General features: G+C 62.7%; 46 protein-coding genes, 3 pseudogenes and 1 riboswitch (1 of these 50 cut by a window edge). Of the genes and pseudogenes, 22 read left to right on the forward strand and 27 right to left on the reverse strand.

The features are described 5' to 3' along the window. Positions 1–501 precede the first annotated feature (501 nt). The gene (locus ACI2KG_RS22020; RefSeq protein WP_404663282.1) at positions 502–2,073 is read left to right on the forward strand and encodes a TerC family protein; all 1,572 of its coding nucleotides are present in this window, start codon (positions 502–504) and stop codon (positions 2,071–2,073) included. Here ACI2KG_RS22020 and rarD read toward each other — a convergent pair. Then, positions 2,036–2,923: an EamA family transporter RarD gene (gene rarD / locus ACI2KG_RS22025; protein ID WP_400618011.1), complete on the reverse strand. Its 888-nt coding sequence runs from the start codon at positions 2,921–2,923 to the stop codon at positions 2,036–2,038. The genes ACI2KG_RS22020 and rarD overlap by 38 nt on opposite strands. Before the next feature lie 33 nt (positions 2,924–2,956). Beyond that, a complete protein-coding gene (locus ACI2KG_RS22030; protein WP_404663283.1) occupies positions 2,957–4,543 on the reverse strand; it encodes an EAL domain-containing protein in 1,587 nt (528 codons plus the stop codon). 298 nt (positions 4,544–4,841) lie between these two features. Between ACI2KG_RS22030 and hppD the strand changes: the two genes are divergently transcribed. Beyond that, positions 4,842–5,918 carry a 4-hydroxyphenylpyruvate dioxygenase gene (hppD, locus tag ACI2KG_RS22035; protein WP_400618015.1) on the forward strand — a complete coding sequence of 359 codons (1,077 nt, stop codon included), beginning with the start codon at positions 4,842–4,844 and terminating at the stop codon, positions 5,916–5,918. Between the two features lie 22 nt (positions 5,919–5,940). On the opposite strand, the gene ACI2KG_RS22040 is transcribed toward hppD, so the two are convergent. Then, entirely contained in the window at positions 5,941–6,747 is an 807-nt protein-coding gene (locus ACI2KG_RS22040; protein WP_404663284.1) for a CSS-motif domain-containing protein, read from the reverse strand. Positions 6,748–6,879: 132 nt separating this feature from the next. Continuing rightward, the gene (locus ACI2KG_RS22045) at positions 6,880–7,566 is read right to left on the reverse strand and encodes a type 1 glutamine amidotransferase domain-containing protein (RefSeq protein WP_404663285.1); all 687 of its coding nucleotides are present in this window, start codon (positions 7,564–7,566) and stop codon (positions 6,880–6,882) included. 193 nt (positions 7,567–7,759) lie between these two features. Between ACI2KG_RS22045 and ACI2KG_RS22050 the strand changes: the two genes are divergently transcribed. Then, positions 7,760–9,826, forward strand: a complete 2,067-nt coding sequence (locus ACI2KG_RS22050) for an ATP-binding protein (protein WP_404663286.1) — start codon at positions 7,760–7,762, stop codon at positions 9,824–9,826. A gap of 6 nt (positions 9,827–9,832) precedes the next feature. Here ACI2KG_RS22050 and ACI2KG_RS22055 read toward each other — a convergent pair whose 3' ends face one another. From ACI2KG_RS22055 to ACI2KG_RS22085, 7 genes are all read right to left on the reverse strand, one after another. Next, entirely contained in the window at positions 9,833–11,449 is a 1,617-nt protein-coding gene (locus ACI2KG_RS22055) for a response regulator (protein WP_404663287.1), read from the reverse strand. Positions 11,450–11,527: 78 nt separating this feature from the next. Then, positions 11,528–12,583, reverse strand: coding sequence for a tetratricopeptide repeat protein (locus ACI2KG_RS22060; protein ID WP_404663288.1), 1,056 nt, complete (start codon positions 12,581–12,583; stop codon positions 11,528–11,530). 546 nt (positions 12,584–13,129) lie between these two features. After that, positions 13,130–14,545, reverse strand: coding sequence for an efflux transporter outer membrane subunit (locus tag ACI2KG_RS22065; RefSeq protein ID WP_404663289.1), 1,416 nt, complete (start codon positions 14,543–14,545; stop codon positions 13,130–13,132). Then, positions 14,542–17,721: an efflux RND transporter permease subunit gene (locus ACI2KG_RS22070; protein ID WP_400618028.1), complete on the reverse strand. Its 3,180-nt coding sequence runs from the start codon at positions 17,719–17,721 to the stop codon at positions 14,542–14,544. Before ACI2KG_RS22070 ends, ACI2KG_RS22065 begins: the two co-directional genes overlap by 4 nt. Positions 17,722–17,733: 12 nt before the next feature. Beyond that, complete coding sequence (gene mexE / locus ACI2KG_RS22075) at positions 17,734–18,975, reverse strand: multidrug efflux RND transporter periplasmic adaptor subunit MexE (RefSeq protein ID WP_404663290.1); 1,242 nt, start codon at positions 18,973–18,975, stop codon at positions 17,734–17,736. A gap of 284 nt (positions 18,976–19,259) precedes the next feature. Further along, positions 19,260–20,846, reverse strand: a complete 1,587-nt coding sequence (locus ACI2KG_RS22080) for a rhodanese-related sulfurtransferase (protein ID WP_404663291.1) — start codon at positions 20,844–20,846, stop codon at positions 19,260–19,262. Continuing rightward, positions 20,843–21,451 (reverse strand): cysteine dioxygenase, encoded by a 609-nt coding sequence (locus tag ACI2KG_RS22085; protein ID WP_404663292.1) that lies wholly within the window; start codon positions 21,449–21,451, stop codon positions 20,843–20,845. Before ACI2KG_RS22085 ends, ACI2KG_RS22080 begins: the two co-directional genes overlap by 4 nt. Positions 21,452–21,644: 193 nt before the next feature. Here ACI2KG_RS22085 and ACI2KG_RS22090 point away from each other — a divergent pair, with 193 nt between their 5' ends. Continuing rightward, complete coding sequence (locus tag ACI2KG_RS22090) at positions 21,645–22,580, forward strand: ABC transporter substrate-binding protein (RefSeq protein ID WP_404663293.1); 936 nt, start codon at positions 21,645–21,647, stop codon at positions 22,578–22,580. Between the two features lie 139 nt (positions 22,581–22,719). Next, positions 22,720–24,027 carry an LLM class flavin-dependent oxidoreductase gene (locus ACI2KG_RS22095; RefSeq protein WP_404663294.1) on the forward strand — a complete coding sequence of 436 codons (1,308 nt, stop codon included), beginning with the start codon at positions 22,720–22,722 and terminating at the stop codon, positions 24,025–24,027. Here ACI2KG_RS22095 and ACI2KG_RS22100 read toward each other — a convergent pair. Beyond that, complete coding sequence (locus tag ACI2KG_RS22100) at positions 24,021–25,211, reverse strand: type II secretion system F family protein (RefSeq protein ID WP_404663295.1); 1,191 nt, start codon at positions 25,209–25,211, stop codon at positions 24,021–24,023. The genes ACI2KG_RS22095 and ACI2KG_RS22100 overlap by 7 nt on opposite strands. An 11-nt stretch (positions 25,212–25,222) precedes the next feature. After that, entirely contained in the window at positions 25,223–25,648 is a 426-nt protein-coding gene (gene gspG, locus ACI2KG_RS22105) for a type II secretion system major pseudopilin GspG (RefSeq protein WP_400618132.1), read from the reverse strand. 185 nt (positions 25,649–25,833) lie between these two features. Here gspG and ACI2KG_RS22110 point away from each other — a divergent pair, with 185 nt between their 5' ends. From ACI2KG_RS22110 to ACI2KG_RS22125, 4 genes are all read left to right on the forward strand, one after another. Next, positions 25,834–26,427 (forward strand): lytic transglycosylase domain-containing protein, encoded by a 594-nt coding sequence (locus ACI2KG_RS22110; RefSeq protein ID WP_404663296.1) that lies wholly within the window; start codon positions 25,834–25,836, stop codon positions 26,425–26,427. Positions 26,428–26,683: 256 nt separating this feature from the next. Next, positions 26,684–28,150 carry a sensor histidine kinase gene (locus ACI2KG_RS22115; protein ID WP_404663297.1) on the forward strand — a complete coding sequence of 489 codons (1,467 nt, stop codon included), beginning with the start codon at positions 26,684–26,686 and terminating at the stop codon, positions 28,148–28,150. A 281-nt stretch (positions 28,151–28,431) separates the two neighbouring features. Then, entirely contained in the window at positions 28,432–29,925 is a 1,494-nt protein-coding gene (locus ACI2KG_RS22120) for a sensor histidine kinase (protein WP_404663298.1), read from the forward strand. Then, positions 29,894–31,321, forward strand: a complete 1,428-nt coding sequence (locus ACI2KG_RS22125; protein ID WP_201207318.1) for a sigma-54 dependent transcriptional regulator — start codon at positions 29,894–29,896, stop codon at positions 31,319–31,321. The genes ACI2KG_RS22120 and ACI2KG_RS22125 overlap by 32 nt, the downstream gene beginning before the upstream one ends. Positions 31,322–31,477: 156 nt before the next feature. Here ACI2KG_RS22125 and ACI2KG_RS22130 read toward each other — a convergent pair whose 3' ends face one another. From ACI2KG_RS22130 to ACI2KG_RS22140, 3 genes are all read right to left on the reverse strand, one after another. After that, a complete protein-coding gene (locus ACI2KG_RS22130; RefSeq protein WP_404663299.1) occupies positions 31,478–31,780 on the reverse strand; it encodes a hypothetical protein in 303 nt (100 codons plus the stop codon). An 84-nt stretch (positions 31,781–31,864) separates the two neighbouring features. After that, positions 31,865–33,217: a GntP family permease gene (locus ACI2KG_RS22135; RefSeq protein ID WP_404663300.1), complete on the reverse strand. Its 1,353-nt coding sequence runs from the start codon at positions 33,215–33,217 to the stop codon at positions 31,865–31,867. 109 nt (positions 33,218–33,326) lie between these two features. Beyond that, entirely contained in the window at positions 33,327–33,866 is a 540-nt protein-coding gene (locus tag ACI2KG_RS22140; RefSeq protein WP_400618050.1) for a gluconokinase, read from the reverse strand. Between the two features lie 207 nt (positions 33,867–34,073). Here ACI2KG_RS22140 and ACI2KG_RS22145 point away from each other — a divergent pair, with 207 nt between their 5' ends. The 3 genes and pseudogenes from ACI2KG_RS22145 to ACI2KG_RS22155 form a co-directional block, all read left to right on the forward strand. Continuing rightward, a complete protein-coding gene (locus tag ACI2KG_RS22145; protein WP_404663301.1) occupies positions 34,074–35,093 on the forward strand; it encodes a LacI family DNA-binding transcriptional regulator in 1,020 nt (339 codons plus the stop codon). Between the two features lie 433 nt (positions 35,094–35,526). Further along, a pseudogene (locus ACI2KG_RS22150) lies at positions 35,527–36,204 on the forward strand (PAS domain-containing protein); the annotation flags it as partial. Positions 36,205–36,315: 111 nt separating this feature from the next. Next, positions 36,316–36,669: pseudogene (locus ACI2KG_RS22155) on the forward strand (methyl-accepting chemotaxis protein); the annotation flags it as partial. 46 nt (positions 36,670–36,715) lie between these two features. On the opposite strand, the gene ACI2KG_RS22160 reads toward ACI2KG_RS22155, so the two are convergent. The 9 genes from ACI2KG_RS22160 to ACI2KG_RS22200 all read right to left on the reverse strand — a co-directional run bounded on the left by ACI2KG_RS22160 (position 36,716) and on the right by ACI2KG_RS22200 (position 45,824). Beyond that, positions 36,716–39,988 (reverse strand): transporter substrate-binding domain-containing protein, encoded by a 3,273-nt coding sequence (locus tag ACI2KG_RS22160; protein WP_404663302.1) that lies wholly within the window; start codon positions 39,986–39,988, stop codon positions 36,716–36,718. 10 nt (positions 39,989–39,998) lie between these two features. Continuing rightward, positions 39,999–40,613: a response regulator gene (locus tag ACI2KG_RS22165; protein ID WP_404663303.1), complete on the reverse strand. Its 615-nt coding sequence runs from the start codon at positions 40,611–40,613 to the stop codon at positions 39,999–40,001. Between the two features lie 219 nt (positions 40,614–40,832). Next, a complete protein-coding gene (locus ACI2KG_RS22170) occupies positions 40,833–41,075 on the reverse strand; it encodes a DUF1272 domain-containing protein (protein WP_400618057.1) in 243 nt (80 codons plus the stop codon). A gap of 66 nt (positions 41,076–41,141) precedes the next feature. After that, positions 41,142–41,894: a precorrin-4 C(11)-methyltransferase gene (gene cobM, locus ACI2KG_RS22175; protein WP_400618059.1), complete on the reverse strand. Its 753-nt coding sequence runs from the start codon at positions 41,892–41,894 to the stop codon at positions 41,142–41,144. Between the two features lie 33 nt (positions 41,895–41,927). Next, entirely contained in the window at positions 41,928–42,314 is a 387-nt protein-coding gene (locus ACI2KG_RS22180; protein WP_404663304.1) for a cobalamin biosynthesis protein, read from the reverse strand. Continuing rightward, complete coding sequence (locus tag ACI2KG_RS22185) at positions 42,314–43,000, reverse strand: CbtA family protein (protein ID WP_404663305.1); 687 nt, start codon at positions 42,998–43,000, stop codon at positions 42,314–42,316. The genes ACI2KG_RS22180 and ACI2KG_RS22185 overlap by 1 nt, the downstream gene beginning before the upstream one ends. 9 nt (positions 43,001–43,009) lie before the next feature. After that, on the reverse strand, positions 43,010–43,198 hold the full coding sequence (locus ACI2KG_RS22190) for a CbtB-domain containing protein (RefSeq protein WP_404663306.1): 189 nt from the start codon (positions 43,196–43,198) through the stop codon (positions 43,010–43,012). 92 nt (positions 43,199–43,290) lie between these two features. Further along, positions 43,291–43,515: riboswitch (cobalamin riboswitch) on the reverse strand. A 98-nt stretch (positions 43,516–43,613) separates the two neighbouring features. Continuing rightward, positions 43,614–44,537, reverse strand: a complete 924-nt coding sequence (locus ACI2KG_RS22195) for an RHS repeat-associated core domain-containing protein (RefSeq protein WP_404663307.1) — start codon at positions 44,535–44,537, stop codon at positions 43,614–43,616. Positions 44,538–44,777: 240 nt separating this feature from the next. Next, a complete protein-coding gene (locus ACI2KG_RS22200) occupies positions 44,778–45,824 on the reverse strand; it encodes a LacI family DNA-binding transcriptional regulator (protein ID WP_404663308.1) in 1,047 nt (348 codons plus the stop codon). Positions 45,825–46,084: 260 nt separating this feature from the next. On the opposite strand from ACI2KG_RS22200, the gene ACI2KG_RS22205 reads away from it, so the two are divergent. From ACI2KG_RS22205 to ACI2KG_RS22220, 4 genes are all read left to right on the forward strand, one after another. After that, positions 46,085–48,301, forward strand: a complete 2,217-nt coding sequence (locus tag ACI2KG_RS22205) for a TonB-dependent receptor (protein WP_404663309.1) — start codon at positions 46,085–46,087, stop codon at positions 48,299–48,301. A 140-nt stretch (positions 48,302–48,441) separates the two neighbouring features. Then, positions 48,442–49,776: an LLM class flavin-dependent oxidoreductase gene (locus tag ACI2KG_RS22210; protein ID WP_404663310.1), complete on the forward strand. Its 1,335-nt coding sequence runs from the start codon at positions 48,442–48,444 to the stop codon at positions 49,774–49,776. After that, a complete protein-coding gene (mgrA, locus tag ACI2KG_RS22215; protein ID WP_404663311.1) occupies positions 49,773–50,816 on the forward strand; it encodes an L-glyceraldehyde 3-phosphate reductase in 1,044 nt (347 codons plus the stop codon). Before ACI2KG_RS22210 ends, mgrA begins: the two co-directional genes overlap by 4 nt. A gap of 3 nt (positions 50,817–50,819) precedes the next feature. Beyond that, the gene (locus ACI2KG_RS22220) at positions 50,820–51,749 is read left to right on the forward strand and encodes an aliphatic sulfonate ABC transporter substrate-binding protein (protein WP_404663312.1); all 930 of its coding nucleotides are present in this window, start codon (positions 50,820–50,822) and stop codon (positions 51,747–51,749) included. A 162-nt stretch (positions 51,750–51,911) separates the two neighbouring features. Here ACI2KG_RS22220 and ACI2KG_RS22225 read toward each other — a convergent pair whose 3' ends face one another. After that, a complete protein-coding gene (locus tag ACI2KG_RS22225) occupies positions 51,912–52,391 on the reverse strand; it encodes a GNAT family N-acetyltransferase (protein WP_404663313.1) in 480 nt (159 codons plus the stop codon). An 84-nt stretch (positions 52,392–52,475) separates the two neighbouring features. Between ACI2KG_RS22225 and ACI2KG_RS22230 the strand changes: the two are divergent. The 6 genes and pseudogenes from ACI2KG_RS22230 (at position 52,476) to ACI2KG_RS22255 (ending at position 57,259) form a co-directional block, all read left to right on the forward strand. Further along, positions 52,476–52,834 (forward strand): annotated as a pseudogene (locus ACI2KG_RS22230) (hypothetical protein). Positions 52,835–52,855: 21 nt separating this feature from the next. Then, positions 52,856–53,740 (forward strand): alpha/beta fold hydrolase, encoded by an 885-nt coding sequence (locus tag ACI2KG_RS22235; protein WP_404663314.1) that lies wholly within the window; start codon positions 52,856–52,858, stop codon positions 53,738–53,740. Between the two features lie 63 nt (positions 53,741–53,803). Then, positions 53,804–54,778 (forward strand): DUF294 nucleotidyltransferase-like domain-containing protein, encoded by a 975-nt coding sequence (locus ACI2KG_RS22240; RefSeq protein WP_404663315.1) that lies wholly within the window; start codon positions 53,804–53,806, stop codon positions 54,776–54,778. 107 nt (positions 54,779–54,885) lie between these two features. Continuing rightward, on the forward strand, positions 54,886–55,752 hold the full coding sequence (locus ACI2KG_RS22245; protein ID WP_404663316.1) for a pirin family protein: 867 nt from the start codon (positions 54,886–54,888) through the stop codon (positions 55,750–55,752). A 133-nt stretch (positions 55,753–55,885) separates the two neighbouring features. Next, complete coding sequence (locus tag ACI2KG_RS22250; protein WP_404663317.1) at positions 55,886–56,812, forward strand: DNA-3-methyladenine glycosylase family protein; 927 nt, start codon at positions 55,886–55,888, stop codon at positions 56,810–56,812. Positions 56,813–56,998: 186 nt separating this feature from the next. Further along, on the forward strand, positions 56,999–57,259 hold the full coding sequence (locus ACI2KG_RS22255; protein ID WP_400618085.1) for a DUF1652 domain-containing protein: 261 nt from the start codon (positions 56,999–57,001) through the stop codon (positions 57,257–57,259). 20 nt (positions 57,260–57,279) lie between these two features. Here the strand turns inward: ACI2KG_RS22255 and ACI2KG_RS22260 are convergent, their stop codons facing one another. Then, on the reverse strand, positions 57,280–57,508 hold the 3' end of the coding sequence (locus ACI2KG_RS22260; RefSeq protein WP_400618087.1) for a Yip1 family protein. Its footprint extends 386 nt past the window's final position; the window shows 229 of its 615 coding nt (coding positions 387–615); the start codon falls outside the window, past its right edge — the gene reads right to left on this strand; its stop codon occupies positions 57,280–57,282.

The raw sequence follows: 57,508 nt of genomic DNA on the forward strand, positions 1-57,508 counted from the left end.
CGCCATATTGTGGGAGCCTGGCTTGCCGGCGATGGGCCGCAACGCGGCCCCAAATTGCTTAACTGACCGGCATTAGGGCAAGCCCGCTCCCACAGTCTGTTTCGGGCCAATTGTTCCTGTGTCTTTGGCGCGCGCACCCTTGGTGCATGGCTGGAGATTCATTAAGAGCGGTGGCGCAGCCGATAACGAATGGAACAAACAAGGCGGCCAGCGGTGAACTCACAGGAGTGATTGGCCCGAAACAGATGTGGGAGCGGCCTTGTGCCGCGAAGCGCCGCGCGGGCGGCGCTCGATCTCAAAGGCGATGCTTAGGGCACGGCAAACCCGTTACAGGTTTTGTAATAGTTTTGCGCTATCAGAGAAACCTGCTGTGCTTGTAGCATCATTCTCCCAATTTGTTATCAAGGTCTATATGAGCACCTTCGCGGAGCCCCCCAGTTCTCGGCCTTCCTGGCCAACCTTTTCCCGTCCTTGTGACGCCTCCCTTGTGAGTACCCGCTAATGGAATGGCTAGCCGATCCCACGGCCTGGCTAGGCCTGTTGACGCTTATTGTCCTCGAGCTGGTGCTGGGTATCGACAACCTGGTGTTCATCGCCATCCTGGCCGACAAGCTGCCGCCGCACCAGCGCGACCGCGCGCGGGTGATTGGCCTGAGCCTGGCGCTGATCATGCGATTGGGTCTTTTGGCCAGTATTTCGTGGATGGTCACCCTCACCGCACCGCTGTTCGAGGTGTTCGACAAGAGCTTCTCCGGCCGTGACCTGATCATGCTGTTCGGTGGTGTGTTCCTGCTGTTCAAGGCCACCATGGAGTTGCATGAGCGCCTTGAAGGCCATGTCACGCAGGCCAGTGGTACGTTGCGTCATGCCGCGTTCTGGCCGATCGTCGCGCAAATTGTCGTGCTGGATGCGGTGTTCTCGCTGGACGCCGTGATCACGGCGGTGGGCATGGTTGAACAACTGTCGGTGATGATGATCGCGGTGATTTTCTCGATCGGCATCATGATTGTCGCCAGCAAGCCGCTGACCCGCTTTGTCAATGCCCACCCCACAGTCATCATGCTGTGCCTGGGCTTCCTGATGATGATCGGTTTCAGCTTGACCGCAGAAGGCCTGGGCTTCCACATCCCGAAAGGCTACCTGTACGCGGCCATCGGCTTCTCGATCCTGATCGAGCTGTTCAACCAGCTGGCGCGTGCCCGCCGCAAGCGCAGCCTTCAGCAGCACAAGCCGCTGCGTGAGCGTACCGCCCACGCCGTGCTTCGCCTGTTGGGTGGCCGCCGGGTCGAGGCTGACGAGGTAGGTGAAGAAATCGCCGACCTGGTCGAAGGGGGCGAGGAGCAGGTGCTGTTTGACCGCCGGGAGCGAGTGATGATCAGTGGCGTGCTGAACCTGGCCGAGCGGCCGATCCGCACGGTGATGACCGCCCGTACCGAGGTCGATGTGATCGACCTGGCGCAGCCGGCCGAAGCCATTACCCAGGCCCTGGCCAACTCGCCATATTCACGTCTGCCGTTGATTCGTGGCGGCCGTATCGAGGAGCCTTTGGGCTTTGTGCACAAGAAGGAGCTGCTCAAGGAACTGCTGTCGGGTAGCCAGCCCGACCTGGAAGGCATGGCCCGGGTGCCGTTGAACCTGCTGGAGAGCTTCAGCATCCTTAACGCCCTGGAGCAGATGCGCAGCCAATCGACCCACATCGCTTTTGTGGTCAACGAGTTTGGTGATTTCACCGGCTTGCTGACCATGACCGATATCCTTGAGTCGATTGCCGGTGAGCTGCCGGATGCCAGTGAGGTAGAAGGCCCTGGCATCGTTCAGGAGGGGGAGGGCTTTGTGGTCAGTGGTGCCGTGAACCTGAGCCAGGTGCAGGCGCGTACCGGCTTCAGTGCCCGGGCCACCGAGGATTACCAGACCCTTGCGGGCCTGGTCATGAGCTTGCTCGACCGCCTGCCGATGGTTGGCGATCAGTTGGCCTGGAATGGCTGGACGCTGACCGTGGAGGCCGTTGAAGAACGGCGGGTCCGCCAGGTGCGCCTTACACCGAGCGGCGACGCTGACGCAGCAGGTGCTTGAAGCCCTCAAGCACCAGCACCAGCACCGCGGCCCAGATCGGCAGGTAAGTCAGCCACTGATCCGGGCCGATGGTTTCGCCCAGCAGCAACGCCACGCCTACCAGCAGCACGGGCTCGACGTAGCTGAGCAGGCCGAACAGGCTGAAGGGCAGCAAACGGCTGGCCAGCACATAGGCGATCAGGGCTGAGGCACTGATCGCCCCCAGGACCGGAATCAGTGCATACAGCCCTGGGTGTGCTTGCAGGTCGGCGCCGGACAGCGGCCCCTGGATAACGAAATACAGCGCCCATGGCAGCAGCAGGCACATGTCGCACCACAGGCCACCCAGGTGGTCGGTGCGGCAGCGTCGGCGCAGCACGAAGTAGATCGGGTAGCCGATCATCACCACCAAGGTTTCCCAGGCAAAGCTGCCATGCTGATACAGCTCGTGGCCGACGCCCAGCGCCGCGCACGTCACGGCAACCTTCTGCAGGCGCGACAGGCGCTCGCCGTAAACCAGTCGCCCGGTCAGGACCATAGCCAGCGGTAGCAGGAAGTAGCCCATCGACACTTCCAGGCTGCGCCCGTGGAGGGGCGCCCAGAGAAACAGCCACAGCTGCACGCCCATCAGCCATGAAGTGCCGACCATGCCGAGCAGCAGAACCGGCGTGCGTCTTACCCGACCCAGCAGTTCGCCTACCCGTTTCCAGTCTTTGGAGACCAGCATGAACAAGGTCAGGCAGGGCAGCGTCAGCAGGGTGCGCCACCCGAAGATTTCTTCGCCATCGAGTGGCTTGAGCAGCGACGTATAGAAGTACATCACGGCGAACAGACAGGACGCCATGACCGATGAAACAATGCCTTTTGACACGAATGCCTCGAATACGGAAGTTGAGCGGGTGGATCAGCCGCGCATGATCTCAGGGGGCGCGCCTTGCGGCAACCGCGACGCACCTGGCTGCGTGGCCAGCATTGCGAGGAACTGGGCCGCGGGCATGGGCCGGGCGAACAGGTAGCCTTGCTGGTAATCCACACTGTGGCGGGCAAGGTAGTCACGCTGGGCTTCGGTTTCCACGCCTTCGGCAACGATGCCCAGGCCAAGCTTGGCCGACAGTTCGATGATGGTCTCCAGAATATGCACCGATAACGCATCGGCACCGATCATGGCCACGAAGCTTTGGTCGATCTTCAGGTAGTCGACCTTGAACTGGCGCAGGTAATTGAGGCTCGATTGGCCCGTGCCGAAGTCGTCAAGCGCGATCTTCACACCCATGGCATCGAGTTTTTCGAACAGATCCAGGGTCACCGCTGTGGGCTCGATCAGCTTGCGCTCGGTCAGTTCCAGGGTCAGCAACACCCGGCCTGGCGGGAAGTGCTGCAGGAATGTGCGGCAGTCATCCAGCAGGCGCAAGTCGCTGCAATGGTCGGCGGTAATGTTGATGCCAATGTGAAAGCCATCTTCCAGCAGCCCGGCATAAGGGGCCAGGCTTTGCGCGGTGTGCATCATCAAGGCGCGGGTCATGGCGACGATCTGCCCGCTGTGTTCAGCATAGGGAATGAACAGGTCGGGGCGCACCAGGCCTTCCTGCGGGTGGTTCCAGCGCATCAGCACTTCGGCGCCGGCCCAGCGATAATCGCCCTTGCGGACCACCGGCTGGAAGTAAGGCAGGAACTCGTCGGCCTCCAGCGCCCGGCGCAGTTCGGCGCGCGGCGAGTTGGCCCGGCGAAGCTGCCAGCGGCATGCCAATGCGGCCACCGCGCCCAGGACCAGTAGCAACGCGAGCAAGGCCGGGTAATGGCTGCGCCACAGCGCGCCCTGATGGTCGGCGGCATAGCCGCCTTGCACGCTGAACGGGTAGCGCGTCGAGCCCAGCAGCACATTGGCACTGGCAGCCGCAGGGGGTACGCCCTTGTGGACGATGCCGTCCTTGCCCATCCAGGCGTTGCCCACACGAATGTGCAGGTCCACATCAGGGCCGATCAGGCGCAGCGCGGTCAGCAGGTGATCGCCATCCACCGTACTGATCGCGCCGTGATTGCCGGCGCTGGCGCGGTACACCAGCAGCGGGTGACCGGGAGTGACTGAGTTGCCGTCCATCAGCCATAGCTTGCCGTCGACGTAGTCAGCCGAGTTGACCGGTTCGTCAAAGTCACCGAACAACGATGTGCAATAAAGGCTGTTATCCCGGAACAGGTTGGTCGAGCGCACGAACGCGTTGCGGGTAACCTCGGCACGCAGCCTGAGTTGGACCTCGTCGCAAGGGCTGCCGGCAAGTGGCAGCAAGGCATTGGCTGCACTGGCCAGGCTGTCTAGCATGTGCTCGACATGTGCTACCACCTGGCGAGTGGTGGCTTGGCTGCTGGCTTGCATCTCGCGCTCGATCTGCCAGTTCATCACGCCCAGGCCGCATAGCACCGGCAGCACGCCAACCACCCAGGGTAGCAGGGTACGCCAGCTGAGCGCGGCGCGGCGTTTGGCGGAAAGGGGCATGCTGACCTTACTGAGTGGAGGGATAACGAGAGGATAGCCGTTTGTCGGCACGTATGAGCAACTAAAACGCGACAAACTATTTTACGCAATGTAGAATCGGTTTACGAATACAACAATAAGGTTCTTCACTTCCGAAGAATCAAACCCGCCGAGAATGGGTCCATATGACATATCATGGGTTCAAGCTGATCATGGGTGGCTTCCTCGCCCGCAGCGTGCGAGGCATCCCGTGCTCCCCGCCGTTTCTGTTCGACATCCCACGCAATGAATAATTTACGCTGCAGATGAGGACACGAACATGGCTGATATCTTCGACAATCCAATGGGCCTGATGGGCTTCGAGTTCATCGAACTGGCTTCGCCTATCCCAGGCGTCCTGGAACCGGTATTCCAGATACTGGGCTTCACCAAGGTGGCTACCCACCGTTCCAAGGATGTTCACCTGTATCGCCAGGGCGGCATCAACCTGATCCTGAACAACGAACCCAAGAGCATCGCCTCGTACTTTGCCGCCGAACACGGCCCGTCGGTATGCGGCATGGCGTTCCGCGTGCGCAATGCCCATGAGGCGTATGCCCGTGCGCTGGAGCTGGGTGCCCAGCCGGTAGAAATCGAAACTGGCCCTATGGAGCTGCGCCTGCCAGCGATCAAGGGTATCGGCGGTGCACCGCTGTACCTGATCGACCGGTTCGAGGAAGGCAGCTCGATCTACGACATCGACTTCAACTTCATCGAAGGTGTGGACCGCAACCCGGTGGGTGCCGGCCTGAAGATCATCGACCACCTGACCCACAACGTGTACCGCGGGCGTATGGCCTACTGGGCCGGTTTCTATGAGAAGCTGTTCAATTTCCGTGAAATTCGCTACTTCGACATCAAGGGTGAGTACACCGGCCTGACCTCCAAGGCGATGACCGCACCGGATGGCATGATCCGCATCCCGCTGAACGAAGAGTCGTCCAAAGGTGCCGGGCAGATCGAAGAGTTCCTGATGCAGTTCAACGGCGAAGGCATTCAGCACGTCGCGTTTCTGACCGACGACCTGCTCAAGACCTGGGATGCGCTGAAGGGCTTCGGCATGCGTTTCATGACCGCTCCGCCGCAAACCTACTACGAAATGCTGGAAGAACGCCTGCCTGGCCATGGCGAGCCGGTTGACCAGCTGCAAGCACGCGGCATTCTCCTTGATGGCGCCTCGCAGCCTGGAGACAAGCGCCTGTTGCTGCAGATTTTCTCGGAAACCCTGCTTGGCCCGGTGTTCTTCGAGTTCATCCAGCGCAAGGGTGACGATGGTTTTGGTGAAGGCAACTTCAAGGCACTGTTCGAATCCATCGAGCGTGACCAGGTCCGTCGTGGTGTGCTGAGCACCGACTGATACGCCTTGGGCGCCGCGGCCGTCAAGCACGGCTGGCGGCGCTTTCGCGTCTGCTGCCACGCTGCCTGAGCAGCCCCAGATAGACAATCGCGCCGGTCATGATGCCAACCAGCATCAGCGACGGCAGGACCGTCAGAATTGATTGCTGGATTTCCTGTGCAGTAAAGCCGTGCGGATAACCGCCCTTGACCCGATACCCATATTTGGACGACTGCGCACTTGCAGAAAATTCGACTTTCGAGGGGCGCTGCGCATCTCGGCTGTCACCTTTGCTCCAGATATAGCGGTCGTCAAACTCCAACAGGAGTATGAAGCCGTCTTGAAAGCCGTCCAGTTCGTTGCGAAGCTGCATGGCGTAGGCGGTTACGATCACGCCTTTGTCCTTGTCGAACAAGTGGAAGTTGACCAACAACTTTTGGCGTATGTCTGGTGCTCCATATGAAATCTCTACCTGTCGCCCGGACTGGGCAAATGAGGCCAAGTGCGTAAGCGGCTCTGACGTGGTGCTGCAGTAGGCCTGATTACCTTTCAGCAGGGTAAGCGACCTGACCATGGAGCGGTTGGCAACCTGATCCAGCAATGCACTGCGGGCATCATTGCAGGGTTTGCCCGCATAAGGCATGGCACGCGTGGCTGTCTCGTGCATCCTGTCCAGTGCCTGGTCAACGCTGAAAACCGCTTCTTGAACTGAAATGCTCGCATTCTCCGCGAGTTTCGCTTCCAGCTGATAAACCATTACCAGCAATCCGGAAACCACGGGCACCAGGCCCACCGCAATGAGCATCAGCGTATCCAGCATGCTGCGCCTGGCGTGCATGATGTTCGACATAGGCCATCGTTCTCCGCTCCAAGACTGTTCGTAGTGAACAGCTGAACCCTGAGCCTATGTATTAATTGGCCGGTCTGCTGTAGGCCAGGTGCAGTCAGCGCGATAGGAAATAGAGAAACCGGATGTAGGTTGTTAATGGCCTTTGAGCTTTTCCAGCACTTTATCGGCCAGCAATGCCGTGGAGGCGGGGTTCTGTCCGGTAATCAGCCTATCATCTGCAACCACGTACGGTTGCCAGGGGTCATCGTGCTTGCTGTAGTTACCGCCACGGGCACCGAGTTCGTTTTCAGTGAGAAAGGGCACTACGTTGTCCAGTTCGGCCAGTTTTTCCTCGGTGTTGGAAAAACCCGTCACTTGGCGATCCTTCAACAGCAGGCTGTTGTCGCTGAGCTTGATGTTCAGCAGGCCGACCACGCCATGGCACACGGCCGCAACAACGCCCTGGTTTTCATAGATTTTGCGGGCCAGCTCCTGAAGCGGCTGATTGCCGGCAAAGTCATACATTACCCCGTGCCCACCGGTGTAGTAGATGACCTCGTACTGCTCTGCTTTTACCTGGCCAGGGCTCAGGGTGTTGCCCAGGTGCGTCATGAAACCCTTGTTGTCATACCATTGCCAGTCCAGGTCGGGTGCCATCTGCAGGCTGTGCGGGTCGATCGGCACGTAACCACCCAAGGGGCTGACATAATCGACGGCGTAGCCAGCTTGTTCGACCTTCTCGACAAAATGCACGGCTTCTCCCAGCCACAGGCCTGTGGCCCGCTTGAGGGTCGGGTACTTGGCTGTGTTGGTCAGCACTACCAGCATTTTCTTGCTCATGACCATGCTCCCGTCGGTAACCTGATGGGCCGGTGCTCCCTGGCCCGATGGAAAACCTAATGAGCATAGCTCGCAGCTGCAAGTCCGCCATGGTGCGTGCCGCGTGCTGTGCTAACTTGAACAAAATCCACCGGTAGGCCTGCCGGGCCTGGCAGACCTGTCGTCAACCCTGAGCACTGCTGGAGTCAAGATATTGGTCGCACATGGAACGCCGAGCGAGCCCACACCGCAGGTCAAGCTGAAACCGCCTGTAGCGTTAGCGCCCGACCTGATGGGCGAGCGGATCGCCGGGTTCGACTGGGGGCGTACTTCGCTCGGACCATTACCGCGCTGGCCAGCTTCATTGCGCATTGCCGTCGACATGATGCACCTTTCACCGTTCCCGTGCGCAGTGGTGTGGGGCGCAGACCTCTGCCTGGTGCACAACGACGGTTACCGGGCACTGCGGGCAGTTACCCCGGATGCGCTGGGCAAATCGTTCGATGCGCTGTGGGCAGATGTGTGGTCGGCAGTCGGGAGCTGGGTATTCGAGGCGCTGGGTGGGCATTCGAACTTTGTCGAGGACCCACCGCTGAAGATTGTGCGCGGTGAAAGCGCCGAGCCCTTGTGGTGCGCGTTCGGTTATGCGCCGCTGCGCGATGAGGCGGGCAATGTGGCGGGGTTTCTGCATACCGTTATCGAGACCACGGCCAGCGTTGATGCGTACCGCCATTGGCGCGAGCAGGCGCACGATTTCGAGCATCAGATCAAGCGCCATGTGGCCGAGCGTGAACAGTTGTGGCAGCTTTCGCGCGAAGCGATGATGGCGGTAACCCCCGAGTTGAGGCTGCAATCTGCCAACCCTGCCTGGTACCGCATTCTGGGCTGGGAAGAAGCGCAGGTGCTGGGTATGCCTGTACTGGAACTGGTGCATCCTGCCGATCGCACCGAAGTGCAAATGGCAGTGTCCGGGCTGCTGCAGTACAGCAACGCCGAGCAGGTGGAGACGCGGCTGCGCCACCACGACGGCCATTACCGCTGGTTTCGCTGGGGTGGGCGATTCGACGGTAGCCTGTTGACTGCGGTCGGTCGGGATATCACCGACGACCGCGAAGAAGCCGCGCGCCAATCCGAAGCGCTGATGCGCAACAACGAGCGCATGGAGTTGGTTGGCCAGTTGGCGGGTGGTATGGGGCATGAAATGAACAACTTGCTGTCCGGCATCGGCGGCAGCCTCGAATTGCTGCAGCGGCGGCTGCAGGAAGGACGCCTGGAGCGGGTAGAGGCCTATGTGGATGTCGCGCGTGACTCGGTGCAGCGGGCCATGGAACTGACCCATCGTTTGCTGGCGTTCTCCCGTCATCAACCATTGGCCCCCAAGCCGCTGGTCTTCAATCGGCAGTTACGCCTGAGCGAACCCTTGCTGTTGCGGGCATTGGGCGCAGAAATGTGTTTGCACTGGCAGCTGGATGTTACGCCGTGGGCGGTCAGCCTTGACGTCGTGCAACTTGAGAATGCACTGATCAACCTGTGTACCAATGCCCGTGAGGCGTGCCTGGAACGTGGCAATATCACCATTCGCAGCGTCAATGAACGGCTGGCAACCTGTTTTCCGAATGAGGGCGGCTTGCCGCCAGGCGACTACGTGGCGTTGCATGTCGAGGACGATGGCCATGGCATGGCGGCGGTGGATATTGCCAAGGCCTTTGAACCGTTCTTCACCACCAAGCCCATCGGGCGTGGGTCCGGGCTTGGTTTGTCGATGGTGTACGGGTTTGTCGGCCAGTCAGGCGGGTATACCTGGATCGAGTCGGCCCCAGGGCAAGGTACCAAGGTTTGCATGCTTTTCCCGCGGTGCCACGAGCCGGTTGCGGAAGAACCCAAGCCAGCACCCCGCTCGCAGCGCATGGCCCAAGGGGAGCGTGTGCTGCTGGTTGATGACGAGCTTAACTTGCGGGCCGTCATGCGCGAGTACCTGACCGAGCGCGGTTTCGATGTTACCGAGATGGGCGATGCGAATTCCGCACTGGCAAGTTTTCGCCATGATGGCCCGTTCGACCTGGTGATTACCGACATCGGCTTGCCAGGCGGTTTCAGTGGCCGGCAAGTGGCCAAGGCCATGCGCATGCAGCTTGCGCAGCAGAAGATCCTGTTTATCACGGGCTATGCCGACCAGCCTGTCGAAGCGCAGTTGCTGGAGCAGCCGGGCACGGCATTGATGAACAAGCCGTTCCTGCTGGCTGACCTTGCTGACCAGGCGCTGCGCATGCTGGATGAATAGACGGCGTCAAGGCTTGCCGAGAATCTGCATCACTTGCGCCTGCAGTTGCTTGAGCTCGAACGGTTTGCACATCAGGTGCATGCCTGCACCCAGGAAGCCCTCGCGGGCCATGGCCGTTTCTGCATAGCCGGTGATGAACAGCACCGGCAGGCTCGGGTGCAGGCTTCGAGCTATTTCGGCCAATTGCCTGCCGTTCATGCCGGGCAAGCCGACGTCGCTCACCAATAGGTCCACCGGCTGGTTTGAGCGCAGCACGTTCAGGCCTTCGTTGGCGTTGGCGGCGCCTTGGCAGGGAAAGCCGTCGTCGCGCAAGGCCTGGCACAGCAACTGGCGGACATGAGGGTCGTCCTCAACCACCAGCACATGGCGGGTCCGGGGTTGCGGCGCAGGCGCTGTCGGCAGGCGTGCCTGCTTGCTTTCACCCACATGGCGCGGCAGATACAGGTCTACCTGGGTACCTTGGCCGAGCTGGCTGTGCAGGGTCACGTGGCCGTGAGACTGTCGGCTGAACCCGTACACCATCGACAAGCCCAGGCCGATACCCTGGCCGATGGCCTTGGTGCTGAAGAAGGGCTCGAAGGCATGGTCCAGTGTGCTTGCAGCCATGCCCTGGCCTTCGTCGATGATACGCAGGTGCACATAGTCGCCCTTGTCCAGGGCGCCTTCAGCGAAATGCCCGCTGCCAATGTGCTGGTTATACGCTTCGATGCGCAGCAGGCCACCGCTGGGCATGGCTTCGCTGGCATTGACAAGCACGTTGTCGAGGGCTTCCTGCAGTTGCTGGTCATCTGCTTGCACGGGCCACAGGCCCTTGGCGATGTGCACGTGCAAGGTAATGCCTGGGTTCAGGCGGGCCTTCAGGCGCTTGGACTGAAGCAAGCCATGCAGGTCTATTCGCTGGCTGTGCAGTGACTGGCGGGAAGAGAAGGCCAGCAGGCGATGGGTCAGGCGGGCGGCGCGCGTGATGGCTTCGCGGCCCATGCGCAACACACCGTCCAGGCCATCATTGCGGCCTTGGCGCAGGCGCCGTTCGATCAGCTCGAAGCTGCCGCCTATACTGGTGAGCAGGTTGTTGAAGTCATGGGCGACGCCGCCGGCGAGTTGACCGATGGCCTCCATCTTGCGTGCCTGAAAACGGCTTTGCTCATCAGGCTGCTGCGCTTCGCCTGGCGACGCAGGCCCCGGGTCGAGGCGTTGTTGCAGGTTCTCCAGCTGGTCGCGTGCCAAGTACTGCCTACGACGGTTGCGCAGAGCAGACCGGGTCAGGTGCAGCAACTGGGCGTTTTCAAATGGCGCCATCAGCAGGACCAGGTTGCCCACCGGGTGGTTACTGACGCCGGCGGCCGACCAGGCGCCTTGGGTCATCAGCACGATTGGCAAATCCGACCAGCAGGGTTGTTGGTCGATAAATGCTTGCAGCAACGCACTGGGGCCTTGGCTGAAGACCTGTTCGGCGATGATCGCCACCCCTGCACCTTCTGCCAGACGCGCCTGCAGGCTGGCCAGATCGACTGCGCACAGGCAATCGATGCCGGCGCAGGTGAGCAAGCGTGAAGTATCCGCCGCCAATAACGGCGGTGCCAGGATCAAGGCACGCTCATCCAGCGCCAACGAACTGGCCAAAAGAATTCTCCTGTGGGGTGGCCTGATACCCACTGGACCCCGGGCCCTGGCCAGGGTTCAACAAAAGTCAGCAACTGCTTATAAGCCCTGTTGCAGCACGGGGTCGTCCGGGTTTTGCCGTTCCAGTTCGGCCAGCAGCACCTGCACGTTCTGCAATTGGCCGGACTCCTTCCAGTATTGAATCAGCAGCACCCGCGCCCGGCGATTGGCCGGCTGCCTGCTGAGCACGGTTTCCAGCTGTCTTTGCGCGGCGTCGAGCTGGTCCAGCTCATGCAGGGTGACTGCCAGGGTGTAGCGGTAGTCGGCGTTGTCCGGGTCCAGCTCCACGGCGCGGGACAAGGCCAGCAAGGCATATTCGCGTTGTTCGTGGCGGTTCAGCCAAAGCCCCAGCTCGTACTGCAGGAAGGCCGAGTCGGGGCTCAGTGCTAGGGCCTTGCCGAGTACCTGGCGCGAGGCATCGTGCTGGCCCTGGCGCTCCAGCAGGCGTACCTGGGTGGCCAGGGCGTCGAGGCTGTCGGGGGCAACCGCAAGCGCCCGTTGCAGGGCTGTGGCGGCCTGGGCGTAATCGCTCTCATGCAGGTACAGCCGCGCCAGGTGCACCTGGGCGTCGGCATCCTCGGGCTGTTGCTCCAGCGCCTGCTGGTAGTGTTCCAGGGCCGCCTGCAGCGGGCCGAAGTACAGGCCGATATCATCCGGCTCGAGGCCTAGCAGGGCATCGACGGCGGCAAAGCGCACGCTTTGTTCGTCGTCGTCCAGCAGCGGGCCGAGCACCAGGCTGCGCTGCGCCGCCGGCAGCAGGCGGCGGATACCGGCAATCGCGGCCCGACGCACCAGTGGGTCGGCATGCTCCAGGTCATGGCGGGCAAGTTTCAATGCCTGGGGCGAGGGGTAGTTGGGCAATTCGACATACAGCGCCGCACGGCGGATGGCCGGCAAGTCGGTGCGTTGCAACTGCTGGTACAGCACCCGCGCAGCACCAGGCTGGCCGTCGTGGGCCTGGCGCAAGGCCTTGGCGTAGCTGTGCACAGGCAAGGCCGGCTGGGCTGGCGGGGTATCGCGCCACAGGTAGCCGAACAGGGCCGATACCAGGATCAACAGCAGCACGGCGATCAGGTAGCGGTGGCGTCTGGGCATCGGGCAGTCCGTGGCGGCGGGAAGGGCTGAGCTTGGGCCAGGTGGGGGGTAAATGCAACTGAGTGCCTGTCTCGACATTTGCAGCGCCTAGGAGATCGAGCGCCGCAGGTGTTCGCCACAACATTTTCAGCGCCTGTGAAATCGAGCGCCGCCCGCGCGGCGCTTCGCGGCACAAGGCCGCTCCCACATCTGTTTCGGGCCAGTTATTCCTGTGCCAGGTTGGCTGCAGCCATGGCGCATGTCTGGAGACTGATCAAGAACAACTGCCTCCCCTTCGATATCGAAGAGAACAGGCAAGGCGGACAGAGGTGTCTTCACAGGAGGGACTGGCCTGAAAAAGATGTGGGAGCGGCCTTGTGCCGCGAAGCGCCGCGCGGGCGGCGCTCGATCCCACAGGCGCCGAAGAATCTGTGACATGCATTTTGGGGCCCTGAAGAGCTCATGAGGCATGCACCTTGCCACCATAAAAAAGCCCCGCAAACCAAGGCCTGCGGGGCAAACGGTTGGGGGAGGAGCCAACCAAAGGAGTCGTTGAAACGGGGTGTATCAGCGCGCGCTGGCCACAGTCTCCGGTTGCCAGCCGCCGCCCAGGGCCTTGTAGATCGAGACAATGCCGCGGTACAGCTCGACCTCGCCCTGGGCCTGCGCATCTTCAGCGCTTAGCCGCTCACGTTCGGCATCAAGCAGCACCAGGTAGTCCACCGTACCCTCGCGATAACGAATCGAAGCCAGTTCCGCCGCCTTGCGGCTGGCATCACTCTGGCGCATCAGCGACAACAGCCGCTGCTGGGTCTTGTCGTAATCGCTGAAGGCGTTGGCCGATTCTTCCAGGGCCAGTAGCACCTGTTGCTCGTAATTGGCCAGCGCCCCTTCGGCATCGGCCTTGGCCCCGCGCAGGCGGGCCCGCACGCTGCCCAGGTCGAAGGCCGCCCAGGTAATGCTTGGGCCCAGTGCCCAGGCGTTGGCCGCCGACGAGCCTATCTGCGAGCCGCGCGCGGCGGTAAAGCCGAGGAAGCCGCTGAGGCTGACGCGTGGGAACAGGTCGGCAGTTGCCACACCAACGTTGGCGGTGGCAGCCGCCAGCTGGCGTTCGGCGCTGCGAATGTCCGGGCGGCGGCGCAGCAGTTCGCCCGGGTCGCCTACCGGCAACGCCTTGGCGATGGCCGGCAGCGCCTTGGGCGACAGGTCTACGCTGAGTGCGTCCGGGCGCTGGCCGAGCAGGGTGGCGATGCGGTGCCGCGCTCGCGCTTGTTCGGCCTGCAGTTGCGGCACGGTGGCCTCAACCCCGGCCAGGCGGGCATCAGCACGCACCACGTCGAGGTCGTTGCCCACGCCAGCATCACGCAGGGTTTCAGTAATGGTGCGCGATTCCTGCTGGGTCTTCAGGTTGGCAAGGGCAATCTTCTCGCGCAACTGCGCGCCACGCAGCTGCCCGTAGGCATCGACCAGCTCGGCGATGAGGCTGACCTGCAACTGCTGCAGGTCGGCGGCAGCCACCGCCTCCTGGGCTTCGCTGGCTTCGATCTGGCGCTGGATGCGGCCGAACAGGTCAAGCTCCCAGGCCATGTCCAGGCCCAGGTCATAACGCTCGCTGTTGACCCGCTGCGTAGTCTGGCCGGGGATCTGGCCCTTGCCGATGTCGCTGCTGGCGCGGCTGGTGACCACCGGGAACTGATCGTTTTCGGCGTCTTCGCGGATCGAACGGGCCGATTTCAGGCGGGCGAAGGCCACGCGCAAGTCGCGGTTGCCGTCCAGCGACGCCTGCACCAGCTGGTTCAGCACCGGGTCGTCGAACTGCTTCCACCACAGGCTTTCGAAGCGGCTACGGTCGTAGGCCTTGGCCTGCATGTCGCTGCTCAGCTGCGCAGGTTCAGTGGCCGGGGCCTGGTAGTCCGGGCCAACCGCACAGGCCGCCAGGGCCAGTGCCAGCAGGCTTGGGGGCAGGGGTTTGAGCACGTTCATGCATGGTTCTCCAGCACTGGCGCGTGTTCGGCCTTGCGGGCCTGGCGACGCTCGACAAAACGGCGAATCAGGAAGAAGAACACCGGGGTCAGGAACAGGCCGAACACGGTCACGCCGATCATCCCCGAGAACACCGCCACACCCATGGCGTGACGCATTTCCGAACCTGCACCGGAGCTGAACACCAGTGGCACCACACCCATGATGAAAGCGATCGAGGTCATCAGGATCGGCCGCAGACGCAGGCGGCAGGCTTCCAGTACCGCCGCCAGCGGGTCGAGGCCCTTGGCCTGTTCATCCTTGGCGAACTCGACGATCAGGATCGCGTTCTTGCACGCCAGGCCCACCAGTACGATCAGGCCGATCTGGGTGAAGATGTTGTTGTCGCCCCCCGACACGATCACACCGGTGATGGCCGACAGCAGGGTCATCGGCACGATCAGGATCACCGCCAGTGGCAGGCTCCAGCTTTCGTACTGGGCCGCCAGTACCAGGAAGGCCAGCAGCACGCACAGCGGGAACACGAACAGCGCGGTATTGCCCGAGAGGATCTGCTGGTAGGTCAGGTCGGTCCACTCGAAGGTCATGCCGTTGGGCAATTCCTCTTTCAGCAGCTTCTCGATCGCCGCCTCGGCCTGTCCGGAGCTGTAGCCTGGGGCAGCGGCGCCGTTGATTTCGGCGGTGATAAAGCCGTTATAGTGCATCACGCGGTCTGGCCCGGAGGTGTCGCTGACCTTGAGGAAGGTCGCCAGCGGGATCATCTCGCCGAGGTTGTTGCGCACCTTCAGCTGGCCAATCTGCTCGGCATCGAGGCGGAACTGCTGTTCAGCCTGCACGTTTACCTGGTAGGTACGGCCAAAGCGGTTGAAGTCGTTGGTATACAGCGAACCCAGGTAGACCTGCAGGGTGTCGAAGATGTCGTTGATCGCTACGCCGTGGGTCTTGGCCTTTTCCCGGTCGATGGCGGCATCGACCTGCGGCACGTTGACCTGGTAGCTGGTGAACAGGCCCGCCAGCTCCGGCACGTTGTGGCTCTTGGCGATGATGTTCTGGGTTTCCTTGTACAGCGCTTCGTAACCCAGGTTGCCACGGTCTTCGATCTGCAGGCGGAAGCCGCCGATAGTGCCCAGGCCTTGTACCGGCGGTGGCGGGAAAATCGCGATGTAGGCGTCCTGAATGTCGGCGAACTGGGCGTTCAGCGCGGCAGCAATGGCTGCAGCCGACTGGCTTGGGTCCTTGCGCTCGTCGAACGGTTTCAGCGGGGTGAACACGATGCCGCTGTTCGGGCTGTTGGTGAAGCCGTTGATCGACAGGCCAGGGAAGGCCACCGAGTCGGCCACGCCAGGTTGCTTGAGGGCTATTTCGCTCATGCGCTTGATGACCGCCTCGGTGCGGTCTAGGCTGGCGGCGTCAGGCAACTGGGCGAAGGCCACCAGGTACTGCTTGTCCTGGGCCGGGACGAAACCGGTCGGGGTGGACGAGAAGCCCAGATAGGTCAGGCCCATCAGGCCGGCATACACGAACAGGGCGATACCGCTGGAGCGGATGACCCGGCGCACGCCGCCGACGTAGCTGTTGCTGGCGCGGTCGAAGAAACGGTTGAACGGCGCGAACAGCCAGCTGCCCAGCAGTTTTTCCAGCACCCGCGAGAAACGGTCCTTGGGTGCGTGGTGGTCCTTGAGCAGCACCGCAGCCAGGGCGGGCGACAGGGTCAGCGAGTTGAACGCCGAGATCACCGTGGAAATGGCGATGGTCAGGGCGAACTGCTTGTAGAACTGCCCGGTCAGGCCGGAAATGAACGCAGCAGGCACGAACACGGCGCACAGCACCAGCGCAGTGGCGATGATGGGCCCGGTCACTTCACTCATGGCTTTCTGCGTCGCTTCCATCGGTTTGAGGCCAAGCCCGATGTTACGTTCGACGTTCTCCACCACGACGATGGCGTCGTCCACCACGATACCGATGGCCAATACCAGGCCGAACAAGGACAGCGCGTTGAGCGAGAAGCCGAACAGGTGCATCACCGCAAAGGTACCGATCAGCGATACCGGCACGGCCATCAGCGGGATGATCGAGGCGCGCCAGGTCTGCAGGAACAGGATGACGACCAGCACCACCAGCACCAGCGCTTCGAACAGGGTATGTACCACCGCCTCGATGGAACCGCGGACGAACACGGTCGGGTCATAGACGATGCTGTAGTCCATGCCTTCGGGGAAGTCCTTCTTCAGCTCGGCCATTTTTGCCCGCACTTCGTCGGAGATTTCGATGGCGTTGGAGCCTGGGCGCTGGAAGATAGGAATGGCCACCGCTGGCTGGTTGTTCAGCAGCGAGCGCAAGGCGTACTGGCTGGAGCCGAGTTCGACCCGGGCGATGTCTTTCAGGCGAGTGATTTCGCCATCGGCACCGGCGCGGATGATGATGTTTTCGAACTCTTCCTCGTTGACCAGGCGGCCCTGGGTGTTGATCGACAGCTGGAAGCTGGTCGAGCCGGGGGCGGGCGGGGCGCCCAGCTGGCCGGCGGCGACCTGGCGGTTCTGCTCGCGGATCGCGGCCACCACGTCGCTGGCGGTCAGGTTGCGCGAAGCGGTCTTGTTGGGGTCCAGCCACACGCGCAGCGAGTAGTCGCCCATGCCGAACAGCTGCACGTCGCCGACGCCGCCCAGGCGTGCCAGCTCGTCCTTGATGTTGAGGATGGCGTAGTTGGACAGGTAGAGCATGTCGTAGCGGTTGTCCGGCGAGGTCAGGTGCACGACCATGGTCAGGTCGGGCGAGGCCTTGTCGACGGTGATACCGATACGGGTCACTTCCTCGGGCAGCTTGGGCTGGGTACGGGTGACGCGGTTCTGCACCTGCACCTGGGCGTTGTCCAGGTCGGTGCCCAGCGCGAAGGTGATGGTCAGCGTCAGCTTGCCGTCAGCGGTAGACTGTGAGGACATGTACAGCATGTTCTCCACACCGGTAATGGCTTGCTCCAGCGGCGCGGCGACGGTTTCGCCGATGACCTTGGGGTTGGCGCCCGGGAAGTTGGCGCGCACTACCACGGTGGGCGGTACCACTTCGGGGTATTCGCTGATCGGCAGCTGGAACAGCGAGATCGACCCCGCAATCAGCAGCACCAGTGACAGCACCGCGGCGAAGATCGGCCGGGTAATGAAGAATTTCGAGAAGTTCATCGGTGTGGTCCCTTAACCGCGTGGCGCCTGGGCGCTGGCGACTTTCACATTGTTGCCCGCCACCTTCGGCGTCGGGTTGCTGGCCTCCAGGGCCTGGCGCTGCTGGGCGAGTGCGGCGAGGGTCTGTTCGCTGGCCATGGCAGTTTCTTCCGGGGTGACCGGTGAACCAGGGCGCACGCGCTGCAGGCCCTTGACCACGATGCGGTCGTCCTTGCCCAGGCCGCTGCGCACGATGCGCAGGCCTTCCAGCTTCGGCCCCAGCTCTACGGCGCGGTAGGCCGCCTTGTTGTCCTTGTCCATGACCAGCACGAACTTCTTGCCAAGGTCGGTGCCCACGGCTTCGTCGTTGATCAGCACGGCGTCGTACTGGGCGCTGCCGACCAGCTTCAGGCGCGCATACAGGCCCGGGGTGAACTGGCCGTCGCGGTTGTCGAACACCGCACGGCCACGGATGGTGCCGGTGCGCGGGTTGACCTGGTTATCGACGAAGTTCATCTGGCCCAGGTGCGGGTTGCCGGTTTCGTTGGTCAGGCCCAGGTACACCGGGGTGCTCTGGCCACGCTGGCCTTCGCGAGCCAGCTGGGTGTACTTGAGATACACGCGCTCGTCGGCATCGAAGTAGGCGTAGACCTTGTCGGTGGAGACCACACTGGTCAGCGGGGTGACATCGGCACTGACGATGTTGCCGGCAGTGAACTCGGCGCGGCTGACCCGGCCGCTGATGGGGGCGGTGACGCGGGTGAAGCTGAGGTTCAGGCGGGCCAGGTCGAGCTGTGCCTGGATCGCATCGACCCCGGCCCGGGCTTCGGCGGCAGCGCTGCTGCGCGATTCGGCCAGTTCGGCGGAAATGGCATTGCTGTCACGCAGGCGCTCGCCACGGCGGGCTTCGTTGGCGCTGCGGATGGCGGTGGCCTTGGCCTGTTGCAGCTGGGCTTCGAGGCGGCGCACGTCAGCCTGGAACGGGCGCGGGTCGATCTGGAACAGCAGGTCGCCTTTCTTGACCTGGGCGCCCTCAGTGAAGGCTACCTGATCGATCTGGCCCGAGACCCGTGGGCGCACTTCGACGGTTTCCGGGGCTTCGAGGCGGCCGGTGAATTCGTCCCATTCGTTGATCGGTTGCTCGATCACCTTCGCCACGGTGACCTTGGGCGCGGCGGGAGCCTGCACGGCGTCTGGGGTTCGACCGCAAGCGCTGATCACCACCACCGCCAGGGCAGCGAGGGGGAAGCGCAAGGGTTTGAGAGATTGTTCCATGGAGAACTCCGCCAATGTATTAGTAGTGGGCGGAGTGTGAGTGTGTTGCGCGTGAGGCACGAATCGAACGGGACGAAGGTTAATATCACGCTGAATGATATGTGTGGATCAATCATCGATTGGAGGCATGGTCAGGTGTGGCTTGGGGATTTTTTTGGGGGCTGCTTTGCAGCCCATCGCGACACAAGGCCGCTCCTACACAGGCAGCGTCAACCTGAAGCCATACGCGGTCATTGTAGGAGCGGCCTTGTGTCGCGATGGGGCGCAACGCGCCCCCGGCAATCTCAGCCCAGCACCCGAAACCCATGGGTCCCATCCCGCTCCAGCTGGGCAATCAGGCCGAACTCCCAGTCCAGATACCCCTGCATGGCCTCACGCGGGTTATCCGTCCCTTCATAGGGCCGGCGATAGCGGTCGGTGCGCGGCACGGCCAGGTGCGTCTCCCCCTTCTCCAAATCCTGGCCCGCAGCAATCCAGCGCGCCGTCCCGCCTTCCAGCACATACACCGGGGTTTGCGTAAGCGACTGCAAGTCCACCGCCGCAAAACGGGCCAGCAAGCTGCTGCCACAGGTCAGCACATATCGCTCGGCAACCGGCAGTTTTTCCAGCACTTGCGGCAATTGCGCACGAATAGCCCAGTGCGCCCCGGGTATATGCCGTTGCACATAGTTGGCACTGCTGGTGAAGTCCAGCACCACTGTGCCTGGTGCCTGCAGCCAGCTCGCCAGTTGCTCGACGCCGATCTCGGTCACTGCCGGCAACGCCGGCTGCGGTGCCTGCCACTCACCGGCTTCACTGAAGTCTGCCGCCACCAGGCCATCCAGCACCGCCACCTGCCAGCCCAGTTGTGCCAGCCATGACGCACTCATGTTGGCCCGTACGCCGTCGTCGTCCACCAGCACAATGCGCGCCCCGCGCACGCTGGCCACATGGTCGGTTTCCTGCACCAGTTGCCCGCCAGGCACGCTGCGGCTGCCGGGCAGGTGGCCTTGGGCAAATTCCTCAGGCGTGCGGACATCGAACAGGTAGGTGGTGCGGCTGGCATCGGCCTGCCAGGCAGCCAGGCCTTCACGCTCAAGCCGGGCCGCGCCAGCGCGGTCGGCAACCTGGCGCGCCCGCGTTGCGGCATCGGCTCGGGTGCTGTCGGTGACGGCACTGAAACGGCGCGCCTGGCCGTGGGCCAGGGTTTGCCCGGCCAGTGTCCAGCCAATGGTGCCGTTGCGCAGGGCTGCCACCGGGTTAGGGATGCCGGCATTGACCAGCGACTGGGTGCCGATGATGCTGCGGGTACGCCCGGCGCAGTTGACGATTACCTGGGTGGCCGGGTCGGGTGCCAGCTCGGCTACCCGCAACACCAGCTCGGCCCCCGGCACACTGATGCCACCTGGAATACTCATGGTCTGGTACTCGTCGAAGCGGCGCGCATCCAGCACCACCACGTCGGCCTTGGCATCCAGCAGCGCCTGCACCTGCTCGGCGGCCAGCGACGGGGTGTGGCGTACACTTTCGACCAGCTCGCCGAACGCCTTGCTTGGCACGTTGACGTCGCGGAACAGCTCGCCACCGGCTTTGCGCCAGCCGGCCAGACCACCTTCGAGCAAGGCAACATCGCTGTAACCAAGGGTTAGCAGGCGCTTGGCGGCCTGGGCCGCCAGGCCTTCGCCGTCGTCATACACGGTGATGGCGGTGTCACGCCGCGGCACGCGGGCGAACACCTCCAGCTCCAGTTTCGACAACGGGATATTGGCGGCAAACAAGGGGTGGTCCTGGGCGAACGGGTCTTCTTCGCGCACATCGATCAGCGCCAGTTCTTCATGGGCTAGCAGGGCCCGGCGAATATCGTAGTAGGAGCGGGTAGCAAAGGTGCTCATGGGGCAGGGTTCTCTTTGGACAGGTCCCAGATGTTGGGCAGAAGGCTGTTGGAATAGCCGGAAATGAATGGTTTTTCGGTGCCGTCGGGCAGGTACACCGCCCGGCTGACCGCGCCGATATTGGCGCCATACACGTGAATGCTGATCGACACCAGGTCATCAAAGGCATTGCTGACCTGGTGGATATCGCCAATGCGCGGCGAAACCGCCTCGACATGGCCGGGCTCGATACGCACCGGTCGGCCCTGTGGCAGCAAGGCGCCTTGCTCGCTACGGGCAAAGCCTTGCGAATACTCGGCGCCGCGCAGCATGCCGATCAGGCCCCACACCCGGTGGTCGTGGATTGGCGTCTGCTGGCCCGGGCCCCAGACGAAACTGACGATGGAAAAGCGCTGGCGCGAATCGCAGTGCAGCAGGTATTGCAGGTAACGGGCCGGGTCCGGCTGGGCCAGCGCTTCGGGCAACCAGTCGTCATGCGCGACCAGGCTGCGCAGCAGGCCCTGGCCTTGGTCGAGCAGCGTGGCTTCGTCGGTTTCCTGGTCCAGCAGGTGTGACAGCGCATCGATGAAATGGCGCAAGCGCTCGAAGCGTAGGGGGTGGCTCATGGTTCAGGCTCGGCTGACGGTTTTACTTAACCCTAGCAAACGCACTGAATATTCTCAAAAGTAAAAATATGCATAAGCTAATATGCATAAATTGCATTTACAGATGCGCCGATCTGTTTTCAAATAGGTGCATAACCTACGAGACCGCACGCGCGGATCGGCCTTATGTACCCGACGGTACCTGGAGACGAACGTGCGATACCTCAAGCAATTGGCCGCCGGTGTGCTGGCCAGCAGCCTCAGCCTGGCCGCGGCTGCACAAACCCTGGTGGTCGGCGACCAGAGCTTCAATGCCCGTGCCGTAATGGAGGCGGCCGGTGTACTCGACGACCTGCCGTATACCCTGGAGTGGAAGCAGTTCACGGCAGGCTCGCCGGTAGCCGAGGCACTGAACGTGGGCAGCCTGGATATCGGCCTGCTGGGCGATGCCCCACCGCTGTTCCTGGGTGCACTGGGCGCACCGATCAAGGTGATCGCGGTCAGCCGGCAGAACCTTGATGGGGTGGCCATCCTGGCGCGCAAGGACTCGAATATTCACAGCCTGGAAGACCTGCGCGGCAAACGTGCAGCGATCTGGAAGGGCTCGTGGAGCCAGCAGTTGTTGTTCAGCGCGCTGGACAAGGCCGCCGTGCCACGTGATGCCCTGGAGTTGCGTTACCTCAGCGCCCTGGACGCCTCGCATGCGCTGGATGGGGGTTCGGTTGACGTGATTGCCACTTGGGAACCCTACGTCACCCAGCAGGAGCGCCAAGGGGCGCGGGTGTTGGCAACGGCCGAAGGCCTGATCCCGGCGCAGAGCTTTGTGGTGGCCAATGCCAAGGCGGTGGAGGCCAAACGGGCACAGATCAGCGATTTCCTGCAACGCCTGAAAAAGGCCCGTGACTGGACCCTGAGCGACCCGGCGCATACCGAAGCCTATGCCGATGCCTGGGCCAAGCGCACCCGGGCCGACCGCGACATAGCCCGCGCCTGGTTTGCCCGTGCGCGTACCGATGTGGCGCCGCTGGACCCGCAGGTGATCGTAGAGGCGCAGAAGACCGTGGACTTTTTTGCCGGGCTGGGGCTGATCAAGGCCTACCCGGCGGCGAGCCTGTTCGATACCTCGTTCGCGGCGGCGTTCGAGCATTGAGTTTTCCTGGGCTGGCCCTATCGCCGGCAAGCCAGCTCCCACAGGTAACCCACCGGGCTCAGGCTTGTGGTGATCCTGTGGGAGCTGGCTTGCCGGCGATAGGGCCGGTACAGGCGACAACCCTTTTGAGGATCTGTACATGACCCCCCGCAAGATCAAGCTCGGCGCCCTGACCATGGGCTGCGGCGGCCCCGGCCGGCACAACCTGTGGCTCGACCCGGAGCTGCCGGCCGATGCCAGCGTCAATATCGACTGGTACATCGACATCGCCCGCCAGGCCGAGGCAGCGCTGTTCGACCTGATGTTCATCGTCGACAGCCAGTACATCACCCCCGGCTCGCCGTCCCACTACCTTAACCGCCTGGAGCCACTGACCTTGCTTTCGGCATTGGCAGTAACCACCCGCCATATCGGCCTGGTTGGCACCTTGACCACCTCCTACAACGAGCCCTTCAACGTGGCCCGGCGCCTGGCCTCGCTGGACCTGATAAGCAAGGGCCGCGCCGGCTGGAACGTGGTTACCAGTGGTGATGCCGGCACGGCCGGCAACTATGGCCGCGACGAACATTACGACTACGACACCCGTTATGCCCGTGCCCAGGAGCACGTAGCGGTGGTGCAAGGCCTGTGGCAGTCCTATGAAGACGGCGCGTTTCCGCGCAACCGTGCCACCGGGCAATTCCTCGACCCCAGCCGCATGCACGCGCTGAACCACAAGGGCGAACACTTTTCGGTGGTGGGGCCGCTGAACATCCAGCGCTCCCCTCAAGGCCAGCCGGTGATCTTCCAGGCCGGCGACTCGCAACAAGGGCGCGAATTGGGGGCAGCCACGGCGGATGTGATCTTTACCCATGCCACCAGCATCGAGCAGGGCCAGGCGTTCTACCGTGATGTAAAGGGCCGTGCCGCGCGGTTGGGGCGCGACCCCGAGCAACTGCTGGTGCTGCCGGGGGCTGAGATATACGTCGGCGACACCGATGAACACGCCCGCGAGATCGAACGCCATTATCACCAGCAGGACCACAGCTTCGAACTGGCGCTGAAGGAGTTCGGGCGCAACTTCGGCTGGCACGACTTCAGCCAGTACGACCTTGACGCACCGTTCCCCCAGGAAAGCCTGGAGCATGCGCGCAGCAGCTTCTTTACCAACGCCAAGCGCATTGCCGACCAGGCGCGAGAACAGGGTTTCAGCTTGCGCCAGGCGGTGGAGTTCGGGCGCCAGTTGCGCCCGGGTGCCTTTGTCGGCTCGCCAGCGTCGGTAGCGGCCAAAATGGCCGAGTGGTTTGAAGCACGGGCGCTGGATGGCTTCAATATCTACATTGGCCACCCAGGGCAGTTCCGCCGCTTTACCGAGCAAGTGGTGCCGTTGCTGCAGGAGCGCGGGGTGTACCGCACCGCCTACGAGGGCACTACCCTGCGTGAGAGCCTGGGCCTGGCGATTCAGTGAATGCTTGAGGCCAGTTCGAAGATCGGCATGTACATGAGGATCACGATCAGGCCGATCAGCAGGCCGATAAATGTCATCAGCAACGGTTCGAACAGTTTGACGAACCATTCCACCCAGCGGCCGATTTCCTGATCGTGGAAGTCGGCGCAGCGCTCCAGCATCTCGCCCAGGTTGCCGGATTGCTCGCCGGCCCGCAGCAGGCGTAGCGACACCGGTGTGACCAGTTGTCCGGCTTCCAGCGCATCGGACAGCGGCAGGCCTTCGCCGACCCGCTGGCTGGCTTGCGCCAGGCCCTGTGCCGCCGCGCTGCCGAGTAGGCCGCGGGCCATGCCCATGGCGGTAAGGATGGGAATACCGCCTTGCAGCAGAATACCCAGCGACCGGTAAAAGCGCGCCAACTCGTACATCATCAGGCGCTGGTGCAGTGCCGGCAGGCGCCGCAACTGGCAGGACGCCCAGTGCCGCACCCGTGGGTGGCGGCGCAGCAGCCACAGCACCGTGACCCCGCCTACAGTGCCCAGCGCCAGTGGCAGTTGCTCGGCATGCAGGAACAGGCCGATCTGCATCAGTACCCGTGACAGCCAGGGCAGTTCGGTACCCATGCCTTCGAATACCTGGCTGAAGCGCGGCACCACATAGCCAAGCAGGAACAGCACCACGCCACCGCCCACCAGCAACAGCAACAACGGGTACACCGACGCACCCACCAGCTTCTGCCGGACCAGGTCCAGGCGCTGGCGGTAGCTGATGTAGCGGGCGAGGGCATCACCTAGCGCCCCGGTGCGTTCGCTGGACTGCACCAACGCTATGTACAGCGGCGGGAACACCCGCGGTTGCTGGCCCAGGGCCTGGGACAGCGAGCGGCCTTCGTACAGCTGGCGGACCAGTTCGGCCAGCACCTTGCGCGTTGCTGGCGCAGGGGCTTTCTCTGCCAGGCTTTCCAGCGCGTCGATCAGTGGCAGGCCGGCATTGAGCAAGGTCGACAGCTCCTGGCTGAACAGCACCAGGTCGAAGGCCGCCTCGCGGCGCCAGGCCATACCGCGCAAGGTGCCACCGCTGCCGCGCAGGCTGAGCACGCGCAGGCCCTGGTCTTCAGCCTGGCGGCGCGCCTGCTCGGCGTCCTCGGCGTCGATCTGTAATTGCACCACACCCTGCCTACCCAGGGCCTTGAGGCTGTAGCGCATGGCCGCTCTCCTTACTGCCAACTGGTGATTTCAGCGTTTTCGCCATCGCCACCGGGCTGGCCGTCCTTGCCCATCGACAGCAGGTCGTATTCGCCGCCGTTCTCGCCAGGCTGCCGGTAGATGTACGGGCGGCCCCACGGGTCCTGCGGCACAGCCTTCTGCAGATAGGGCCCGGTCCAGCGGGCTTCACCGCTGGGGGCGATCACCAGGGCCTGCAGGCCTTGTTCACTGTTGGGATAGTGGCCGACCTCCAGGCGGTACAGGTCCAGGGCCTTGCTCAGCCCCTCGATCTGCGCCCGCGCCACCTTGGCCTCGGAGCGGCCCAGTTGGCTGAAGTACTTGGGCGCTACGATGCCGGCCAGCAGGCCGAGCACCACCAGCACCACCAGAAGTTCGAGCAGGGTGAAGCCACGTTGCGGGTTGGATCTGCGCTGCATGGTGAAGCCCTCCACTGCATGGGGACACGGGTTGCCATACTCCATGCAACAGCCGTGCACGTCTGCCTCGGGGCCTTGCGCCATGCGGCACAGGAAGCGGCACAGTGCTTGCGTCGTGGTCATGGTCCTTGGGTTTTCCGGGGCATTTCCCCCACATCGGGGGCCACGACGAAGAGGCGACCGACATGCGTGGACTCATCCTTGGTTTGCTGTGGCTGGCGGCAGGTATTGCCCAGGCCGATGTGTACATCTCGATCGATGCCAAGGGTGGCTACGTACTGACCAACGTTCATCGACCCGGGCGGCATTATCAAAAAGTGATCAACGAACCGCTGGCCCAGGGCGGGCCGGTCAATGCGCAAATGATCACTGGCCGGCCGTACGCCGAAGTGGTCGCCACTGCGGCACGTATCCACAATGTGCCACCGGCGCTGTTGCATGCGTTGATCAAGGCCGAGTCTGGCTACAACCCCAAGGCCCGCTCGCGGGCGGGGGCGGTGGGGTTGATGCAATTGATGCCGGATACCGCCCGCGAAATGGGTGTGGAAGACCGCCTCGACCCGGAAGACAACGTGAAGGGCGGGGCACGCTACATCAAGCAGATGCTCACCCTGTTCGACAATGACATCACGCTGGCCGTGGCCGCCTACAACGCCGGCCCGGATGCCGTGCTGCGGCGGGGCGCGGTACCGCCGTTTGCCGAGACCCGGCGCTATGTGCCCACGGTGTTGCGCGAGTACCGTAAATTACAGGGGCTGGCGGATGATTCACCGCTGTAAGTGTCCGTCAGCATGTACGCGATCCCGTGTAGGAGCGGCCTTGTGTCGCGAAAGGGCCGCAAAGCGGCCCCGACATTCGCTAGTGATACATAACTCTTGGGGGCGCTTCGCACCCCGATCGCGACACAAGGCCGCTCTTACATGGGATCACCTTCAGTTCAAGCATGACCCTTCGGCGGATGCCATCAATTTAGCACTATGGTTTCCCCATCTCTGGGCTATAACCTTCTGAAGGTGCCCAGCTGTGGAGTCCGCCATGGACCTCGCCCCTCGTTCCGACGCTATTGACGTGCCTGCCGGTAGCGAGCTGGCCGCCCCGCGCAAGCCCTTCAACCTGCTGCGCTGGTATGCCTGGGTCAGCCTGGCCATCATTCTTTCGGTGGCCGCAGGGCTGGGGCTGATTTCCAGTCGCTTCATCATCGACGAAAGCGTCGAGCGCGATGCCTTGCTCACGGCCCAATTCATCACCTCCATTGCCGACGCCGAAGTGCGCCATGTGTCGATCCCCAACCTGCGTACCATGGGTGAACTGCTCGACCCGCGTACCGACCGCGCGAACCTGCCCGATGTCGACCCGGATGCCCGGCGCAAGGCCCGGGGCGAATTCCTCGACCATATCGCCCACTTGCCCGACATGCTGCTGGCCAACATCTATGCCCCGGACCGCACCGTGATCTGGTCCAGTAACCCGGCGTTGGTCGGCAAGCTGATCGAGGGCGACGACGACCTGGACCAGGCGTTCGAGTACAAGATGCGGGTCTCGGCCAGCTACCACAACTTTGAACAGGCCCGCGCCGAGCAGAAGTTCATTACCCCGCCCGAGCAGCTGTTCATCGAAAACTACATACCGCTGTTCGACGCCGAGGGTGAGCACGTTACGGCCATGGTCGAGATCTACAAAGAGCCACATGATCTGATCGTGCGCATCGAACACGGGCTGATCCTGATCTGGCTGGCGATCACCGTCGGCGCTGCACTGGTGTATATCGGCCTGTACGGCATCATGCACCGCGCCGCACGCTTGCTGAAGGTGCAGCAGAAGCGCCTGATCAGCAGCGAAACCTACGTGGCACTGGGTGAAGTGTCATCGGCAGTGGCCCACAGCTTGCGCAACCCGCTGGCCAGCATCCGCTCCAGTGCAGAGCTGGCTCAGGCGTTCGATGAAGGCCCGGCACAACGCCAGGTCAATGACATTATCAGCCAGGTTGATCGCATGTCCCTGTGGATTCGCCAGATGCTGCAGTCGCTGCGCCCGCTGAACGATGAGGCCGTGGCGGTGGACCTGCCCCAGGCATTGCAGGAATGCCTGCAGAGCTACGCAGTGCCACTGGCACGCGGCGGGGTAACCCTTGACCTGCAACCGTTACCGGCCGTGCAGGTACTGGGGCATCCGGCGTTACTGCGCCAGGTGTTCAGCAGCTTGATCGCCAACGCCCTGGAATCGATGGAGGAAAGTGGGCGGTTGCGTGTCGAGGTAGTGCGCCACAATCGGCGCTGCCTCACCCTGCGTCTGTCGGATAATGGCAAGGGCATGAACGAAGAGCAGCTGCGAATGGCCTTCCGGCCGTTCTTTACGACCAAGCAAGGCGGGCTGGGCGTGGGGCTGGTGCTGGTGAAACGTATCATGGAGCGTTTCGGTGGCACGGTCCGGCTCAGCAGCAGTGAGGGCCACGGCACGCGGGTCTCGTTGACTTTCCGCCTGGCTGGCTCTTCATTATTGTGATTAAGAACCAATAATAAACTATTGATATACATAGAGTTACAGCATGTTGGGTGACAATTACCCACATGTGGGGCAAGTTCCTGAGGCAATGTTTAAAAGAATACGATAACGCATTGAAAAATAACGCATTGATTTGAATGGCTGAGTTTTTGCAATGTGATCTGTAGAGCGGAACACGCGACAAATGGCAGCTGCGGCTGCACAGGTGGATTGCTGTCAAAAGCCGCTTGCGGCTGACCTTGATGCAGTTCTGAACGCACGCCCTGCGCGGGAACCACGCGATGCAGATGCTGGAAAACGAAGTGCCCGACAAGGCCAGCGCGACCACCAGCGGTCTGGCGGTTCCATTGCGTGAATTCAACCTGCTGCGCTGGTTTTCGGTCATCAGCCTGTTGATTATTGCCTCGGTAGCCGGCGGCCTGGGTTACGTGTCGACCCGCTTCGTGGTGCGCGACAGCGTGCAGCGCGATGCCATGCTCACTGCACAGTTCATCCAGGCCATGGCCCAGGCCGAAGTGCGCCATTCGCAACTGCCGCCGGGCACCACCATGGGTGAGCTGCTCGACCCGCGCCTGGACCTGCAGCACCTGCAGTTCTCCCCGCAGCTGGCCGAATCGACCCGGGTGGAATTCCTCGACCATGTCGAGCACCTGCCGGATACCTTGCTCGCCAATGTCTATGCTCGTGATCGCAGCATTATCTGGTCGACCAACCCGCAGCTGATCGGCCAGCGCATCGAAGCCGATGGCGACCTGGACCGCGCCTTCCGTTCTCGCAAGGCTGTGTCGGCCAGCTACCACAAGGCCGAGGATGACCGCGAAGAGCAGAAATTCTTGCGCGAACCGCGCTACCTGTTCATCGAGAACTATATTCCGCTGTTCGACAGCCAGGGCGAGCAGGTGCTCGCCATGGTGGAAATCTACAAAGAACCGCAGGACCTGATCCGTCGCATTCAGCGTGGCTATGTGCTGATCTGGGCTTCGACCCTGGTTGGTGGTGCGCTGATCTACTTTGGCTTGTTCTGGATCGTACGCCGGGCGGCGCACATGCTGCGCCTGCAGCAAGACCGGCTGGTAGCCAGCGAAACCTACGTGGCGCTGGGCGAAATGTCCTCGGCAGTCGCCCACAGCCTGCGCAACCCGCTGGCCAACATCCGCTCCAGCGCCGAACTGGCCCAGGAAATCGCCAACCCCGCGGCGCAGAAGAACATTACCGACATCATCAGCCAGGTCGACCGCATGTCACGCTGGGTGCGCGACCTGCTGGTGTCGTTGCGCCCGGTCAGCGACGAACCCGAGGCCGTGGACCTGGTGGCAGCCATCGAGGACACCCACCTGGCCTTTACCCAGCAGATCGAGCGCAACGGCGTGCGCTTTCATTTCGAAGGGCCTGACATGCAGTGGGTGGCCAGCCAGCCGTTGCAGCTGACGCAAATTCTCAACAGCCTGTTTTCCAATGCCCTGGAGGCCATGCCTGCGGGCGGCACGCTCAATGCCCAGGTCATTGTGCAGGAGGGCCTGCGTGCCGAACTCGTCCTTACCGACACCGGCAAGGGCATGAGCCAACAGCAGGAACGGATGGTGTTCAAGCCGTTCTTCACGACCAAGCAGGGTGGCCTCGGTGTCGGCCTGGCCCTGGTCAAACGCATCATGGAGCGTTTTGGCGGCTCGGTCAGCCTGAGCAGCCGCGAAGAGGAAGGAACCCGCGTCAGCCTTACATTCAATATCGCAGCGGGAGGGGACCATGGAGCACAGCATCCTGGTAGTCGAGGATGATGAAATCCTTGCCGACAACATTCGTACCTACCTCAGCCTCAAGGGCTACGAGGTCACCGTGTGCCACAGCGCGGAACTGGCGCTGGAGCAGATCAAGCGGGCCCAGCCCGATGCGGTGCTGACCGACAACTCGCTGCCGGGCATGAGCGGCCACGACCTGCTGCGTACCTTGGTGGCGCAGGCGCCGGAGCTGAAAGTGATCATGATGACCGGCTACGGCAACGTCGAAGATGCCGTGCAGGCGATGAAGGAGGGCGCCTTCCATTACCTGACCAAACCGGTCGTGCTGGCCGAGCTCAAGCTGACCCTGGACAAGGCCCTGGCGGCAGAGCGCATGGAGCGCACGCTGTCGTTCTATCAGGAGCGCGAGGCGCAGAAGTCCGGGTTGCAGGCGCTGATCGGCGAGTCGCCGGCGATGCTCACCCTCAAGCACACCCTGCGCCAGGTGCTCGATGCCGAGCGGCGCATGGCCAGTGACGACCTGCCACCGGTGCTGGTAGAAGGCGAAACCGGTACCGGCAAGGAGCTGGTGGCGCGTGCCCTGCATTTTGACGGCTCGCGCAGTAAAGGGCCGTTCATCGAGTTCAACTGCGCCTCGATCCCGGCCAACCTGCTGGAAGCCGAGCTGTTTGGTCACGAAAAGGGCGCCTTTACTGATGCCAAGGAGCGTCGGGTGGGCCTGGTGGAGGCTGCCGACGGGGGCACGCTGTTCCTCGACGAGATCGGCGAGATGGACCTGGTGCTGCAGGCCAAGCTGCTCAAGCTGCTGGAAGACCGCAGCATCCGCCGCATTGGTGCGGTGAAGGAGCGCAAGGTCGACCTGCGGGTGATCAGTGCCACCAACTGCAACCTGGAACAGATGGTGCAGCAGGGCAAGTTCCGCCGCGACCTGTTCTTCCGCCTGCGCATCATTGCGTTGAAGGTGCCGCGCCTGTATGCCCGCGGGCAGGACGTGTTGCTGCTGGCGCGGCACTTCCTGGCCCACCATGGCCGACGTTATGGCAAGCCTAACCTGCGTTTTTCTGCCGAGGCGGAAAGCCTGATGCTGGGTTACAGCTGGCCCGGCAATGTGCGCGAACTGCGTAACATGCTGGAGCAGACGGTATTGCTGGCACCGAACGAGGTGGTGCAGGCGCACCAGCTGAACCTGTGCCTGACTTTGGTGGACGAGCCGCTGGTGGCTCAGCCCACAGCGACTGTATATGAAATGCCGCGGCATGAACCGGAACCGGGTACCAGCTTGCCGGACATGGAACGCGACCTGGTGTGCAAGACCCTGGACCGTACGGACTGGAATGTGACCAAGTCGGCGCGCATGCTCGGGTTGTCGCGGGACATGCTGCGTTATCGCATCGAGAAGCTGGGGCTGACGCGGCCTGACAAGCGACAGTGGTAAGACCGGGGGGCTGCTTTGCAGCCCGATCGGCAAGCCAGCTCCCACAGGGATAGCGCCAGCCGGGCATTCGGCGCGGGCGATAGACTAACTTGCAACCGGTGCGGTCCCTGTGGGAGCTGGCTTGCCGGCGATTGGGGCGCAACGCGCCCCCAGGTCTTAGCGCTGACTACCGCCAGTTCCGCTTTCCCCTCGGCCCCCATCCCCCTCCGAACCCCTGCCATCCATGCCCGGCAAGTCACGGTCGTCATTCTGCTCCGCCGGCGGGCTGTCCGGGTCGTTGCCCTTGATGCGCGGGTCGGTGTCCCGGGGCATGGGTTTCTCGATCGGGTTCAGGGTGCTGTCCGCGCCGGGCTGCGGCGCGCTACTGTGCGGGTCGTCGGGGTAGGTCGGGCCGGTGCCGGCGGCGAGCGCCAGCGGTGAGGCGAGCAGGGCAATCAACAGGATGCTTGATCGGGTCATGGCAGTCTCCATTGCGTCGGGTAGGGCTTATATTTCCCTTCGGCCCCTCCCGAAACGTCAAGGTGCCACCACCCCGATCAACGGTCACACCACCATTGACAGCAACATGATGAAGATGATGCCGACCACCGAAAGAATGGTCTCCATCATGCTCCAGGTCTTGAAGGTTTCTGCCACGGTCATGTTGAAGTACTGCTTCACCAGCCAGAAGCCGGCGTCGTTCACGTGCGACAGGATCAGCGAGCCGGCACCGGTGGCCAGCACCAGCAGCTCACGGTTCACCCCCGGCACCAGGTCGATCACCGGTGCAACGATGCCCGCGCCGGTAATGGTCGCGACCGTGGCCGAACCGGTGGCGATGCGGATCACTGCGGCCACCAGCCAGGCCAGCATGATCGGCGAAATCTCGGCCTGCACGGCCATCTGCCCGATCACGTTGCCCACCCCAGTGTCCACCAGCATCTGCTTGAAACCACCGCCAGCACCGACGATCAGTACGATGGCAGCAGTCGGCGCCAGGCTCTGGTCGAGCATTTTCATGATCTGCTGGCGGTTGAAACCACGGGCCGAGCCAAAGGTATAGAAGGCCAGCAGCAGGGCGGCGAGCAGGGCGGTGATCGGGTGGCCGATCAGGTCCATCCACTGGCGCACGATGTGCTCGGCAGGCAGTACCACGTCGGCGAAGGTTTTCAGCAGCATCAATGCCACCGGCAGCAGCACGGTGATCAGGGTGATGCTGAAGCTCGGCAGGTTGCCCTGGTCGGACTCCTTGGCGATCTGGTCCATCAGCTCCTTCGAGGGGGTGCCCGGGATGTAGCGGGAAATGAAGTTACCGAACAGCGGCCCGGCGATGATCGCGGTGGGCAGTGCCACGATCAGGCCATAGAAGATGGTCTTGCCGATGTCGGCGTGGAAAATGCCGATCGCCAGCAACGGGCCCGGGTGTGGTGGCACCAGGCCGTGGACGACAGAAAGGCCGGCCAGCAGCGGAATGCCGATTTTCACCAGTGATACCCCAGAGCGCCGGGCGACGATGAACACCAACGGAATCAGTAGCACGAAGCCGATTTCGAAGAACAGCGGGATGCCCACCAGGAAGGCGGCGAACATCATCGCCCAATGCACGTTCTTCTTGCCGAAGGCACGGATCAGGGTTTGTGCGATCTGGTCGGCACCGCCGGAGTCGGCCATCAGCTTGCCGAGCATGGTGCCCAGGGCGAGCACGATACCGACAAAGCCGAGTACGCCGCCAAAACCGTCCTGGAACGATTTCATGACCTTGGCCACCGGCATGCCGGAGGTCAGGCCCAGGAAACCCGCCGCAAGGGTAAGGGCGACGAAAGGGTGAACCTTGAAATGGGTGATCAGCAGGATCAGCCCGACGATGGTAACCAGCGCGTCGAGCAGCAGGAAGGTATCAGTAGCCAGTCCGAACATGGTGTGAAGGCCTCGGTCTTATCGTTGTTTTGGGCGGAGCTTTTTGGAACTTTGCCCGCGTTGGCGGGTCGGGGTAGCGCTGTCTTTGGTGAGCCGGAAAACCGCCGGGTCAGGCGGTTTGCGCCAGGCCCTGCTCACCGTAGCGCTTTAGCCAGCGGTCCACTGCTTCGGCAAGGGCGTCCATGGGCTGGGTCGCGTCCAGCGCCAGGGTCAGTGGTTCGCCGCGTGGCGATTCCAGGGCTGCGAACTGGCTGTCGATCAGGCTGGCCGGCATGAAGTGCCCCGGGCGGGCCAGTACGCGCTTTTCGGCTTCGGCAGGGGTCAATTCGAGGAACACGAATACCAGCCCGGGCATGGCCTCGCGCAGGGTATCTCGGTAGCGGCGCTTGAGTGCCGAGCAGGTCAGAATCGGGCGCTCGCCAGCTTGGCTGATGGTTTGCAGTTCTTCGCCCAGGCGCACCAGCCAACCGGCACGGTCGCTGTCGTCCAGGGGGATGCCAGCGCTCATCTTGCGGATGTTTTCGGCAGGGTGGAAAGCGTCGCCTTCGATCAGGCGACCGCCGCTTTTGGCAGCAATGGCAGCGCCGATGCAGCTTTTGCCGCAACCGGCCACGCCCATCACCACAATGGCGGACAGGGGAGAATTCATCAGTACCTCCTGCGGGGTGAGGTAGCGCTGTCTCGTCGCCGACGAACAGCCACCTCCCCGGTGTTATTGGTCTTGTCCTTACGCAGTATGGACGCCTGGTGGCGAGCGCGTGGTGGCTGCTACCAAAGATTACATTGCCTGCGTCCTGAGACAGCGCTACCTTAGTGGCCGTTCCCTCTCCTTGCAAGTAGTAAAATTACAACATCCATGTCCCGCACCGGCTCCCGTACTACAGGTCGTCCCACCCTGGCTGAAGTTGCCAGGCTTTCCGGGGTTTCCCCGATTACCGCTTCGCGCGCCTTGCGCGGGGTCAGCACGGTTGCGCCGGAGCTGGTGGAAAAGGTCGTCGCCGCTGCGGCGAGCCTGGGTTATGTGGCAAACCCGGCGGCCCGCGCGCTGGCCTCGGCACGCAGCCAGTCGGTGGTGGTGTTGATCCCGTCGCTGTCCAACCAACTGTTCATCGACACCCTGGAAGCCATTCACGAGGTCATGCGCCCGCGTGGGCTCGAAGTGCTGATCGGCAACTATCACTATGACCTTGCCGAAGAAGAGAACCTGATCCGCAACTACCTGGCCTACCAGCCCTGCGGCATGTTGCTGACGGGTTTCGAACGCAGCGACGCGGCGCGGCAAATGCTGGCCGCCAGCGGCGTGCCGTGCGTGCACATGATGGAGCTCAATGGCCAGCCAGGGGCGTTGTCGGTCGGCTTTTCACAGCAGCAGGCCGGTCGCGCCGCCGCCCGACACCTGATCGAGCGTGGGCGCAAGCGCCTGGCGTTCATTGCCGCGCAGCTCGACCCACGGGTAATGCAGCGTGCCGAAGGCTTCCGCCAGGCGTTGGACGAGGCCGGCATGCAGGCCACCGAGCTGGAGGTATTGGCGCCGGAGCCTTCGTCGATTGCCTTGGGCAGCATGCTGTTCAGTCAGCTGATGGCGCAGGCGCCGGATGTGGATGGCATCTTTTTCTGTAACGACGACCTGGCCCAGGGCGCGGTGCTGCAGGCGTTGCGCCAAGGAGTTGAAGTGCCGCGCCAGGTTGCCATGGTCGGCTTCAACGACCTGCCGGCTTCGGCGCATATGGTGCCGCGGCTTACCTCGATCCGCACGCCGCGGGCCGCCGTTGGTCGGGGCGCCGCGCAGGCGCTGCTGGCGTTGCTGGATGGCAAGCGGGTGGCCAACGCGCAGCAGGACCTGGGGTTTGAATTGATGGTGCGGGAGAGCTCTTGAGTTCGCCTTGAAGAGGTGTGGCGGTTTTGAAATCGAGCGCCGCCCGTGCGGCGCTTCGCGGGACAAGCCCGCTCCCACATTTGTTTCGGGCCAATTATTCCTGTGAAATTTGCGCAAACGCCTTGGCGCATGTCTCGATATCGCGTCGTACAAACAAGGCGGTCGCGCGCGCCTGGCACAGGCAATGCTGGCCCGAAACAAATGTGGGAGCGGGCTTGTCCCGCGAAGCGCCGCGCGGGCGGCGCTCGATCTTGTAGGCGCTACAAAAATCACGACATACGCAAGTCAATCTATGCTCAGAAAACCGCGCATAAAGGAGCCCGGCGTCATGTTCGATTTCCATCGCAAGTCCGACTTGGTCGAGATCCAACGCAGTCACCAGGCGCTGGCTAACGCACAAGCCAAACTGGCCGCCATCGGCCGCGCCATGGCCATGATCGAGTTCGCCCCCGACGGCACCATCCTCGATGCCAACGAGCGCTTCTGCCAGGCCATGGGTTACAGCGCCGACGAGCTACGCGGCAAGCACCACCGGCTGTTCTGCGAACCGGACTACGCAAAAAGCGCGGAGTACCAGCAACTGTGGCACGAGCTGGGGCAGGGCAAGGCCATCAGCGGTACGTTCGAGCGCGTCGACAAGGCTGGCCGTGAGGTCTGGCTTGAAGCCAGCTATATGCCGGTACTGGATGAGCAGCGCCAGGTGACCAGCGTGATCAAGGTGGCGTCCGACATCAGCCAGCGCGTTGTGCTGGAACACGAGAGCGAAAGCCTGCTCAAGGCCATCAGCCGCTCGATGGCGGTGATCGAGTTCACCCCGCAAGGGCGGGTAATCAAAGCCAACCAGAACTTCCTCGATACCATGGGCTACCGCCTCGACGAAGTGGTGGGTCGCCACCATGGTCTGTTCTGCCAGGCGCATGAGCGCGAATCAGCCGAGTACCGCCAGTTCTGGGCTTCGCTCAACCGTGGCGAATACCACTCGCACCGCTTCGAGCGCGTCAACAAACAAGGCCAGACCGTCTACCTGGAGGCCTCCTACAACCCGATCTTCGACAGCAAGGGCCGCCTTTACAAGGTGGTCAAGTTCGCCAGCGACATCACTCACCAGGTCTGTACCCAGCAAAGCGCCGCCGATGCTGCCCATGCCAGTTCGGTGCAGACTGACGCGTGCGCCCGCAAGGGCACTGAGGTGGTGCAGCAGGCGGTGCAGGTCATCGAGCAGATTTCCCAGGAGCTTAACGACGCCGCACGCAGCATCGATGCGGTCAGCAAGCAGTCGGATGTAATCGGGCAGATTGTGCTGACTATCCGGGGTATCGCCGACCAGACCAACTTGCTGGCGCTGAATGCGGCCATCGAAGCCGCCCGTGCCGGCGAACACGGGCGCGGCTTTGCCGTGGTCGCCGATGAGGTGCGTAACCTGGCCGCGCGAACCAGCAAGGCAACCCTGGAGATTGTCGATGTAGTGCGGCAGAACCACGACCTGTCGCTGCTGGCGGTGGCCAGTATGCAGTCAAGCCTGAACCGCACCGGTCACGGGGTGGCGCTGGCCAACGAGGCCGGGACGGTGATCATGGAAATCCAGCAAGGCTCACGGCACGTGGTGGACGCCATCAGCCAGATCAGTTCGACGCTGCAATTGCACCGAGTGCATCGCGCATTTCGTCAAGCAGGGCTTGCAGGCTGGCTTGTAGCAATGCGCGTTGCTCGACCGTCGGCAAGCCCTGCGCGTGGGCGTGTTCGATGGCTTCGCAGTCCTTGACCACGGTGCGCACCCTGATCATCTTGGCCCCCCCCTTGATGCGGTGGGCCAAGGTACGCACGGCCTCATCAGGCGCGTCTGCCGCCAGCGCACGCAAGGCTGCCAGGTCTTCGTCAACGCTGATCGACAGTTGCTCGAGCAGGTGCCGTGTCAGTTGTCCGTCGCCCTGGGTCAGGTGGCGCAGTTCGGCCAGGTCAAACCCGCTGTGGCGTGCTGCTGACGCTGGCTGCTGGGGGTGAGCCGCGGGCAGGTGGGCCTTGAGGGTGCGCAAGCCAATGGGCTTGAACAGGCACACGTCCATGCCGCTGGCCAGGCAGCGGGTACGTTCCTCGGCCTGGGCGTTGGCGGTGACGCCGAGAATTCGGCAGGCCGGCAGGCCGCGTTCGCCCTCCAGCTGGCGAATGCGCCGGGTGAGTTCGTGGCCGTCCATGACCGGCATGCTGCAATCGGTGATCACCAGGTCGAAGCGCGTGGCGTGCCAGTGAGCCAGGGCGACTTCGCCGTTTTCAGCCAGGGTCACGTGGTGCCCCAGGGAATGCAGCTGCCGTTCCAGCAATAGCAGGTTGGCCGGGTAATCATCGACTATCAGGATGTTCAGCGGGCCGCAGCTGCTTTCATGTGCCGGTTGCCCCTGTTCGGCTTGTGCCGGGGCTGCGCAAGTGGGCAGTTGCAGGCTGACCTGCACCCGGGTGCCGACGCCCTCGACACTCTGCAAGTCCAAGGTGCCGCCCATCAGTTCCGCCAGGGTACGGCTGATGACCAGGCCCAGGCCTGCACCCTGGCGTGCCCTTGGGCCGTCGGCCTGGACGAAGGCACTGAACAAGCGCGCCTGGTCGGCAGGGCTGATGCCGATACCGGTGTCGCGCACGTCCAGTTCGATTGCCAGGGCGTCATGGCCGGCAACCTTTGGCAGCAGCAGGCTGGCCTGTACCTCGCCACGGTCGGTGAATTTGATGGCGTTGCTGATCAGGTTGGACAACACCTGCTTGAGCCGCAGCGGGTCAGCCAGCACCCAGACCGGCTCTGCAGGCAGCTCGCCGTGCAGGCGCAAGCCTTTGGCCTGTGCGTTGCCTTCGAATACCCGCAGCGTGGCACGCACCAGCTCGCGCAGGTCGGTAGGCGTTGGTTGCAGGGTAATGTGCCCGGACTCGATCCGCGAAATATCGAGAATGTCGCCAATCAGCTCGAGCAGGCCAAGCGCCGAGTCGTGGGCTGTCTGCAGGGTCTGGATATCGCTGCGCCCGCTACGGCTGTCTTCCAGGGCCAATTCCAGCAGGCCGATCACGGCATTCATCGGGGTGCGGATTTCATGGCTCATGGTGGCCAGGAAGGTGCTTTTGGTCTGGCTGGCCTGTTCGGCATCGTCCTTGGCCTGGCGCAGTTGTTCGAGCAGGCCGCGGCTCAGCGCCAGCTGGGCTTGCAGCGCGTGCTGGGCCTCGGTGCGCTGGTTGATCAGCTTGCGCAGGTAGCTGTTCCAGAACACCACGCCGGCCAGCAGCAGCGCCGACAGCACCAGCACCTGCAAAGCCAGGGTGCGGTAGTCGCGCCACGGGCTGTCGCTGACCAGGGTGCTGGTACGCCAGCGGTTGATCAGTTGGTCGAGCTCTTCGGGCGGAATGCTCAGCAATGCCTTGTCGAGGATGGCCTGTAGCTGGGGTTGATCGGCCGCCACGGCAAAGGCGGCAATGGCCGGCTCGTCGTCAAGTACGCTGGCGATGCGCAAGCGGTCCTTGAACACATGGCTGATGTAGTAGGCGGCATTGATGTGGCTGCTCAGGGCAACGTCGGCGCGGTCATTGGCCACGGCCTCCATCAGCCCCAGCGGGTTATCCACCTCTATCAGCCGGGCCTGCGGGTAGCGTTGCTGCAGGACGGCGCGTTGCGGCGAGCCCCTTACCACAGCGATGCGCTGGCCATCCAAAGCCTTGGCCTGTGCGGGCGCCGTATTGTCGTTGCGTGTGACCAGTACCCTTGGGCTGACCAGGTACGGGCGGGTGTAGCGCAGTTGTTTCGAACGGTCGGCGCCGTAGCCCAAGGCACCAATCATCAGTGCGTCCCCTTGGTTCAGGCGTTCGACCATGGCATGGGCGGACGTGCTTTCGACGGCGTTGAATTGCAGCCCTGTGCGTAAGCCGATCTGCTTCAGCAGGTCGAGAGTAATGCCGCTGGGGTTGTGTTGGGCATCGTTGAACGTCAGCGGCGCCAACGCGGTGTTGATCAGCACGTCGACGGTCGGGTGCTCGGCGATCCAGGTTTCTTCCTCGTCACTCAGGGCGGCAAGGTGGCGCTGCAACAGCAGGCTGGTGTTGCCGCTGCTCCAGCGGCGCAGGATGTTCAGGCGTTCGCTTTCGCTGATGCGTGCCAGCGCCTTGTCGACCAACTGGCGCAGGCGCAGGCTGTCGCTTGCCAGCGCAAAGGCAAAGGCCTCGGGGGCAGCCGGGGAAAAGTGGTCGATTTTCAATGTGCCTTGAAAACTTTTTCCGATCATGAAGTCGGTACTGATGGCGTCACCCAGGTAGGCGTCTGCCTCGCCCAGTTCAACGGCCGCAAGCCCGGCCAGGGTCGAGCGGTAGAGGCTCAGTTGTGCCTTGGGGTACAGGCTGCGCACGCTGCTGGCCGGCAAGTAGTGATCGACCATGGCCAGGCGCAGGCCAGCGAGGTCAGGCGTGTTTTTCAAGCTGCGCCCTTCACGGGTGACGATCACAGGCAGGTCGTCGGCATAAGGTGTGCTGAGGCTGAGCTGGGCGTCTGCTGCCTCGAAGGCGTTGGAGCTGCCCAGCAGATCAATGCGGCCTTCGCGCAGGGCGGTGATGGCTTCGTGACGGCTGTCAAAGCGACGCACCTCGATGTCGATGCCCAGCTGCTCGCCGATGATGCCGGCGTAATCGGCGCTCAAACCTTCGTAGTCACGCGGGCTGATGTTGATTTCGAAGGGCGGGTAGTCCGGGCGTGAACTGCCCAGTACCAGGTGCTGGTGTCGTTGCAGCCACAGGCGGTCGTCGCTGGACAGTGCCAGCGGGGCAGCGGCGCTGGCCGAACGGGCTAGCAGTTGGCGAGGTTCGCTGCTGGCCAGCAACCCGGCGGAATTGACCAGGCCGATGGCCAAAAGAATGCTCGCCAGCAGGTGTTTCATGGCAGGGAGCTCAGTAGACGCTGTTACGTTTGGCCAGATCGACCATTTCGACCAGCGATTCGGTCTTGAGCTTTTCCATGATGCGGCCCCGGTAAGTGCTGATGGTCTTGGCGCTGAGGTTCATGCAAGTGCCGATGTTTTTGTTGTTCTCGCCGCGTGCCAGGCGCCGCAATACTTCCATTTCCCGGTTGGAAAGGCTGCTCAGGCGCACCGGTTCGCTCTCCAGCGAGTTGCTGTTGACCGACATCTGCGGGAAGGTGGAGTAGCCCTTGACCAGGGCCTTGAGGGCGAACAGCAGCGCTTCGTGGTCTTCTTCCTTGGTGACGAAGGCGCCGATACCGGCATCCAGGCAGCGGCGCACGTACAGGTCGGTGGCCTGGCCAGTGAGCACCATGATCTTCGGTACGGGCTCCAGGCATTGCAGGCGCTTGATCACTTCCATGCCGTCCAGGCCCGGCAGGCCGATGTCCAGGACGACCACGTCCGGGCGCAGTTCGCGGGCTACCTGCGCTACTTCGCTACCGTTGCCGACTTCGCCGATAACATGAAAACGCTCACGCTCCAGCAGAAGTCGCAGGGAAAGCCGGACGATAGGGTGGTCGTCGACGATCAGCACGGTTGTCATGTAGGAAACTCCTGTCGGGATGTGGTCCGCTTCCTGGATCACTCAGGAATACGTCTGCAAGTGGGTTAATCGGAAGCGCAGCACGATACGGCCAATCCCGAAGTTTGGTAATGCCGAGTATAGAAGTGTTGATAGTTCCCGGGCTTGTTGTTGAAAATTCCTACAAATAACGGGAAAACATCACCCTGTCAAAGCGGTGATGTCCGGGTTTTGAGGCGGTCAAGCGCAGGCGGTGTGGGCTTTGTCTACACGTAGGGTCGAGGCGGGGTTGTTAGCGAGCGCCAGGCCGACCCGCGTTGGGCGAGTTACCAGCTGGCCACTGCAGTTCGGGCAGCGGCCTTGAAAGCGGGATTCGGCACAGCTACGGCAGAACGTACATTCGAAGGAGCAGATCAGCGCGTCGGGGCTGTCACCCGGCAGGTCGGTATCGCAGCATTCGCAGTTGGGGCGTAATTGCAGCATGGGCGTGGCTCCTGTTCGCAGGCGGGAACCCGGAGTCTGCTACGCCCATGACAAGGCTGGCAACGTTTAGTCGCCAGGGCGATACAGGTGGGCGTGGCCAGCGCGGTACAAGGCCGATTCGGCGAACGGCGTATCCCCCAGCACGTGGCCGACCAGGATCAGCGCCGTGCGGCGAAAACCCTTGGCGGCCACGCGCTCGACGATGTCGCCGAGCGTGCCGCGTACCCAGTCCTGGTCCGGCCAGGTAGCGCGGTGTACCACGGCCACCGGGCAGTGCCCGCCGTAGTGCGGCAGCAACTCGTCGACAATCCGCGACAGGTGCTTGACCCCCAGGTGAATCGCCAGCGTGCTGCCATGGCGCGCCAAATCGCCCAGTTGCTCGCCGGGCGGCATGGGCGAGCTGTCGCCATAGCGGGTGAGGATCACCGTCTGCGCGACCTGAGGCAGGGTCAGTTCGCAGCCGAGCAAGGCAGCGCTGGCCGCCGTGGCGGTGACCCCGGGAATGATCTGGTAGTCGATGCCCAAGGCCTGCAGGTGGCGGATCTGCTCGCCGATCGCGCCGTACAGGCTGGGGTCGCCGCTGTGCACCCGGGCCACATCCTGGCCTTGTTGGTGGGCATGGTGCATGGCCGTAATGATCTGCTCCAGGTGCAACTCGGCACTGTTGATTACCGTTTCGGCCTGGTGGCCTTCGAGCACGGCGGCAGGCACCAGCGAGCCGGCAAAGATGATCACCGGGCACTGGCGAATCAGCCGTTGGCCTTTGACCGTGATCAGTTCCGGGTCGCCGGGGCCAGCGCCGATGAAGTAGACGGTCATGGAGTGTCCTTGCAAAAAAGAGGGATGAAACGTTCAGCAGGCCAGGGCGAGGGTCGCCGGGCCCAGAACCTGGCGAGTCAGCAGCAGTCGGGGCGTGCCTGGCTGTTGGCTGGCCAGGGCTAGCGCTGCGCTCTCAGCCACGCCCCAGCAGCCCGTGTGGGCATGGGCGGTGGCGGAGCGGTGGCTGAGTAGTGGCTCGTAAGCTTGCAACTGCTCGCTATGGTACAGCACAAGGGGCAAACCGAGGCGTTCGGCCAATTGCTGCAAGCCGGGTTCGTCGGCCTTCAGGCTGATGCTGGCGATGCCGCGCAGGTCAGCCAGTGCCAGGCCCAGGTTGTCCAGGGCTTGGCACAGTACGCGCTGCAGGGTATCCGCCGGGCAACCCCGGCGGCAGCCGAAACCGGCGTAGAAGGCCGGCATCAGGCCTGACTGGAGCGGCGGAACAGCCACGCGCTGAGCAGCCCCAAGGCCAGCCAGAAGGCAGCATTGGTCAGCCACGAGGCCACCTTGAACTGGGTTTCCAGTGCTTCGGGGGCCAGGCTCTCGTGCACGTCCGGTTGCGGAGCACCGATCACATGGGGGATCACCAGCAGCACGGCGCCCAGCGCCTTCAGCAGCCAGTGGCGGGCGAACACCAGCAACGCCAGGCCCAGGGCGGTGGCACCGGCGGTGCCGATCCACCAGGCCTGGCGTTGCCCCAGGTCGGCAGCCGCGGTACCCGGCAATTCCGGCGGCAGGCCGAGGGTTGGCGCCAGGCAGAACACGGCGAAGCCGGCCAGGCCCCACAAGGCGCCCGTGCCGGCGCGCGTTGGCTCGCGCAGGTTGTACAGGGCGGCGAGGATGAGGGCGAACCCGACCGCCACCACCAGGTTGCCACCGGTGGTAGACAGCACACGTTGCCAGCCGTCTTCCGGCGACCAGGCTTCGGCGCTGTGTTCATGGGCAGGCGCTTCGCTGCCATGTTCGTGGTGGGCGGCCGGGGCCGAGGACTCGTAGGTTTCCGCTTGAAGAATTAGCGGGGCGACCCAGAAACTTTGCAGCAAGGTCAGCAACAAGGCCGCAAGCAGCCCACTGAAGCCCGCGGTACGGGCAATGCGCGTAATCATCGGGGCTACTCAGTGGCAGGGGAAGGCGGCGCTGTGGCGGGTGTCGTGGGCGGCGTTGTGCACGGCCTCGATGTGCGAGAAACCGGCGAAGTACACCAGGCAAATGCCCAGCAGGCTGGCGCCGACAGCGATGACTACGCGCTGGCTGAGGGTAACGGGGGTGGCTAGGCTGTGAGGCTTGGTGCTGGTGACGGGCATGACGCGTTCCTCTGCTTTTTATGGGCAATGGGCAAGCGCGGCAGCCCCAGGCATGGAAACCCAGGGGAATGCAACAGCGCCCGCCCACCGCGGGGTGTTCATGAACGCCAGGCCGGTCTCCGGGCTTGCGAGGAGAAGCAGGGCTCCTGGAAAAACGTCACCTTCCCATGCCGCACTACAAGGCACAGTGGTACAGACGTTTCGCTCGCTTACCGTTGCGGGGGCAGCACCGGAATTGCCCGGCCCTGATGAGGGCCTGCGACGCACCGGTTTCCCGTTTCACCCCCTGTGGGGGCACCTGAACGTGAGGCATAAGGAGAGCATGGGGCGGGCGTGGCGTCAATTGCCAGCGCTACAGCTTGTACTTTAGGCCTGTGCAGTGGTGCATTATAGCGTTTCGCCACGTTGTTCGGTATTACGACCCTCGGATTGCCGCCTTCTGGGGCGTAAAGCGCTCAAACTCGTAGGCCCAGGGTCGATCTGGAGAGCCTTTAGGCATGCCTTCATAGGGTTCGGATAGTAACCCAAACATAGACCTGCCTTTAATGACATCGTCAATCATCGCACCATCAATTTTACCGGGGGCCGCTTTAACTTTGATCGTGTTGATATTTGCAAATTCCTGGGCGAATCCCAAGCCGCTCAGGCAACTGGCCAGAACAACCTTTCTATAGCGGTTGGAATTTATTCGGTTTTGATGGAGCCAATCTGTGAATTCGCGTGCGTCCAAGGATTCGCCGCCGATATTGAGGGCGTTTTCGTTGCCGTGCGCGTATACAAGTAGTTTCGGTTTCTTGAAGAGGCTGCCTTGAGATCTATACACGCCGAATTTGTCGTCGATAGTGATCAGTTTTTCAAAGCTGCGATGGAAACGTCGCATCTTTATTCCGTGAATCATTGGGCCAACGGTAATATGACCGTCCGGATCAAAGTGATTGACAGGGTCGTTGAGCGCATAAGCATAAGCATTGATACCCCCTGCGCCGAAGGGACTCACGCTGTCAGTGCTGGCAAACCTCATCAATGCTGTTGAATACCAACGATAACCTTGGCCCAATGCATACATGCAGCTCTGCATGTCAATACGCTCTCCATTGAACCCAACAGTCTGCCCTTCAGGCAGACTCATGAAGCCGAACGGATTGTTTACCAGAGGATGAAAGATTTTAGAGTCTTGGGCAGCCATGGGTGAATGCATATGCGTTGTTGCGAGTAAACTTATGCTGCGTAAGGCGGTTGCTTTTATAGCCTGTATTTGGCGGTCGTGGCCGAATAACTGGGTCGTGCCATTAGACATCAATAGGGTGTTTAGTGTTTTTTTTTGATAAAAATTTTTCATGCATGCATCTTCCCGCTTTTGGCTAAACCCTGAAGCGGAGCAGGCAAGTTTGCAACTGGCAAAATTGCCAGTTGCAGCAGGGCATGGGGCGTTTCTTCAGGTGAGAGGCGGCTGTGCTGGCCTCTTCGCGGGTGAACCCGCTCCTACAAAGGACCGCGTAATAGGCCGGGGTTGCGCGGTCCCTTGTAAGTGAGGCCTTGTGTCGCGAGGATTGTCACAGCACCTGTCTCGACTTGCGTTTCAGCCGCTTTCGCGGGCAACCAACTCACACGTCAACAAGTTCAGCCGCTGCACCTCCCCCTCGCACGCCGCCACACCCAGATGCTGCAGCACCCGCAACGCAGCCACCTCGCCAATTTCCTTCGACGGTGGCCGCAGGGTGGTCAGGCTGGGCAACAGCATCTCGGCGAAGGGGTAATCGCCAAAGCCGACGATCGCCATGTCTTCAGGCAGCCGCAAACCGGCGCGCTGACCCGCCAGCAGGGCGCCGGCAGCCAAGTTGTCGTTGGCGAAGATGATCGCCTCGGGCCGCGGGTCACGGCGGATCAAGGCGTCCATGGCCTGTTTGCCCGCCTCGAACGGCGCGCAGTCGGCCGAAGGCACGAACACCCAGGGTTCCAGGCCGCGCTGAGCCAGTGCCTCGATGTAGCCATCGCGGCGCTCCAGGGCACTGAGGTCGCCGGGCGCACTGTTCTGCACGAAGGCGATGCGCCGGTAGCCCTTGTCCAGCAAGTAGCGGCAAGCCTGCACGCCTACCTGGTGGTGCAGGAAACCTACCTGCACAGGCGCGCGATCCGGGCAGTAGTCCCAGATTTCCACCACCGGCACATCGGCATCGGCCAGCAGCTTCTCGGTGGTCGGGTTGTGGAAGTGGCTGGTCACCACCAGTGCCGCCGGCGACCAGCCGAGAAAAGCGCGCACGGCGCTTTCTTCTTGCGCCTCGCTGAAATAGCTGGAGGCCAGCAGCAGTTGGTAGCCATGCCGGCTTAGGGTATCGCTGAAGGCCTGGATGGTCTGGGCAAAGATCGGCCCGGAGATGTTCGGGATCACCATGCCGACAATGCGCCCGCGCGCCGAGGCCAGGCCGCCGGCGACCAGGTTGGGTACATAGCCCAACGCCTGCACAGCGGCCTCGATGCGCTCGCGCAAGGGCAGGGATACCTGGTCTGGCTGGTTGAAGTAGCGTGACACGCTGATCGCCGAAACCTCAGCTGCGCGCGCTACCTCGGCCAGGGTGACGCGGCCTGCACCACGGCGTTTGCGGGGTGGATCCTTGTCTTGGCTCACCGAGCTGCCTCCTGGGGAAATGGCGCGATGGTAGCGCTAACGAGACACAGCATGGCAAATAGCTTTATTGCATATAAAACATACTTTTAAGTATTTGACGTGCTAATCGGCCACCTCTGATACTTGCTGATGTTAGCGCTAACAAGCGCCGCTGTTGGCAAGCGCCTGCCACTCGCACGAGCGAGACCAGACAACCCCAGCAACTTCATCTCGGCCCCGCAAGCAGGGGCCTGGTCTGGTTTCCCGAGGCAGTGAGCACCATGCACAAAAGCCGTATCCCATTCCCCGCAACCCAACGTCGGCCGCTTGCTGCAGCCATTCTGCTGGCGGCTGTCGGCCAGGCCGCGCAGGCCGCCGAGCCAGCTGAGGCGGGCGCTCCGCAAGCCACTGCCTTGGGCGCGGTAACCGTTACCGCCACCCGCCGCGAAGCCACCCTGCAACAAGTGCCGGTGGCGGTGTCGGTCATCGATGGCGAGCAGCTGGAGCGTGACAATCGCAACAACATCGCCAGCATCGTCCAGCAGGTGCCCACCCTCAACTACCGTGCCGGCGCTTCCAATAAGGACACATCACTGTTCATTCGTGGCGTTGGCACCATTTCCACATCCCCAGGTGTCGAGCCGACGGTGGCCACGGTGGTGGATGGCGTGGTGTTCGGTCGCCCGGGCCAGTCGACCCTTGACCTGCTCGACCTTGAGCGCATCGAAGTACTGCGTGGCCCGCAGGGCACCTTGTTCGGCAAGAATGCCTCGGCGGGTGTGCTTAACGTAGTAAGCAAGGCGATCCCTGAGCAAACCCAAGGTTATGTGGACTACTCGCACTTCGGCGGCGGCGATGAAAACCGCCTGCGCTTTGGTATCGGCGGGCGCCTGAACGAGCAACTGAAAGGCTCGCTGAGCACCTTGTGGGGTGGGTACGACGGTAATGTCGAGAACGTTGCCAATGGCCACGACGTCAATGGCTATGAACGCAAGGGTGCTCGCGGCAAGCTGGAGTTCGAGCCCAGTGAAGACCTGCGCCTGACCTTGATCGCCGACTACATGAAGGGCGAAGACACCTTGCCCAGCGGGGTGGTCACCAGCGCAAGTGCCGCCATTGCCAGCCAGTTGCGCCCGGTAACACCAAGCGCGCACAACCGTGACATCAACAGCGACTTCAAGACCCATGTCGAAGACGAAAACCAAGGGCTTTCGGCGCAGTTGGACTGGCAACTGGGTGACTACACGCTGACCTCGATCAGCGCCTGGCGCGGCTGGGACAACACCCAGTACCAGGACGGTGACCGCCGTGCCTTGCTCCCGGTGACGGCGTCGCACGACAAAGGCACGGTGGACTACGACCAGTACAGCCAGGAGTTTCGCCTGACCTCGCCGAAAGGGCAGTTCAACGAGTACGTGCTGGGTGCCTTCTACATGCACGGCACGTCCAACGAAACCTACCAGCGCCTGTCGGTCAACGGCGGTGTCGCCAACAGCGGCCGTGCCGACTATTCCACTACCAACGACAGTGTCGCCTTGTTCGGTGAGAACACCTTCAACTTCACCGATGATTTGCGTGCCATCTTCGGCTTGCGCTGGACCCACGATGACCTGGAGTACGACCACCGCCGCGTATCCACCTCGGCTGCGGCGGTCACCGGCATCCAGCCCTCGACGGCCAGCTCCGGCTCGGTCGACGAAGATGGCTGGAGCGGGCGCACCGGCCTGCAATACGACTTCACCGACAACCTGACCGGCTACGTTACCTACTCGCGTGGCTACAAGGGCCCGGCCTACAACGTATTTTTCAACATGCAGCCGCGCGACACCGAAGCGCTCAAGCCGGAAACCTCCGACGCCTACGAAATCGGCCTGAAAGGCACCGCGCTGGACCAGCGCCTGAGCGCCAACCTGGCGGTGTTCCACACCGATTACGACAACTACCAGGCCAACTTCTTCGACACCGTGGCCAACCAGGTGGTCACCCGCCTGGTGAATGCCGGCAAGGTCAAGACACAGGGCGTGGAGCTGGACGCCAGCTTCCAGGCGACTTCCAGGCTGAAACTGTCGGCTGCCGCGGCCTACACCAAGGCCCGCGTCGACCACTTCAACTGCCCGGTGGGTGCCGCGGCCAACTGCAACATCGACGGTGGGCGCTTGCCGTTCACCCCGGACTGGAAAACCTACCTGCGCGCCGACTATGTGATCCCGCTGGACAACGGCCTGGATGTGGAACTGAGCAGCGACTACAGCTGGCAGGATTCGGTGCAGTTCAGCCTCGACCAGAACCCGGACACCGTGCAGGGCGCCTATGGCATCTGGAACGCCAGCATTGCCCTGGCCGACTACAACGACGGCTGGCGCGTGGCGCTGCTGGGCAAGAACCTGGGCGACAAGTCGTACGCGCAGATGCTGGCCAGTGGCGGCGACTACATCTACCGCTCGGTGCCGCGGGATGACGGGCGTTATTTCGGTGTGCAACTGCGCAAGGATTTTTAAGGCTGAAGGGCTTTGTAACGCGGGATATGGCACCGGCTGCGCCGGTGTTCGCGGGTGAACCCGCGCCTACAGGGGCCCTGCTAATTCATTGAGTGATGTGCAGTTTCATGAGCATGGATATTGCGCAAAAGGAGATCAATATGCCCCGCCAAATGAGCCTGGGTGCCTTCCTCATGGCTACCGGTCACCATGTGGCCGCCTGGCGTCACCCGGACGTACCAGCCGACCCGCTGGATTTCGCCAGCTACCGGCGCACGGCGCAAATCGCCGAAGCGGCCTGCTTTGACGCGCTGTTCGTCGCCGACAGCGTGGCTGCGCCTACTGATCCATTGGCCAGCCACAGCGCCCGCTCGGTGTACTTCGAACCGCTGACGTTATTGTCGGCACTGAGTGCAGTCACCGAGCGCATCGGCCTGATCGCCACGGCCACCACCAGCTACAACGAGCCATACCATGTGGCACGCAAGTTCGCCTCGCTGGATCATCTGTCGGCAGGGCGCGCCGGGTGGAACCTGGTCACCTCCGATGCCGCCGCCGAAGCAGGCAATTTTGGCCGTCAGGCGCATATTCCGCATGCCGAGCGCTATGCCCGGGCCCAGGAATTCCAGCAGGTGGTGCAGGGCTTGTGGGACAGCTGGGCGGATGATGCCTTCGTGCGCGACAAGGCCAGCGGCCTGTTCCACCACCCGCATGCCGTCCGCAGCCTTGACCACGCCGGTGAACACTTCCGCGTAAAAGGCCCCCTGAACGTGGCCCGCTCGCCGCAGGGGCGGCCGGTACTGGTCCAGGCCGGTTCGTCCGAAACCGGCCGCGAGCTGGCAGCGCAAAGCGCCGAAGTGGTGTTTACCGCGCAGCCGAGCCTGGCCCGCGCCCAGGCCTTCTATGCCGACCTCAAGGGCCGCCTGGCGCGCCATGGTCGGGGCGAGCATTCGCTGAAGGTGATGCCCGGGGTGTTCGTGGTGGTGGGGCAGAGCCAGGCGCAGGCCGAGGACAAGTACGAGGCGTTCCAGGCCCTGGTCGACCCGCAAGTGGGGGTTGGCCTGCTGGGGCGCATGCTCGGTAACTTCGACCTTTCCGGCTACCCGCTCGATGGCCCGCTGCCGGACTTGCCGCCCACCGAAGACGGCCAGCGCAGTCGCCAACAACTGCTGACCGAGCTGGCCGGCAACGAACACCTGACCCTGGCCCAGCTCGGCCGGCGCATTGCGGGTGGGCGAGGGCACTACAGCCTGGTCGGCACCCCGGTGCAGATCGCCGACGAACTGCAAGCCTGGTTCGAAGGCGGTGCGGCCGATGGTTTCAATGTGCTGGTACCGCACCTGCCGCTGGGCCTTGAGGATTTTGCCAACCAGGTGGTGCCCGAATTGCAACGCCGCGGGCTGTTCCGTCGGCACTACCAAGGCCGCACCCTGCGTGAACACCTGGGCCTGTCGCGCCCGGCCAATCCATTCTTTGCCGATCGAGGCCAACCATGAGCTATTCTGCCAACCCCGAGCGCTACGCGCGCATGCCTTACCGCCGTATCGGCCGCAGCGGCCTGGTGCTGCCGGCCCTGTCGCTGGGCCTGTGGCACAACTTTGGCGACGCCACCCCCATCGCGACTCAACGCGCCTTGCTGCACACCGCGTTCGATGCCGGCATCAACCATTTCGACCTGGCCAACAATTACGGCCCGCCCTATGGCAGCGCAGAGAGCAACTTCGGCCGGTTGCTGCGCGAAGACCTGCGCAGTTACCGCGACGAGCTGATCATTTCCAGCAAGGCTGGCTGGGACATGTGGCCGGGGCCGTACGGGCAGGGTGGCAGTTCGCGCAAATACCTGATCGCAAGCCTCGACCAGAGCTTGGCACGCCTGGGGCTGGACTACGTCGACATCTTTTATTCACACCGTTTCGATGCCGACACACCGTTGGAGGAAACCGCCATTGCCCTGGCCGATATCGTTCGCCAGGGCAAAGCGCTGTACATCGGCATTTCCTCCTACTCAGCCGGTAAAACCGCTGAAATGGCGGCGCTGCTGCAGGCGCTGAAGGTGCCGCTGTTGATCCACCAGCCTTCGTACAACCTGTTCAACCGCTGGATCGAGCGCGATTTGCTCGATACGACCGACGCTGTCGGCGCCGGGGTGATCGTGTTCACCGCGCTGGCCCAGGGCCTGCTCAGCGACAAGTACCTGAACGGTATCCCTGCCGACGCCCGGGTCAACCGCGCGGGTGGCGGTTCGTTGCTGCCAGAACATTTGTCCGAAGCCAACATCGCCCGTGCCCGCGCGCTGAACGAGATTGCTCGCCAGCGCGGGCAGAGCCTGGCCCAGTTGGCCCTGGCCTGGACCCTGCGCGACCCGCGGGTGACCTCGGCGCTGATCGGTGCCAGCCGGCCCGAGCAGATCACCGAGAACGTCGCCGCGCTCGACAACCTTGCGTTCACCGGCGAGGAACTGGCGGCCATCGACCAGTACGCCGTTGAAGGCGGTATCAACCTGTGGGAAAAACCTTCGACCGACTGGAAGGAGTAAGCGATGCGCGTGCTACACCTTGCCATGTTGTTGCTGCTGGGTGGCATGGGTACGGCCCAGGCTGCAGACCCACAGGCGCTGCGAATCGGCTACCAGAAAGGTTCGATCAGCCTGGTACTGGCCAAGCAGCATCGCTTGCTGGAACAGCGTTTTGCCCATACCCGGGTGGAGTGGATCGAGTTCCCGGCCGGGCCGCAGATGCTCGAAGCCTTGAACATCGGCAGCCTCGATATCGGCTCTACCGGTGATATTCCACCGATCTTCGCCCAGGCGGCGGGGGCCGACCTGCTGTACATCGGTGCCGAGCCGCCGAAACCGCAGGCCGAAGTGATACTGGTGCCCAAAGACAGCCCGATCACCGCTGTGGGTGAACTCAAGGGCAAGCGAATTGCCCTGCAGAAGGGCTCCAGTGCACACAACCTGTTGCTGCGCACCCTGGCCGAGGCAGGGCTGGGCATTGCTGAGGTGCAGCCGGTGTACCTGGCACCGGCTGACGCCCGGGCGGCATTCGAGCGCGGCAGCGTGGATGCCTGGGTGATCTGGGACCCGTTCTATTCGGCCATCGACCTGGAAGGCAAGGCGCGGTTGCTGGCTGACGGCCAGGGCCTGGGGTTGATCGGGCCGTTCATGCTCGGCGCGCGCCCGTATGTCGAGGCCAATGGTGCATTTGTCGGCGAGTTGCTGGAGGAAATCAGCCGTGCCGAAGCGCTTACCCGCAGTGACGAGGCCGGCAGCATTCGCCTGTTGGCGCAGTTCATGGGCTTGCCGGAGGAGGTGGTACGGCGCAGTTTCAGCCACCGGCCGGCGTCACCGGTGTTGCCGGTGAGTGAGGCGATGGTGGCGGCACAGCAGCGTACGGCGCAGTTGTTCTTTGACAACAAGTTGCTGCCAAAGCGGGTCGAGATTGCCGGGGCGGTGTGGCGGCAGAAGTGATTAATCAGGCTTGCGCTGGACCTTGTAGGAGCGGCCTTGTGTCGCGATAGGGCTGCGAAGCAGCCCCAGGTTCTCAGCACAAACGCGCAGATTGCCGGGGCTGCTGTGCAGCCCTATCGCGACACAAGGCCGCTCCTACAACTGAGCGCGCAAACCGAGCTTTCAACCGCGGGCAAACGCCGCCAGCTTCTCCCCATCCAGCCGGTAACGCACCCACTCATCCTGCGCCTCGGCCCCCAGCTTCTGATAAAAGCCGATCGCCGGCTCGTTCCAGTCCAGCACGCTCCATTCCAACCGCCCGCAATTGTTCGCCACCGCCTCGCGGGCAATGTGCTGCAGCACCTGCCGGCCAGCACCATCGCCGCGCTGCTCGGGCGTTACGTACAGGTCTTCCAGGTAAATACCGTTGCGCCCCAGCCAAGTCGAGTAACTGTAGAAGTACACGGCAAAGCCGATCGCCCGGCCATCGCGTTCGCAGATCAGGCTGTGCACCGTGCTGCCTGCGTCGAACAGGCTGTGCTCGATGTCGGCAAGGCTGGCAACCACCTCGTGGCGGGCGCGCTCGTACTCGGCCAGTTCGGTGATGAAGGCCAGAATCTGTGCGGCATCGGTGCGAACGGCGGGGCGAATGGTGAGGCTCATGGAACGGCTTCCTTGATCCAGGGTAGCGAAGAGGGCGACTCCGTTAGTGTGACAGCACCTGTAAAAAAAGTGGAATGCCCGCCAATGCTTGCCTCTGCCGACCTGCTGCCCGCCTTTGTGCTGTTTGCCTTTGTGTCTTCGATTACCCCAACAACACCATGTTGCTGCGTCGGGGGTGAACTTCGGCGTGCGCCGCTCGATTCCCCATGCCTTGGGCATCAGCTGTGGGTTCATGGTAATGGTGCTGGCAGTCGGCCTGGGTCATCGCGGCCCTGTTCGCCTTGGTCAACCTACCCAGCGTGGGGGTGTGGGTGATGTTCGGCAGCGCTTTGCGCAACCTGTTGCAGAACCCGCGCTGGCTGATGCTGTTCAATGTCCTGATGGCCCTGCTGCTGGTGGTTTCACTGTACCCGCTGCTGTTTGTAGAATCGGCGTTTTCTTAGCCCCGCGAGTACAGCACGCCCATGCAGTTGATTCCCTGGTCCCACGAATGCGCCGAAGGCTTTACCTTGCGTGGCTGGCGGACGCCGGCCACTGGTAAGCCGCTGCTGCATTTTCTGCATGGCAACGGGTTCTGCTGCCTGGCTTACCAACCGTTGCTGATGCGCTTGGGCGAGCATTTCGACCTGTGGCTTTGTGACGTGCAGGGGCACGGTGACAGTGACCATGGGGGCGTGTTTCGTGGTTGGAACCGCACGGCGGCACTGGCTGTGGAAGCCTTTGAAACAGGGCGGGGCGAGTATGCCGACGTTCCGCGGTTTGCTGTAGGCCATAGTTTTGGTGGCGTGCTCACCGGGCTGATACTGGCCAGCGACCCGCAGTTGTTCGCGCGTGCGGTGCTGCTCGACCCGGTATTGTTCAGCCGGCGCATGCTCGGCGTGATGGGCGCGGCCGCACTGGTCGGCCTGCACCAGCGCCATGCCTTGGCGCGCAAGGCCGCCAGCCGCCGCAGCCATTGGCCTGACCGCGAAGCGGCGCTGGCTTCGCTGCAAGGCCGTGGCATTTTCAAAGGTTGGACCGATGCGGCGCTGCAGGCCTATGTGGAGCATGCCATCGGTGATTGCGGCGAGTCGGTGGTGCTCAAGTGCCGGCCCAGCCGCGAAGTGGAAATCTTCAGCTCGTTCCCCAAGCGTATGTGGGCCAGCCTAGGCGCAATCAGTACACCGACCCGCGTGCTGTATGGCGAACACACTTATCCCTTCGTGCCACACTCGGTGAGCCGCCTGGTGTCGCTCAACCGCCATGTCAGCGCGCAGCAGGTCGCCGGTGGGCACTGCTTCATGCAGGAAGACCCCAAACAGTGTGCGCAAGAGGTGATTGCCTTCCTGCTGGGAGCTGTTGAGGGGTAGTTTTCCAGGCAGTGCGCGTGTGCGAGTCGTCAGTACGCTTGGTTTTTTCCCGAGCAGACGCCAATGACCCACCACACCGTGCTGGAACCTCCTTATTTGCGAAAGCGTTTTGAGTACTCATGCAAGGTCATCGATTCGCTACGGCGAGCCCTGAAAGAGACTGTTGCACCCTTGGTAGGCCAGTCACCATTGGCTGTCGTTGCAGTCGGGTCTTATGGACGGCGTGAAGCTTCGTGCGTATCGGACATCGATTTCTTTATCGTCCATGACGGTCGCCTGCCAGATGAGCGGTTGCAGGCGATTTTGAATCAGGTCAGCGCTCATGTTCGCCCCCTCAGCCAGCGGGGTGAGAGCGACCATGCGAAATTCGGCAGGGACGCGTTGTCCCTGTACTCCAATTTGAGTTGCCACATGGGGTGGAAGCGTGAAAGCAGTACTGCGCTGACCCGGCGAATGCTGTTGCTGCTCGAGGGCTGCTCATTATTTGGGGATGCTGCACACGATCACTGGAAAAACGACTTGTTGCGCCGATACGTGCCTGGCGAGCAAGGCGCTGGGCTTTCGCGATTCATGCTCAATGATCTCGTTCGCTATTACCGAACCTTGATGGCAAATTTTGAAGAGAAGCAGGCTGAAGGCAAGGCCTGGGGCGTACGTAACATCAAACTGCAGTTCTCTCGAAAACTGCTCTTCATCGGAGGCATCGTCGTGATTGCCGAGGCCTTCGGCCTACCTGCGCATGCAAGAGTCAGACGGTTTGAATACCTGTTGGCTCACACGCCTTTGCAACGCCTGGCAACAATTGGACAGTCTAATGAGCATACTGAACAGCTATTCGAATGGTACGCCGTTTTCCTGAAATTGATTTCCTCAGCCCACTATCGTCAGCACCTAGACCAGTTATCTGCTGCTCACGCATCGGCCGATCCGGTGTATCGCGAGATCAAAGCGATTGGCAATGCTTTTTCTGAAAAGCTCGAGCAGTGGCTGAGAGCGCAGTATCCGGGGCATCCGATCCTGCATGCGTTGTGTTTTTAAAATGCTAGGGGTTGTTCCGCTGGTAGAACGATTAGTGCTGTTTTTCCTGTCTACAGAGTTATTGTTGTCACTGATAAGGTTACCCCAATCGAGAGAGGAGCCTTCTCATGAAAAACATTCTGGGTATCCACCGCAGCCCTCACGCCCATTGGGTAGGTGATGGTTTCCCGGTGCGCAGCCTGTTCACCTACGACAACCTGGCCAGCCGCATCAGCCCGTTCCTGTTGCTGGACTATGCCGGCCCGCATGATTTCACCCCGACCCGTGCGCGACGTGGCGTCGGCCAGCACCCGCACCGTGGTTTCGAGACGGTGACCATCGTCTACCAGGGCGAGCTGGAGCACCGCGATTCCACCGGCGCGGGTGGGTTGATCGGCCCCGGTGACGTGCAGTGGATGACCGCTGCCAACGGCATCATCCATGAAGAGTTCCATGCCCCGGGCTTTGCCCGCAGTGGCGGTACGCTGGAGATGGTGCAACTGTGGGTCAACCTGCCGGCGCGGGACAAGCGCGCAGCGGCGGGCTACCAGACGTTGCTGGCCGAAGACATCCCGGTCGTGGCGCTGGACGCTGATGCCGGTAGCTTGCGGGTGATTGCCGGTGACTACCTTGGCCATCAGGGGCCGGCACGGACCTTTACCGCGATGGATGTCTGGGACCTGCGGCTGAACGCTGGCGCCAGCTTGCAACTGCCAGTGGCCGCCGGGCGCAATGCGGCGCTGGTGGTGCTGCGCGGTAATGTGCGGGTTAACGGCGAGCGCGAAGCCGGGCCGGCCAGCTTGGTACTGCTTGACCGGGCAGGTGAGGATGTCAGCGTAGAGGCACTGGACGGTGCCAGCGTGCTGTTGCTTAGCGGTGAGCCGATCGATGAACCGATCGTCGGTTATGGCCCGTTCGTGATGAACAGCCAGGCGGAAATTGCCGAGTCGTTCGACGATTTCCATGCCGGGCGGTTCGGGCAGATGCAAGGCTGAAAAAGCGGGGGCTGCCTTGCAGCCCAATCGCGACGCAAGGCCGCTCCCACAAAAGTTCGCGTCCACCCTGTGGGCGGCCTTGCGTCGCGATTGGGGCGCAAAGCGCCCCCAGCTTTTCTGGCATCATCCACCTATGCCCAAACTCTCCACCCTGCACGCCGTGCGCCGATCATTTTCAAATCCCAGCCACCACACCCTGTGGCTGCGCTATCGCGCCCCCTACCATTGGCCTTCGACCCTAGCCTTCCTCGCCGCCCGCTGCATTCCCGGTATTGAAGCCTTCGACAACGGCACCTACCGCCGCACCCTGACCGTCGCTGGCCAACATGCAATCTTGCGCGCTACCCCTATGCGCAACCAGCTGCGCGTGCACCTCGAAGGCGCTCCTTCATCGGCGATCCCCGGCCTTATTGCCCGGCTGAGGCGAGTTTTCGACCTTGACGCCGACCCCGCACGCATCAGCGCGGTGCTGCCCCATGACCCGTTGATGGCAAGCTTGCTCGAACAGCGCCCAGGCCTGCGCGTACCGCAAGGCTGGGACGCGTGCGAACAAGCCATGCGCACCGTGCTGGGCCAGCAGATCAGCGTGGCCGGGGCCATGACCCTGGCTGGCCGCCTGGTGCAGCGCCATGGCGAACCGCTGCGTTTGCCGGCTTCGGGCCTGACCCATGTGTTCCCGATACTGACCACTCTGGCCGCCGCGCAATTCGAAAACATGGGCATGCCCAAGGCGCGCGCCGCCACCCTCGGTACCTTGGCCAACGCCTTGCTTGCCAACCCTGAACTGCTTAGCCCTGGGCAACTGCTGGACCAGTTGCTGCGCAACCTGTGCCGTGTTAAAGGCATCGGCCCCTGGAGTGCGCATTACCTGGCGCTGCGCCAGGCAGGCGCGGCAGATGCCTTGCCATTGGGTGATGTGGCCTTGATCAAGGCGTTGCGCCTGCTGGCAGGTGAACAGGCGCAACTGGCCGACCGGGCACTGGCCTGGCGACCCTGGCGAGCTTACGCGGCGCAGCATCTTTGGGCATCACTGGGGCCCGCCGGGACCACTCGTCGTTAAGTAGGCCATTGCATTCGAACACTTGGCCCAGGCGGGCAATCTTCCACTAAGGTGCTAGAGGATTCCCCGCATGATCATTGCCCTGGCGCATGGACGCTTGCCCGGGCATGCGCATTATTAATTGGCGCCCCGCCCGACAAAGGCGTATTTCCACACAACAGGCCATCCCACAGAGAGGGTCGTACCATGTCGTTGATTGGAGTTTCGATGCTAGAAATGCGGCAGCTGATTGAACAGGCCTGCCTGCCAGATCGCTGTGAAGTCAGCTGCCCGGACGGCGCCAACCTGACCATCCGCCTGGGTCAGGGCCAGAGTCTCGAAGAGGGCGTGACCCTCAGCGGGGTCCCGCTGCAAAGCCTCAACAGTTGCCGTGACCTGGTCAACCTGGTGGGGCAGCTGCATACGTTAAGAGACAGCCACCCGGCGCCACTCAAGGCCATTGCCTGAGCGCGCCCGCCGTGCCCCGGTCAGCCCAGGCTGGCCGGGCGTACGTATTCAGGCATCAGGCCGTTGAACCAGAACAGAATCATCGCCACCAGGATGGTCACCAGCAGCAGTAACCCAACACCCCACACGCACGTCGCGAACAGCATCGCCTGTTCCTTCTTCAGCCGCAGAAAGGTCTGCAACCCGCCGTACAGCAGGACGCTGGCATAGGCCGAAGCGGCCATCAGCGCGGCGAACGCCAGCCAACGC

Source organism: Pseudomonas sp. NPDC089407, from assembly GCF_044900445.1.
Lineage (GTDB): Bacteria > Pseudomonadota > Gammaproteobacteria > Pseudomonadales > Pseudomonadaceae > Aquipseudomonas.

Coding starts and splice junctions, on each gene's coding strand:
- ACI2KG_RS22145 (WP_404663301.1), top strand. CDS start 34,074: ATGTCCCGCACCGGCTCCCGTACTACAGGTCGTCCCACCCTGGCTGAA.
- mexE (WP_404663290.1), bottom strand. CDS start 18,975: ATGGAACAATCTCTCAAACCCTTGCGCTTCCCCCTCGCTGCCCTGGCG.
- ACI2KG_RS22030 (WP_404663283.1), bottom strand. CDS start 4,543: ATGCCCCTTTCCGCCAAACGCCGCGCCGCGCTCAGCTGGCGTACCCTG.
- ACI2KG_RS22110 (WP_404663296.1), top strand. CDS start 25,834: ATGCGTGGACTCATCCTTGGTTTGCTGTGGCTGGCGGCAGGTATTGCC.
- gspG (WP_400618132.1), bottom strand. CDS start 25,648: ATGCAGCGCAGATCCAACCCGCAACGTGGCTTCACCCTGCTCGAACTT.
- ACI2KG_RS22235 (WP_404663314.1), top strand. CDS start 52,856: ATGCAGTTGATTCCCTGGTCCCACGAATGCGCCGAAGGCTTTACCTTG.
- ACI2KG_RS22210 (WP_404663310.1), top strand. CDS start 48,442: ATGCCCCGCCAAATGAGCCTGGGTGCCTTCCTCATGGCTACCGGTCAC.
- ACI2KG_RS22220 (WP_404663312.1), top strand. CDS start 50,820: ATGCGCGTGCTACACCTTGCCATGTTGTTGCTGCTGGGTGGCATGGGT.
- ACI2KG_RS22140 (WP_400618050.1), bottom strand. CDS start 33,866: ATGAATTCTCCCCTGTCCGCCATTGTGGTGATGGGCGTGGCCGGTTGC.
- ACI2KG_RS22020 (WP_404663282.1), top strand. CDS start 502: ATGGAATGGCTAGCCGATCCCACGGCCTGGCTAGGCCTGTTGACGCTT.
- ACI2KG_RS22170 (WP_400618057.1), bottom strand. CDS start 41,075: ATGCTGCAATTACGCCCCAACTGCGAATGCTGCGATACCGACCTGCCG.
- ACI2KG_RS22205 (WP_404663309.1), top strand. CDS start 46,085: ATGCACAAAAGCCGTATCCCATTCCCCGCAACCCAACGTCGGCCGCTT.
- ACI2KG_RS22255 (WP_400618085.1), top strand. CDS start 56,999: ATGTCGTTGATTGGAGTTTCGATGCTAGAAATGCGGCAGCTGATTGAA.
- ACI2KG_RS22080 (WP_404663291.1), bottom strand. CDS start 20,846: ATGAGCACCTTTGCTACCCGCTCCTACTACGATATTCGCCGGGCCCTG.
- ACI2KG_RS22040 (WP_404663284.1), bottom strand. CDS start 6,747: ATGTCGAACATCATGCACGCCAGGCGCAGCATGCTGGATACGCTGATG.
- ACI2KG_RS22120 (WP_404663298.1), top strand. CDS start 28,432: ATGCAGATGCTGGAAAACGAAGTGCCCGACAAGGCCAGCGCGACCACC.
- ACI2KG_RS22180 (WP_404663304.1), bottom strand. CDS start 42,314: ATGCCGGCCTTCTACGCCGGTTTCGGCTGCCGCCGGGGTTGCCCGGCG.
- ACI2KG_RS22190 (WP_404663306.1), bottom strand. CDS start 43,198: ATGCCCGTCACCAGCACCAAGCCTCACAGCCTAGCCACCCCCGTTACC.
- ACI2KG_RS22160 (WP_404663302.1), bottom strand. CDS start 39,988: ATGAAACACCTGCTGGCGAGCATTCTTTTGGCCATCGGCCTGGTCAAT.
- ACI2KG_RS22100 (WP_404663295.1), bottom strand. CDS start 25,211: ATGCGCTACAGCCTCAAGGCCCTGGGTAGGCAGGGTGTGGTGCAATTA.
- ACI2KG_RS22225 (WP_404663313.1), bottom strand. CDS start 52,391: ATGAGCCTCACCATTCGCCCCGCCGTTCGCACCGATGCCGCACAGATT.
- ACI2KG_RS22130 (WP_404663299.1), bottom strand. CDS start 31,780: ATGACCCGATCAAGCATCCTGTTGATTGCCCTGCTCGCCTCACCGCTG.
- ACI2KG_RS22245 (WP_404663316.1), top strand. CDS start 54,886: ATGAAAAACATTCTGGGTATCCACCGCAGCCCTCACGCCCATTGGGTA.
- ACI2KG_RS22045 (WP_404663285.1), bottom strand. CDS start 7,566: ATGAGCAAGAAAATGCTGGTAGTGCTGACCAACACAGCCAAGTACCCG.
- ACI2KG_RS22065 (WP_404663289.1), bottom strand. CDS start 14,545: ATGAACGTGCTCAAACCCCTGCCCCCAAGCCTGCTGGCACTGGCCCTG.
- ACI2KG_RS22135 (WP_404663300.1), bottom strand. CDS start 33,217: ATGTTCGGACTGGCTACTGATACCTTCCTGCTGCTCGACGCGCTGGTT.
- ACI2KG_RS22195 (WP_404663307.1), bottom strand. CDS start 44,537: ATGAAAAATTTTTATCAAAAAAAAACACTAAACACCCTATTGATGTCT.
- cobM (WP_400618059.1), bottom strand. CDS start 41,894: ATGACCGTCTACTTCATCGGCGCTGGCCCCGGCGACCCGGAACTGATC.
- ACI2KG_RS22095 (WP_404663294.1), top strand. CDS start 22,720: ATGACCCCCCGCAAGATCAAGCTCGGCGCCCTGACCATGGGCTGCGGC.
- ACI2KG_RS22185 (WP_404663305.1), bottom strand. CDS start 43,000: ATGATTACGCGCATTGCCCGTACCGCGGGCTTCAGTGGGCTGCTTGCG.
- ACI2KG_RS22070 (WP_400618028.1), bottom strand. CDS start 17,721: ATGAACTTCTCGAAATTCTTCATTACCCGGCCGATCTTCGCCGCGGTG.
- ACI2KG_RS22125 (WP_201207318.1), top strand. CDS start 29,894: ATGGAGCACAGCATCCTGGTAGTCGAGGATGATGAAATCCTTGCCGAC.
- ACI2KG_RS22165 (WP_404663303.1), bottom strand. CDS start 40,613: ATGACAACCGTGCTGATCGTCGACGACCACCCTATCGTCCGGCTTTCC.
- mgrA (WP_404663311.1), top strand. CDS start 49,773: ATGAGCTATTCTGCCAACCCCGAGCGCTACGCGCGCATGCCTTACCGC.
- ACI2KG_RS22060 (WP_404663288.1), bottom strand. CDS start 12,583: ATGCCCAGACGCCACCGCTACCTGATCGCCGTGCTGCTGTTGATCCTG.
- hppD (WP_400618015.1), top strand. CDS start 4,842: ATGGCTGATATCTTCGACAATCCAATGGGCCTGATGGGCTTCGAGTTC.
- ACI2KG_RS22250 (WP_404663317.1), top strand. CDS start 55,886: ATGCCCAAACTCTCCACCCTGCACGCCGTGCGCCGATCATTTTCAAAT.
- ACI2KG_RS22240 (WP_404663315.1), top strand. CDS start 53,804: ATGACCCACCACACCGTGCTGGAACCTCCTTATTTGCGAAAGCGTTTT.
- ACI2KG_RS22085 (WP_404663292.1), bottom strand. CDS start 21,451: ATGAGCCACCCCCTACGCTTCGAGCGCTTGCGCCATTTCATCGATGCG.
- ACI2KG_RS22115 (WP_404663297.1), top strand. CDS start 26,684: ATGGACCTCGCCCCTCGTTCCGACGCTATTGACGTGCCTGCCGGTAGC.